General features: G+C 71.8%; 15 protein-coding genes and 1 pseudogene (1 of these 16 running past the window's edge). 10 read left to right on the plus strand and 6 right to left on the minus strand.

Features of this window, described 5'->3' with window-relative positions:
• Positions 1 to 163: 163 nt before the first annotated feature.
• Together ACZ3I3_RS39325 and fdxA are read right to left on the minus strand one after the other, a co-directional pair.
• Positions 164 to 1,162 carry an NAD(P)/FAD-dependent oxidoreductase gene (locus ACZ3I3_RS39325; protein WP_467372588.1) on the minus strand — a complete coding sequence of 333 codons (999 nt, stop codon included), beginning with the start codon at positions 1,160 to 1,162 and terminating at the stop codon, positions 164 to 166.
• Positions 1,159 to 1,506, minus strand: coding sequence for a ferredoxin (gene fdxA, locus ACZ3I3_RS39330; protein ID WP_467372589.1), 348 nt, complete (start codon positions 1,504 to 1,506; stop codon positions 1,159 to 1,161). The genes ACZ3I3_RS39325 and fdxA overlap by 4 nt, the downstream gene beginning before the upstream one ends.
• 172 nt (positions 1,507 to 1,678) lie before the next feature.
• Here fdxA and ACZ3I3_RS39335 point away from each other — a divergent pair, with 172 nt between their 5' ends.
• The 6 genes from ACZ3I3_RS39335 to ACZ3I3_RS39360 all read left to right on the plus strand — a co-directional run bounded on the left by ACZ3I3_RS39335 (position 1,679) and on the right by ACZ3I3_RS39360 (position 7,460).
• Positions 1,679 to 3,031: an aromatic ring-hydroxylating oxygenase subunit alpha gene (locus ACZ3I3_RS39335; RefSeq protein WP_279545746.1), complete on the plus strand. Its 1,353-nt coding sequence runs from the start codon at positions 1,679 to 1,681 to the stop codon at positions 3,029 to 3,031.
• Positions 3,028 to 3,552, plus strand: a complete 525-nt coding sequence (locus tag ACZ3I3_RS39340; protein ID WP_467372590.1) for an aromatic-ring-hydroxylating dioxygenase subunit beta — start codon at positions 3,028 to 3,030, stop codon at positions 3,550 to 3,552. The genes ACZ3I3_RS39335 and ACZ3I3_RS39340 overlap by 4 nt, the downstream gene beginning before the upstream one ends.
• A 21-nt stretch (positions 3,553 to 3,573) precedes the next feature.
• Positions 3,574 to 4,785 carry a VOC family protein gene (locus ACZ3I3_RS39345; protein ID WP_467372591.1) on the plus strand — a complete coding sequence of 404 codons (1,212 nt, stop codon included), beginning with the start codon at positions 3,574 to 3,576 and terminating at the stop codon, positions 4,783 to 4,785.
• Positions 4,782 to 5,942, plus strand: a complete 1,161-nt coding sequence (locus ACZ3I3_RS39350) for a hypothetical protein (RefSeq protein ID WP_467372592.1) — start codon at positions 4,782 to 4,784, stop codon at positions 5,940 to 5,942. Before ACZ3I3_RS39345 ends, ACZ3I3_RS39350 begins: the two co-directional genes overlap by 4 nt.
• A gap of 94 nt (positions 5,943 to 6,036) precedes the next feature.
• Positions 6,037 to 6,813 (plus strand): CoA transferase subunit A, encoded by a 777-nt coding sequence (locus tag ACZ3I3_RS39355; RefSeq protein ID WP_467372593.1) that lies wholly within the window; start codon positions 6,037 to 6,039, stop codon positions 6,811 to 6,813.
• The gene (locus ACZ3I3_RS39360) at positions 6,813 to 7,460 is read left to right on the plus strand and encodes a CoA transferase subunit B (protein ID WP_467372594.1); all 648 of its coding nucleotides are present in this window, start codon (positions 6,813 to 6,815) and stop codon (positions 7,458 to 7,460) included. Before ACZ3I3_RS39355 ends, ACZ3I3_RS39360 begins: the two co-directional genes overlap by 1 nt.
• A 199-nt stretch (positions 7,461 to 7,659) precedes the next feature.
• Here the strand turns inward: ACZ3I3_RS39360 and ACZ3I3_RS39365 are convergent, their stop codons facing one another.
• Positions 7,660 to 8,733 carry a TauD/TfdA family dioxygenase gene (locus ACZ3I3_RS39365; RefSeq protein WP_467372595.1) on the minus strand — a complete coding sequence of 358 codons (1,074 nt, stop codon included), beginning with the start codon at positions 8,731 to 8,733 and terminating at the stop codon, positions 7,660 to 7,662.
• A 114-nt stretch (positions 8,734 to 8,847) separates the two neighbouring features.
• Positions 8,848 to 8,988 carry a hypothetical protein gene (locus ACZ3I3_RS39370; RefSeq protein ID WP_020277398.1) on the minus strand — a complete coding sequence of 47 codons (141 nt, stop codon included), beginning with the start codon at positions 8,986 to 8,988 and terminating at the stop codon, positions 8,848 to 8,850.
• 384 nt (positions 8,989 to 9,372) lie between these two features.
• On the opposite strand from ACZ3I3_RS39370, the pseudogene ACZ3I3_RS39375 reads away from it, so the two are divergent.
• A pseudogene (locus ACZ3I3_RS39375) lies at positions 9,373 to 9,523 on the plus strand (pirin family protein); the annotation flags it as partial.
• Positions 9,524 to 9,555: 32 nt separating this feature from the next.
• Here the strand turns inward: ACZ3I3_RS39375 and ACZ3I3_RS39380 are convergent.
• Positions 9,556 to 10,299, minus strand: coding sequence for a 4'-phosphopantetheinyl transferase family protein (locus ACZ3I3_RS39380; protein ID WP_467372596.1), 744 nt, complete (start codon positions 10,297 to 10,299; stop codon positions 9,556 to 9,558).
• On the minus strand, positions 10,296 to 11,519 hold the full coding sequence (locus ACZ3I3_RS39385; RefSeq protein WP_467372597.1) for a cytochrome P450: 1,224 nt from the start codon (positions 11,517 to 11,519) through the stop codon (positions 10,296 to 10,298). The genes ACZ3I3_RS39380 and ACZ3I3_RS39385 overlap by 4 nt, the downstream gene beginning before the upstream one ends.
• A 216-nt stretch (positions 11,520 to 11,735) precedes the next feature.
• Between ACZ3I3_RS39385 and ACZ3I3_RS39390 the strand changes: the two genes are divergently transcribed.
• The 3 genes in view from ACZ3I3_RS39390 to ACZ3I3_RS39400 are tightly spaced (at most 13 nt apart) and all read left to right on the plus strand, a layout consistent with a single transcriptional unit that may run on beyond the window.
• On the plus strand, positions 11,736 to 21,536 hold the full coding sequence (locus ACZ3I3_RS39390) for a GNAT family N-acetyltransferase (RefSeq protein ID WP_467372598.1): 9,801 nt from the start codon (positions 11,736 to 11,738) through the stop codon (positions 21,534 to 21,536).
• A gap of 13 nt (positions 21,537 to 21,549) precedes the next feature.
• Complete coding sequence (locus ACZ3I3_RS39395) at positions 21,550 to 43,980, plus strand: amino acid adenylation domain-containing protein (RefSeq protein ID WP_467372600.1); 22,431 nt, start codon at positions 21,550 to 21,552, stop codon at positions 43,978 to 43,980.
• Positions 43,977 to 57,671: the 5' portion of an SDR family NAD(P)-dependent oxidoreductase gene (locus ACZ3I3_RS39400; protein ID WP_467372602.1), read on the plus strand. It continues 195 nt past the right edge of the window; the window shows 13,695 of its 13,890 coding nt (coding positions 1-13,695); its start codon is at positions 43,977 to 43,979; its stop codon lies beyond the right edge, outside the window. The genes ACZ3I3_RS39395 and ACZ3I3_RS39400 overlap by 4 nt, the downstream gene beginning before the upstream one ends.

The raw sequence follows: 57,671 nt of genomic DNA on the forward strand, positions 1-57,671 counted from the left end.
GTCACCGAGATCAAGGGTGAACCCGTCGTGGGCTTCGGATCGCCGCCCTCCGAGACGCCCGGCGGCGACCGGCTCACCATGGACCTGGGCATCCCCCCCCCCCCCCCCCCCCACCCCCCCCCCCCCCCCCCCCCCCCCCCCCCCCACGGCTCAGCGCGGAACCTCACGCGTCCGAGGAGTGCCCCGGTGTGATCGAGCGTGCTGGATCCAGCAGGGCGGCGATGTGGTTGACGGCCAGGGCCGCCTCGCCGAAGCCGATGGAGATGAGGCTGACCTTGCCGTCGTGGTCGGCGATGTCGCCGGCCGCGAAGACGCGCTCCCGGTTCGTGCGCATCGTGCGGTCGACGAGGATGCGCCGACGGCGCAGCTCGAGTCCCCACCGTTCGATCGGGCCGAGATCGGCGATGAAACCGAGCGCGGCCACGACGGACTGGGCGGGCAGGGTGATCCGGTCGCCGTCGGAGCACGCGACCACTACCTTCGACACGGCCGCCTCGCCGGAGACCTTCTCGACCTCGTACGGCGTCAGCACCCGCACCGAGGACGCGTGCACCTGCTCGACACTGCGCTCGTGGGCCCGAAAGCGCGTGCGCCGGTGCACCAGCGTCACCGACGAGGCGACCGGCTCCAGCGACAGCGCCCAGTCCAGCGCGGAGTCCCCGCCGCCCACCACCACGACGTCTTGCCCGGCGAGCTCGTGCAACCGCGGGACGAAATACCGCAGCCCCCGGCCGAGGTACTCGGAGCCCACCGGGAGCTCGCGGGGGATGAAGTTGCCGATGCCGCCGCAGACGAGCACCGCGCCCGCGGTGATCCGCGCGCCGGCGTCGGTGGTGGCGACGACGCCCTCGCCCGTGTCGTCCAGCCGGGTGACCCCGTGACCGAGCAGATAGGTGGGGTTCCACCGCCAGGCCTGTTCGGCCAGCCGGTCCACCAGGTCCTGACCGCGGACGGCGGGAAAGCCGGCCACGTCGTAGATGAACTTCTCGGGGTACAGCGCGGCGATCTGGCCGCCCACCTCGGGCAGAGCGTCGGCGACCGCCACGCTCAAGCCGCGGAAGCCGGCGTAGTACGCGCCGTACAACCCGGTCGGGCCGGCGCCGATGATGAGCAGGTCGACGGAGACCTCGGGGCCGGCTCCCGTGGGCGCGTGGCCGGTCACGCGCCCACCTCCGGGTGGTCGTGGCCGACCCGGCCGACCTTGCGGGCTCCGCCGGGCGAGCCGAGCGGTTCGGTTCCGAGGGTGAAGAACTCGGCGTTGATGCGCTCGAACTGCTTGCTCTCCTCGGGCAGGTCCTCGTGGTGGAAGATCGAGATCTGCGGGCAGACGGGTTCGCAGCGCCCGCACTCGACGCATTCGTCGGGCTGGATGTAGAGCATCCGGTCGCCCTCGTAGATGCAGTCGGCCGGGCACTCCTCCATGCACGACTTGTCCATGACGTCGATGCAGGCCTGCGTGATGACGTACGGCACGAGCTTGTTGCCCTTCACACGGTCGCACAGCATGCGAGACGGTGTATTTCAATGTGGAACAGGATGATGGCCGTACCGGGGCAGGGTGTCAACCGGAAAAAGAATGCTTGACACCTTGAGAATGCTGGGGGACTCTGATGCGACATACGAGATGGCGTCTCATAGCGCGCCACTCGGGTCGGGACTTGTGAGAGGCAAACTCCCCATGGGAAGCAACCCCCGGACCGTCCCAGCGCCGATGATCGTCGAGGACTGGGACCAGCTCACCTTCCGGGTCAACCGCGAGGCCTACCGAAGCGCGGAAATCTTCGCCCGGGAACGCGGCTGGGTGTGGATGCACACCTGGCTCTACCTCGGGCACGAGACCGAGATCCCCAACCCCAACGACTTCAAGGTCCGCACCCTCGGCGGCCGACCGCTGATCTTCTGCCGGGACAGCGCCGGCGAAGTGCACGCGTTCCTGAACTCCTGTCCGCACCGCGGCACCGTGCTGTGCCGCGAAAGTGAGGGTTCGACCAGGCTCTTCCAGTGCTTCTACCACGCCTGGACGTTCCGCAACAACGGCGAGGTCGCCGCGATCCCGGACGCCGGGGCGTACGAGTCGAGCGACGAGTTCCGGGCGTCGATGGGGCTGCGCGGCGTGCCGCGCCTGGAGACCCACGAAGGGTTCGTCTTCGTCTCCTTCGACCCCGACGTCCCGCCGCTGCTCGACTACCTCGGCGACGCGGCCGACTACATGACGATGATCCAGCAGCAGCACGCCGGCGGCATGACCACACTGCCCGGCACACAGCTCTACAGCGTGCGCGGCAACTGGAAACTCGCTGTCGAGAACGCCATGGACGGCTACCACTTCGCGCCGACGCACAACACGTTCGTGGGCTACCTGCGCGAGAGCGGCTACGCCGTCACCGACGACGACCAGTACGCGTACAACCTCGGCAACGGCCACGGACTGCTGGTCCTGACCGGGCACGGCGGACGCATCAGCATGCTCTGGGAACCGCGTTTCGGCGAGGACGAGCGGGTCCGCACCGAGGCCCACCGAGCGGAGATGACACAGCGGCTGGGGGAGGAGCGGGCGCACTACGTGGCCGACGAGAGCCACATCCTGTTCGTCTTCCCGAACCTGCTGCTGTTCGACATCGAGGGTCTGTCGATCCGGCAGCTGGAGCCGGTGGCGCCCGACCAGACCGACGTGCGCGCCTGGCAACTGGTCCCCCGCGACGAGGACCCGGACACGCGCGCCCTGCGCATGAAGACGGTCGTCAGCTTCGTCGGCCCGGGCGGACTCGCGACGCCGGACGACATCGAGGCGTACGAGGCGGTCCAGCGCGGCATCCAGGCCACGGCGGGCACCACCGCGCCCGAGCTGGACTACAGCGACATGTCACGCGGCATGGCCGACGAGGTCAAGGGCGTCCAGGGCAGATCGATCGACGAGGGCGCGATGCGAGGCTTCTGGCGGCAATGGGTCGAAGCCACCGGGCTCGACGACGGCCTCGAGATCCACGGCGAGCGACCGGCGTCCTTCCTGGCAGGGAGGGACGTGCGATGACGACGACCAGCAACCGCGGCCTGGTCCGGTGCGCGGGACGCACCGTCACCAGGCCGGAGGTGGAGGACTTCCTCTACGCCGAGGCGGACATCCTCGACCACTGGGACTACGACAGCTGGCTGGCCCTCTTCGAGCCCGGTGCCCGCTACGAGATCCCGACCACCGACTACCGCCCCGGCTGGTCGCCGCACGAGACCGGATCGTTCGTCGACGACGACTGGGACCTGCTGAACGCGCGGGTCAAGCGACTGAAGTCCCGCAAGGCACACGCCGAGAACCCGCACTCGCGCACGCACCGGCTGGTGTCCAACGTGCGGCTGTCCGAGGAGTCGGAGGACTCCTTCCGGGTGGCGGCGTCCTTCGTGGTGCACCGTGCCCGCGACGGGCGCTTCGACGCCTACGTCGGGTGGTACGACCATCTGCTGGTGCCGACCGAGGACGGACTGCGGTTCCGGTCGCGGCGCTCGATCCTCGGCCACGAGTCGCTGGCGGCAGGCGCCCGGCTCAGCTTCATCCTCTAGCCGGCGACGGAAGGCGATCCGATGATCCGACACACCCTGTCCTTCCGTTTCGCCGACGGAGTCGACGAGGCCACGCGGGAGTCCGTGCTGGCAGAGCTGCGTACCTTTCCGGACCGGTACCCGGCCATGCGCGGCTTCGTCCTCGGCGAGAACATCAGCACCCGCGACCAGACCTTCACCCACACCATGGCCGTCGACTTCGACGGCCAGGACGACCTGCTCGCCTATCTCGGCAGCGAGTCCCACGAGAGCTTCGTGCGCACGCGCTGGCGGCCGGTCATCGCCCAACAGGCCATCACCTCGTTCGAGTTCGCCGAGCGTTCCCCGCTCCCCGCAGGAAGGACATCGCCGGTGAGCACACGCCCGCACGGCCCGTACGGCATGGAGTACGCCCGCATCGAAGTCCCGGACATGCAGGCCACGATCGACTTCCTTGAGTACCACGTCGGTCTGCAGCTGGAGCAGCGCACGGACGAGTACGCCTACCTGCGTGCCGACATCGAGCACCACTCGATCGAGCTGATCCACACCCCCGAGCGCACCGACGGGTGGACGACCGCGATCGGCTACAGCGTCGAGAGCGAGGAGGTCCTCGAACAGCTCCACAAGAGCGTCCTCGACGCCGGACTCGAGGTACTGGAGCTGCAGGAGCGGCAGAAGGCTCTGTGCGACAACGGCTTCGCGGTGAAGGACCCCGACGGCCTCATCGTCGAGCTGTTCACCGAGTTCCAGGAGTACGCCGAGCCGCCGCACATCGAGATCCGGCCGCTCGACCTGGTGCACCCCTTCATCGCCACCGCGAAGTTCGAGGAAACGGTGGACTTCTACCAGAACGTCCTGCGGTTCCGGCCCTCTGACCACGTCGTCGGCTCGACCACGTTCTTCCGCGGCGAGGACCGCTACCACCACAGCCTCGCGATCCAGAACAACAAGGAGCACTTCACCGCGCACCTGTGCTTCGCGATGAAGAGCCTCGACCACGTCATGCGGATGCGCGCCCGCGCGCTGTACAAGGGCGCGCCGATCGCCTCGGACATCGTCAACCACTCGGCGTCGACGTCGATCGCGTTCTACCTGCACGACACCCGCTTCGGTCCGCGCTACGAACTGTGCGACCGGCACCGGGTGTTCACGCCGGAGGAGCACGAGACGCACCGGCCCCGCAGGATGCCGGCCGACCCGCGCAACATCGACGTGTGGCGTCCGGCTTCCGATGACTGGGGACGTTTTTGAGACAGCGGTTGCTCGACGTCCTGCACCTGCTCGACGCGCTCCCCGCCCCACGCGGCGGGGAGCGCACGGCTGCCCACCGGTTGCGCGCCTGGTGCGCCGAGCGGTGGCCGCACATCGAGTGGCAGGTGCTGGAGCACGGCTTGGCGGGCGGCAGCCTGGTCGCCGCCCACGGAGCCGGGCCGCTGCTCTACTCCCACCTCGACACCTCGCTGGACGAGCAAGGTGCGGCCACCCGGCTCGTCACCGGCGACGACACGCCCGTCGGTCCGCTGACTGTCGACGGCGACAGGGTGACCGGCTTCGGCCTCGGGGTCGCCCGAGGGCCCGCGGCCGCCGCGCTGGTGGCCTTCGCCGAGGCGGGTGCCGGGCGGCTCCTGCTCGCGGGCTCCGGGACGCACCGCCGCACGAGCGGCATCACCGGTCTGGAGGCGTACACCGACGCCTACCCGCTGCCGCCTTCGGCGATCGTGGCCAAGTGCGGCCCGCCGACGCTGCTGTGGCACGAGCCGGGCGCGTTCTACCTGACCGTCCGGGTGACCGGACGCTCCGGGGCCGCGATGGTGGCGGAATCCGCCACGCCGCCCGGGGGAGTCGTCGCTCAGGCCGGCGTCGTCCTGGACGAACTGGCACGCTGGCGCACGGACTACCTGGCCGCAGATCCCAGGGGCGGGCAGACCGGACGGGCGTGCGGTATCGGAGCGATCAGCGGGGGATGGCCGGACAAGCCGGACCTGCTGCCGGCCCAACTGCGGGTCGATCTCTATGTCGTCGCCGGTGACCAGGTGGAGCCGAAGGCGCTGGCGGCCGAGCTGACGGACCGTCTGCGGGCGCGGTGCGCGGCGTCGGTACTGCGCGATTGCGCCATCGACGTGGAGGCCGAGCCGGTCGCGTCCGCCGCGGCCACGCCGGCCGACGCCCCGGTGGTTGCGGCCGCCCGAGCGGCCTGGCTCGACGAGTTCGGTACGCAGCCGCCGCCGATCACCGGATGGACGGGCTCGACCGACGGTGTCGTCCTGCGCGCTCGCGGTGTCGACACCGTACGCCTCGGCCCGAGGGCGAGGCCGGACACCGACGAACCGCGTCGCGACGCCCTGTCGTTGACGGAGCTGAGCGCCTTCGCGCGCATGTACCGAAAGCTCTTGACCGAACCGGGCTAGCCCCGGGCGGTTGCCGACCGGGGGCCCCAGCGAGGCGAGTGATGTCGAGGCCATACGTAGGGCACGGATGCCCTGAAAGGAAGTGAACGGGCCGATGGACAAAGTCATCGCCTCAGCCTCCGAAGCCGTGGCGGACATCCCTGACGGGGCGTCCCTGGCAGTCGGCGGCTTCGGTTTGAGCGGGATACCGGACATCTTGATCCAGGCCCTGCACGAAGCGGGTGTGACAGGACTGAACGTGTTCTCGAACAACTGCGGCGCTCTGGATTCCGGCCTCGCCGTGCTCCTCGCCGCTGGCCGGATCGCGCGGGTGACCGGCAGCTACATCGGCGGCAATCAGGAGTTCGCCCGCCAGTACCTGGGCGGCGAGATCGAGCTGGAGCTGATCCCCCAGGGCACGCTCGCCGAGCGACTACGCGCCGGTGGCTGCGGCATACCGGCCTTCTACACCCCGGCCGGCGTCGGCACGCTGGTCGCCGACGGCGGCCTGCCGTGGCGGTACGACGGTGACGGCGGCGTCGCCGTCGCCTCACCGCCCAAGGAGGTCCGCGAGTTCGCAGGCGGGGACTACGTCCTGGAGCACGGGATCACCACCGACTTCGCCCTGGTGCGGGCGGCGAAGGGGGACCGCCACGGCAACCTGGTGTTCAGCAAGTCCGCCCGCAACTTCAACCCGCTGGCGGCCATGGCCGGCCGCATCACGATCGCCGAGGTCGAGGAGCTGGTCGAGCCGGGCGGCATCGACCCGGACCAGGTCCATCTGCCGGGCATCTTCGTGCAGCGGGTGGTGGCCCTCAGCCCCGAGCAGGCCGTCGACAAGACGATCGAGAAACTGACAGTCACCCCGAGGAACCGGGAGGTGCGGGCCTGATGGCTTGGACACGCGACGACATGGCGGCCCGCGCGGCCCGTGAGCTGCGCGACGGCGAGTACGTCAACCTGGGCATCGGTCTGCCGACCCTGATCCCGAACCACTTGCCCGAGGGTGTCCATCTGGTGCTGGAGTCGGAGAACGGCGTTCTCGGCACCGGCCCCTTCCCCTACGAGGACGAGGCCGATCCCGACCTGATCAACGCGGGCAAGGAGACCGTCACGGTGCTGCCCGGCGCGGCGTTCTTCGACTCGGCGCTCTCCTTCGGCATGATCCGCGGCGGCCACATCGACACCGCCGTACTCGGCGCGATGCAGGTCTCCGAGCTGGGCGACCTCGCCAACTGGGCGATCCCGGGCCGGATGGTGACCGGCATCGGCGGAGCCATGGACCTGGTGCACGGTGCCCGTCGGGTGATCGTCACCATGACGCACACCGCGAAGGACGGCAGCCCGAAGATCGTCCAGGAGTGCGACCTGCCGCTCACCGGGAAGGGCTGCGTGGACCGGATCATCACCGACCTGGCCGTCCTCGACGTGACCGACGGCGGTCTGGTCCTCGTCGAGACCGCCCCCGGCGTCACGCATGAGGAGGTCGCCGCGAAGACGGCGGCGAAGGTGATCATCCCCTACGAGACCGCCTGCTGACCCTGCTGAACGTGTACGTCGACGATGCTGTCGGCACCCTGGTCCCTGGTACGGAGGCGCGCCGCCCGTAGGCGCGCCTCCGTACGTTTGGGCAGAAAACCGCCGCAGCCATGCGTCGGCATGGCTGCGGCGGTGGGGGAACTGTTGTGTGAACCACCCGCACCGGCCGTCAGCGTGAGGGCCGGTGCGGGTGGCGGTGTCACACGCCCCAGTCGTCGTTGACGGTGACCGCGTCGGCGATACGGAACCGGCCGCCAGGCACCAGCGGCGTCGTGGGCTCACCCAACTCGACGACGTGCTTGCCGAACTTGGGAGCCAGCGGGCGGCCGACGTCCCGCTTGAGCCACAGACGCAGCAGGTGCCGACGGCGCTCCGGCTCCGGGTGGTCGACGTAGCTGGTGCGTGAGTGCAGCGCGGCGTAGTTGAGCAGCCACTGCACGTCCCCCGGCTGGAAATCCATGTCGATCGGCAGGCCCGGCTCCTGTGAGATCTCGTCGAAGAGGTTGATGGCCGCGACCTGGTCGGGCGTCAGTTGCGGGACCCCGGGGTACTCCTGGGCGCTGAAGATCATCGAGTTGCCCGCATAGGTGCTGAAGACTCCGTCGACGTAGCCGATGATCGGTGAGGTGTACGTCATCTCCGGGGAGTCGGGGTCCTGACGCCGCCAGTCCCAGTGGTACGTGTCGAAGAGCCGGGGAGCGAGGTCCGGCCGGCGGCGCAGCATCTCGTTGTAGATCGTGGTGCCGCTGACCAGGCTGGAGGCTCCGCCCTCCTTGGCGCCGCGCAGGCACATGAGGGCGACGACGTCGGAGCTGTCCGAGTGGAACGGCAGCCGGTCCCGCACGCGGGAGGGCAGAGCCCCCTCGTCGGACAACGTCTTGTTGGAGGTGGCGATCACGTGGTCGAGCAGGTCCCCGCGCTGGTTCTGCCCGATCGGCTGGCCCAGGTGCAGTCCCATGACGAAGAAGATGGCGGCTGCCATGGCGTCGCCGTACTCCTCGGTGCGCAGGCCGCGCACCAGGACGAAGCCGCGTCCGGCGTCCATCTGGGCCGCGCACTCCTCGTTGAGTGCGCGGCACGCGTCGAACGGGTAGTCGGCGGCGGTGACGGTGCGCAGGTCGGGGTTCTCGGCGACGAAGCGCCGTCCCAGTGCCTCCAGCTCAGCCCGCTCGGCGTCGCTGAGCAGGTAGATCCATTCGGTGGACCTCGACAGCTCGTCGCCGCGCCAGGCGGACGGTCCGGAGATCGGCTGAAGGCCGACAGTGGTGGTCATGATGATGCGCTCCTCGAAAATGCGGTGAAGGCCCGTGGGTGAAGACCCGACGGACTACGAAGGTCTCGGTGCGGCGGGTGTTCGTCGCTCGACGACGAACGGCACTCGGAACACTCAGAACGGGGTCTGAGGCTCGCCGGCGGCCGTACCGGGGCGCAGTCCTTCCCGGGGCGGGAAGTAGCTGAGCGGCTCGTCATAGGTCCGGCGGCCAGCGCACGACACGAGCAGAACGCCGATCAGGGCGACTGTCTCCATGCTGGTCCGTCCTTTCGAGAAGTGCCTCAACCATAGGTGAGGGCAGAATGCGAGTCAATGGACGTGACGCCGTCTCGTAATGCAGTACGCAGGCGTCGCCGCCCCAGGCACCTCACGGGCTGTGTTCCGCCCGACCGGCGGCGGTCGCATCTTGCCGGCGATGTCCTGAAGCGGCTCGGTTGCCGACCTGGCCGGACGCGAACGGCCTCGCGCGCGGGTCGCGCCGGCTGGGCAGGCTCGGCGTGCCAGGTAGCGGGGTGGGCGCGTGCCGGCCTTTCAAGACCGCCTCGACGTACGTTACGGGCGGCGAGTTCCACCGTGGCCGCGCGGGTCGCCTCGGTCGCGCGCCGCTGACCTGCGCTTATTCGAGCAGGATGCGCTACGTTCTGGAACTGGATGACGGTCGCAGGAGGAGATCGAGCAGGCGCGGCAGGACTGGATGGCAGGGACACGGTTCGGCGAAGTGAAGGGGTACGACGGGGATCCACTGCCGGCTCCCGAGCTGCCGCCGACGCCTTTGCAGCCGCGAGGAAGGGCAACCGAGTACCCAGGGTGGGCCGAGACAGGTCAGAAGCGGCTGACCACTACGCTGGTTCCCACATGGCCGTCGCCCTTCCCGCCCAGAGCCCGCCACCGCCCTGTGAAGCGGTTGACGGGTGCCCCGGCCAGGACCGGTCCGGGAACCTTCAACACTGCCGTGAACGTGCCGAGGTCCGGATCCGGAGTGATGACGCACTCGTCGAAGCCCAGCCATCGTCCGGTCAGTGGGAACCACGCCTTGAAGACGCTCTCCTTCGCGCTGAACAGCAAGCGGTCCCACGCGACGCCCGGGTGAGAAAGGGCGAGCAGCGCGAGTACGCGCCTCTCCTCGGGCAGTGTCACGACGTCCTGGACCCCCTGGGGCAGGGGAACGTTCGGCTCTGCGTCCACACCGATCGAGGCGACCGCCGAAGCGGGGGCCACCGCCGCCGCGCGATAGTCCTCGCAGTGCGTCATGCTTCCGACGATGCCCTCGGGCCAGCGCGGGGCACGAGCGGCCCATGCCGGGCCTTCCCCGACGGGCAGGATCGGCCCCGGTGCCACACCGAGCCGCGCCAACGCGGTGCGCGCGCACAGCCGTACGGTGGCGAACTCGCGGCGCCGTTTGTCGACGGCTGCGGCCACGATCTCCGCTTCCTGCGGAAACAGGTCGAGTGACGGGGGGTCACCGAATCGCTCCACGACCACGACGGGCTCAGACAGGAGCGCCTCGAGAAGCCGGTCGCCGTCCCTGACGGTGCGGGTCGCGCCTGTCTCGCCGGGATGGGTCATCCGCGCACCGTGACGGGGAGAGAGGCCGGCCCGCGCACGTTGACACGACCGTTCCACAACACGTCACCGTCGAGGGCGAGGTCGGGAAAGCGGTGCAGTATGCGCTCGAAGGTGATGCTTGCCTCCAGCCGGGCCAGCGACGCCCCGAGGCAGTGGTGCGACCCCGAGCCGAAGGAGACGTGGCCGCGCGCGCCCTCACGGTTCAGCCGCAGTACGTTCGCGTCCGGACCCCAGTGGCGCTCGTCCCGGTTCGCCGAAGCCAGGCTGGCGATCACGATCGCGCCTGCCGGGATCTCGACGTCGCCGAACACCGTCGGCTGCGTGGTGACGCGTCGGCTCGACTGCAACGGGCTGTGATAGCGGAGCAGTTCGTCGACGGCGTTGGACATCAGAGAGGTGTCCGAGCGCAGGGCCGCGGACTGGTCGGTGTGTTGCAGAAGGGCCAGTATGCCGCCGGATATGAGGTTCATGGTGGTCTCGTGACCGGCGATGTAGAGCAGCAGGATCTGGGCGACCAGTTCCTCGTCGCTCAGCGTGTCGCCGTCCTCCTCCGCCTTGATGAGCGCCGTCATCAGATCGGTCGACGGATTGCGGCGCTTCCAGGCGATCATTTCCAGGGCGATCGCGGCGAGTTCCTGGTCCGCTTCCTCGATCTCCTTGAGCGTCTCCGGGTCGAAGACCGGTTCCAGAGCCCGGACCATGGTCCCGCTCAACTCGCGGATGCGGGCGTGGTCCGTGGGTGGGGTGCCGAGCATTTCGGCGATCACGGTAAACGGCAGCGGAAACGCCAGCGTCGACACCAGGTCGACGCGGCCCGCGACGGACACTTCGTCCAGCATGTCGTCCACGAGTGCGCCGATGCGCTGCGCCAGCGCGTTCACCGCCCGTGTGGTGAACGCCCGCTGCACCAGGCGACGCAACCGCGTGTGATCAGGAGGATCCCGGTCGATCATCGAGAATCCCCCCGTCAGGGGGGCCATGTTCTCCCGCTCCCGGCGCGGCGGGGGCGCCGCCGCGGAGTTGCGCAGGTCTACCGAGGCGCCCGAGCGCAGGAGCGCGGAGACGTGGTCGTAGCGGGAGAGCAACCAGAAACCCGTGGGGTGCTGGTAGACGGGTGCGTCGTCCCGCAAACGGGCGTACTGGGGATACGGATCGTCCGTGAAGCCATCGGCGAATGGGTCGTACAACGGGGCTTCCGTCGCGGATGGTCTCCCCGTCATGCCGCTCCTTCTGTCGCGTGTCACCGAGTCTCACTTTAAGGGATTGTCGTGAAGGAATGCTGATGGGGCTGTGAATCGGACAGCTGAACGAGTGGGTGTTACAGTCATTTGCGCCGCTCGTTTTCGGACGAAGGTGAGCGGCTGATCACGGGGGAGTGTCCGCAGTACATGGATAGCAGTCTTGTTCGTCATGCCCAACTATCGGATTGTTCCCGGTTGTTGGAGCTGGAGAGACTTTGCTGGCGGGCAGAGCTCCGGGTCGCGGACGAGGTCATCGAGCAGCGGCTGGTGGCTCATCGGGACGGTCAGTTCGTCGTCGAGGCGGACGGCGTGGTCTGGGCCGTCATCTACTCCCAGCGCATCGCGGACATCGACGACGTGCGCACCGTGCGGTTCGACACCGCCGACCGGCTGCACCGCGCCGACGGTCCGGTCGCTCATGTGCTCTCACTGAACGTGGATCCCCGGAAGCAGAGCCTCGGCTACGGCGACGCGCTGCTCGAACACCTGCTGGAGCGCTGCGAAGCAGACGACGAGGTGCGGACCGTCGTCGGGGTGACCCGCTGCAAGGACTACGAGCGGCACGCGGATGTCGAGCTGCGGGACTACGTCAAGGCGACGAACCCTCAGGGACGCTGTGTGGACACCGTCCTGCGGATGCATCAGCTGCACGGCGCCGAGGTACGCGGACTCGTGCCGGGGTACCGGCCGGGCGACCTGGTCAACCGGGGCAACGGCGTACTGGTGCGCTACGAGTTGGCGGGGCGCCGCGAGCGGATGCGGCAGCTTGCCGAAAGGACCGCGGCGGAGCCGGCCGGGGTCCCGGCGGCCGAAGAGCTGGCGAAGGACATACGAGGGCTGCTCGCGGAGCTCGTCGGCACGAGCCGCGGCGAGGTGGCCGAACGCATCATGGACACCCCTCTGTTCGAGCTCGGCCTGGACTCGGCCGACCTGCTCGACCTCCAGGAGCGGATCGAGGACCGGTACGGCGTCCGGCTCGCACCTCTCTTCTTCTTCGAGCACAACACCGGCGCCCGGATCACCGCTCACCTCGACGGCTTACGGGACGGGGAACCGCAGCTGGAAGTCCCGGAACGCATGGACGCCCCCGATTCGCCGGCCGAGTCGGCCCCCGCGGGCACCGGCGCCGCGTCCGAACCGCTGCAGAGCGCGTCCGAAGGGTCCCACGGGGACGCCGCTGACGCGGGCGACATCGCGATCGTCGGCATGGCCTGCCGTCTGCCCGGCGGCATCGAGCACTACGCGGACCTCTGGCGGCTGCTGGAAGAGGGCCGCACTGCCGTCGGCACCCTGCCCGAGGGCCGCTGGGAGTGGCCTGAGGGGACGGACCCGGCGGACTGCCCCGGCATCGACCGCGGGGGCTTCGTCACAGACGTGGACCGCTTCGACGCGGCCTTCTTCCGCATCTCGCCGCACGAGGCGCGGCGTATGGACCCGCAACAGCGCTGGATGCTCGAACTGGCCTGGGCCTGCCTGGAGGACGCCGGCTACCCGGCGAGCTCGTTCGCGGGAACCCCGACGGGCGTGTTCATCGGCGCCAGCGGTTCCGACTACCAGCGGCTCATGGACTCCGAGCGGCTCCCGGTACAGGCGCACAGCGGACTGGCCACCTCGATGGCGATCGTCGCCAACCGGGTGTCGTACTTCCTGGACCTGCACGGCCCCAGCATCCAGGTGGACACCGCGTGTTCCAGCTCGCTCGTAGCCGTCCACTCGGCGATCAGGGCGCTGCGGGCCGGCGACTGTGACGCCGCCCTGGTCGGCGGCGTGAACCTGCTGTGCCATCCGGCCAACACCGTCGCCTACCACCAGGCGGGCATGCTGTCGCCCGACGGGCGCTGCAAGACCTTCGACGCGTCGGCCGACGGCTACGTACGCTCCGAGGGCGGCGTGGTCATGCTGCTCAAGCCCCTCTCCCGGGCGCTCGCCGACCGCGACCGGGTGCACGCGGTCATCAAGGGCAGCGCGACCAACCACGGCGGCCTGGCGGGCGGCCTGACGGTGCCCCATGCGGCCCGGCAGGCGGAGCTCGTCTCGGCGGCACTCGCCGACGCGCGGGTCGAACCGTCCGCGATCGGCTACGTCGAGGCCCACGGCACAGGCACCGCACTCGGCGACCCGATCGAGGTCGAGGGGCTCACCCGCGTGTTCCCCGGCGACTGCGCGCCGTGCGGGCTGGGTTCGGTGAAGACGAACCTCGGCCACCTCGAAGCGGCGGCGGGCATCGCGGGATTGCTGAAGGTCGTGCTCTGCCTGCGGCACGGCAGGCTTCCGGCATCGCTCCACCACCGCACTCTGAACCCCAAGATCGCACTGGAGGGTTCGCCGTTCCACGTCGTGGACCGCCTGGAACCCTGGGACCGGGGAGGGCGGCGCACCCGCGTGGCCGGCGTGAGCAGTTTCGGCTCGGGCGGCAGCAACGCGCACGTCATCGTCGAAGAACCGCCCGCGGCCGTCGCCTCGTGCGCGGACGTGTCCGCTTCTCCGGCGCTGGTGGTGCTGTCGGCGCGGAACGAGGACCGGCTCATGCGGTCGGCCGAAGCCCTCCTGGACCACATCCGGCGCGAACAACCGGACGACGCGGACCTCCGCGACCTCGCCTACACCCTGCAGGTCGGCCGGGAGGCCATGGACGAACGCCTGGGCGTCGTCGCCGACTCGGTGGCAGCGCTCACCGACAAGCTCCAGCGGTACGTGGCGGGGGACGACGCTGTGCCCGGACTCGCCCGGGGCAGCGCGAGGCGGGACAAGGACGTGCTCGCGCTGCTGCCCGCCGAGGAACTGGCGGAGACGATCGGACGGCTGGCCGAGCGCGGCAAACTCCTGAACGTCGTGGAGTTGTGGGCACGAGGAGCGGTCGTCGACTGGAACGCGCTCCACGGCGTGCACCGGCCCCGACGGGTCGATGCTCCGACCTACCCGTTCGCCCGCGACCGCCACTGGGTGTCCCTGCCGGAAAGCGCACACACCCGTTCCCGGCACGAGGCTGAGCCCGCACGAGGTGGCGGGCGGAAGACCCGGTTCCTCGTCAAGGAGTGGCGGACCGCCCCGCCGGCCGGGACACGGACCGTGACCGGCGCGACGGTGATCCTGCACGACCGTGCCACACGTGAGCTCGCCGAGGTTCTGGCCGGGCTCCTCGACGACGCGACGCTCGCGGAGGCCGGCGCCCCCGGCGTCGAACGGATGCCGGGGCACCGCGTCGCCGGCTGCTCGGCCTGGATCGACCTGACGGGCATGACGGAACAGGACGCGCCCGACGAGCGACTGACGCCCCTTCAGGCGGTGCTGCCCGGCATCGCCTCGCGAGGAGGGCGCCTGATCTATGTGACGCAGGGACTGGAGTCCTTCGCCGGTAGGCGCACGACCCTGGCCGGCGCCCACCGGGCCGGGCTCCACCGCATGCTGCAGAACGAGTACGGCGGCCTCACCGCCCGTCACCTCGACCTCGATCCCGAGGAGCGGGCGGCCGACCGGCTGGCGGCCGTCATCTGCCGTGAGCTCGGTGCGGACGACGAGGAGACGGAGGTCTGCTACCGGCAGGGTTCCCGGTACATCCCCGAACTCGCGGACCTCGCCCGGCGAACGCCGGCCGCCCGGCCGATGTTCGGTCCCGAGCAGGTACTGCTGGTGACCGGCGGCACCCGCGGCCTCGGCCTGCTGTGTGCACGGCACCTGGTGGAGCACTACGGCGTCAGGCGGCTCGTCCTCACCGGCCGGGAACCGTTGCCGCCGCGGGACCAGTGGTCCGACGCACAGACGCACTCGGCGGCGACGCGCGAGAAGATCCGTGCCGTCCTGGACCTGGAGGCGCAGGGGGTCGAGGTCCGGGTCCCGGCGCTGCCGCTGGCTGACGCCGACGCGGTGCGGAAGGGCATCCGGTCCGTCGAGTCCACGCTCGGTGAGATCGCGGGCGTGATCCACGCCGCCGGGCTGATGGACACCGAGAACCCGGCGTTCGTACGCAAGTCCGCCGAGGACATCAGCAGGGTCCTGTCCCCGAAGACAGAAGGCACGCGGAACCTGCTGCAGAGCCTCGACCCCGGTCCGCTCCGGTTCGTGCTGCTGTTCTCGTCCGTCTCCGCGGCCGTGCCCACCCTGGGCGCCGGCGTGGCCGACTACGCGATGGGCAACGCCTTCCTGGACTACACGGCGCGGGCATACACCCAGGCACTGCCGGTGACGAGCATCCAGTGGCCGAGCTGGCGGGAGACCGGCCTCGGCGAGATCAGGAGCCGGGCCTACACCGACACGGGGCTGCTCAGCATCACCGACCGGGAGGGCCTGGCCATTCTGGACGAGATCCTCACGACGGACATGGGCCCGGTGGTCATGCCGGTCGTCGTCGATCCCGCTCGTTTCGACGGAAGTGCCCTGTTGCGCCCGCGGCCGCGGGTCCGGCTGGACCCCGAAGGTCCCTTGACCCGCTCCGGAGGGGCCGTGAGCCCGGAAGGTCCCATGAACCCCGGCGGTCCCGTGCTCCCGGGGGCCGACGCCGCCGCGCGGCTGACCGCCTTCCTCAGCCAGACGTTCGAAAACGAACTCGGCCTCGACCCCGGGCAGCTCGACGCGTACACGTCCTACGCGGACTACGGAGCCGACTCCATCCTGCTGGCGCAGATCCTGCAGAGGATCAGGAAGCACCTGGACGTACCGCTCGACCCGTCGACGCTGCTCGAACACGCGAGGCTGCACGAACTGACCGCATGGCTGCTCGAGACGCACGGCGCGGAGATCGCCGCGCGGTTCGCAGCCGAGCCTGCCGCCGGCTTCGCAGCCGAGCCCGTCGTCGGCTTCGCAGCCGAGCCCACCGCCGGCTTCGCTGCCGGACGCACCCCCGAACGCGCCCCGGAGCCCATTGCCCCCGCCCCCGTGAGTGGGCCGCGTATCGAACGCGAGCAGGCGCGTCCCGTGGCCGGGAGCGCCACGCCCACGGCACATGAGACGGGCCCGGGCCGTGACCCGGTCGCCGTCGTGGGCCTGGCATGCCGCTTCCCGGGCGCTCCCGACCTGGCCGCCTACTGGCAGCTGCTGTCCGAGGGCCGCTCGGCCATCCGCAGGGTTCCCGCGAGCCGCTGGGGAGTTCCGACCGACTTCCACGCGGGCCTGGTCGATGACGTCCACCGCTTTGATCCCGGCTCCTTCATGCTGCACCCCGAGGACGTGCGGGCCATGGATCCGCAGGCGCTGGTGTTGCTGGAGGAAAGCCTCAAGGCGGTCCACCACGCGGGGTACCGGCCCGCGGACCTCGACGGCGCCGACGTCGGCGTGTACGTCGGCGCCCGCAGCAGGGCGCACGCCGACGCCGGGCTGATCGACGGGTCCCGGAACCCGATCATGGCTGTCGGTCAGAACTACCTCGCGGCCAACATCGCGCAGTTCTTCAACTGGCACGGCCCCGCCGTGGTGGTGGACACCGCGTGCTCGTCGTCCCTGGTGGCGATGCGGACCGCGATGGACGCGATGGCCTCGGGCTCGGTCGACCTGGCCCTGGTCGCGGGCGTCAGCCTGCTGACCGGGCCCGAGGACCACGAGCTGTTCCGGCGCCGGGGGTTGCTGCGCGAGGACGGGGAGTTCCACGTCTTCGACGGCCGGGCCGCCGGAGTCGTCCTGGGCGAGGGCGCAGGTGTCGTCGTACTCAAGCCGCTGTCGAGGGCGGAGCGCGACGGCGACACCGTCTACGCCGTGATCGAGGGCATCGCCGTCAACAACGACGGCCGGACGGCCGGTCCGGCCACCCCCAACCCGCGGGCACAGCAGCGCGTCATGCGCGACGCTCTCCGCCAGGCGAACTGCTCGCCGGACCAGGTCCGCTACCTGGACGCCAACGGCTCGGGTTCCGAGACGACCGACCTGCTGGAGCTCAAGGCGATCGAGGCCGTCTACCGGCAGGACAGGACCTCCCCGCTCCACCTCGGGTCGATGAAGCCCAACATCGGTCACCCCCTGTGCGCCGAGGGCATCGCCGCCTTCATCAAGGTGGCGCTCATGGTGCACCACCAGCGGCTGGTGCCGTTCCTGTCCGGGCACGAGCCCATGGAGCACTACGCACCGGACGCCGCCGACATCGTCTTCCCCAGGCACTCGACCGACACAGCCCTGCCGTACGCCGCACTGAGCAGCTTCGCCGACGGCGGCACGAACGGGCACGTGATCCTCGGCCACCGGACACCGGCGTACGACACGCCCAGGCGGGGACCGATCGCCCCGCCGACACTGACGCGCGTCGACGTACGGACCGGCCGGGCGACCGGGCCGGCCGCCGACGCGGCCCACAGCACAGCGCCGGACGAGGGCGACACCGTCCTCACGCACGGCTTCACCCGCTCGACGGTGTGGAGCACCCGCATGGACGCCGCGCACCCGGTCCTGGACAACCACCGGGTCTACGGCCGGCGGCTGTTGCCCGGAATGGCCTGGATCGACCTCCTGTACCAGTGGTTCGCGGAGGCCGGGCACGCCGCCGAGGAGCTCACCCTGCGGAACTTGTCGATCTTCCGCCCGCTGAGCGTGACCCCCGACGCCGATGTGGAGATCCGCATCGAGGCGCGCCCCGACACGGCAGACGTCTGGCGGATCGAGGTGGGTGACGCCGTGGCAGCGGGGGACGACCCGGCGGCCTCGCGGTACATCACCGCCGAGATGCACCGCACGGGACAGGTCTCCTTCGGCGAGCGCGTCGAACCGCACGCGGCGCCGGCCGACACGCGCGGGAAGGACTTCGACGACATCTACCGGGCCTGCCGGACGCAGGAGTTGGTGCACTCGGGGCTCATGAAGGCCGTGGGCGCCGCGTACGGCGGAGCGGACGACATCTGGCTCGATGTGTCCGTCGACGAGCGCCACGCGGACGGCCACGACACGCACCTGTTCCACCCGACTCTGATCGACGCCAGCGTGATCGCGGGCGGTGACGCGGTCATCGACCTGCTGGGCGGCGAGACACGGCTGTTCCTGCCGTTGTTCTACGAGTCGTTCCACGCGACCGTGCCCCTGCGCGGCGCGTGCCGCACGCGTATCCGGCGGTCCTCGGTGTCCGCCCGGGGAGAACTGCTCACCTTCACGATGGAGTTCTTCGAACGCGACGGCAACAAGGTCGGTGAACTGGCGAACTTCACGAGCAAGCTCGTGCGGCACCCCGGCCTCATCGACCCCGACCGCGGAGCCGGCGACCCGACCGCCCGCTCCGACACGGCGGCCACCCCGGCACGAGAGGTCCCGGACGCCCGGACGGCCGCCCCGCAGGGCCACGAGGGCTCCGTCGGCGCCCTGGTGACGTCGGTCATCGCCGCACAGCTCGGCGTGCCGCAGAGCGCGGTCGACCCGAACGCGGGCTACTACGAACTGGGCCTGGACTCCCCGCGCCTGCTGGAGGTCGTCAAACGCCTGGACCAGGCGCTGGGAGCGCGGCTGTCCCCGACACTGCTGTTCGAGCACACCACGGTGGCCGACCTCGTCAAGCACCTTGAGGAGACGGGAGCGACGGCCGCAAGCCCGCCGGACGCGCAGGCCACCGCCGCTGCCGCTGTCCACGCCGTCGAGCGTCCCCCCGCTCGGACCGCGGCGAGCACGGCGTCGCAGCCCTCCGTGCTCCGGCAGCCGGTTCCCTCCGGCGCGGCGGGGGAGGACATGGCGATCATCGGGATCTCCGGCCGCTATCCGAAGGCCGGAAGCGTCGCCGAGTTCTGGGACAACCTGAAGTCCGGCCGGGACTGCATCACCGAGGTCCCCGAGGACCGGTGGCCCCACGAGTCCCTCGCGGGGATCCGCTCGCCGTCGGGGCGTCAGATGTCCCGCTGGGGCGGGTTCATCGACGACGTGGACTGCTTCGACGCGCGGTTCTTCGGGATCCCGGAGGACGACGCGGCCCTCATCGACCCCCAGGAGCGGCTGTTCCTGGAGGTCTGCTGGGAGGCCATGGAGGACGCCGGGTACACCCCGGAGCATCTCGGCGGGAGCCGACGCGGAGCCGTCGGCGTCTACGTCGGTGTCATGCACAAGGACTACGCGCTGATCCAGGACGAGGCCGTCAGGGCCGGCCGGCCGATGCCGCTGTCGCTGAACCCCGCACTCATCGCCAACCGGGTGTCCCACGTCTGCGACTTCCACGGCCCCTCCATGGCCGTGGACACGGTGTGCGCCTCGTCGCTGACCGCCGTACACCTGGCGGTGGAGGGCCTGCGGCGCGGAGAGTGCGAGGCCGCCCTCGTCGGCGGTGTGAACCTGTCACTGCACCCCAGCAAGTACCAGACGTACGGAATGCTGGAGCTGCACTCCAGCGACGCCGTCAGCCGGTCTTTCGGGGCGGGCGGGGACGGCTACATCTCGGCGGAGGGAGTCGGAGCCGTCCTGCTCAAGCCTCTGGCCAAGGCCATCGAGGACCGTGACGACGTCTATGCCGTCATCAAGGGGAGTGCGGTCAACCACGCCGGCCGTACCGCCGGGATCCGTGTGCCGTCGCTGGCCGCACAGGAGGACCTGGTCGCGCAGTGCCTGGCGAGGGCGGGCGTCGCCCCCGAGACGATCACGTACCTGGAGGCACACGGGACGGGCACCGAGCTCGGCGATCTGATCGAGATCCAGGCGCTGATCCGGGCGTTCCGGAAGGGCACCGACAAGAAGCAGTTCTGTGCCCTGGGATCGGTGAAGGCCGGCATCGGCCACGCCGAGTCGGCCGCCGGCATGAGCGGGCTCACCAAGACCGCGCTCCAGCTCCGGCACCGGACCCTGACCCCGCAGCTGTCGGCGGAGAAGCGCAACCCCTACCTCGAACTCGACGACTCACCGTTCTACCTGCAGACGAGGCTCGAGGAGTGGACCGTCGACACAGCCGCCGCGGGCCGGCCACGCCGCGCCGGAGTGAGCGCCTTCGGGGCCTACGGGGCGAACGCGCACGTCATCCTCGAAGAGGGGCCGGAGACGGATCCGTCCGCCCGGACCACCGCTCCCGACGGCGTGCTGATCACGCTGTCGGCAAAGGATCCCGAGCGGCTGCGCGCCTACGCCGGGAAACTCCTGAACTTCCTGGAGACCCATGACCGGGTGGACCTGCCCTCGCTGGCGTTCACCCTGCAGACCGGCCGGGTCGAACTGGAGGAGCGCATGGTCCTCCTGGCGCACAGCCTCGACGAGGTCAAGGCCGGCCTGAGCGGGCTGCTGGACGGCTCCGGATCCGCGGCCCTGTGGACGGGCCGCGTCGAACGGTCCCTGGAACCGCGGCTGCTGGACGAGGACGACGTGCGCCGGGAGCTGGTGAGCCGCTGGGCCGCGCGGCGCCGCTGGCGCAAGATCGCCGAGCTGTGGCTGCAGGGCTACGAGGTGGACTGGCCCCAGCTCTACGCGGACGCCCCCCGGCGGCTGCACCTGCCCACCTATCCGTTCGCCAAGGACCGGCACTGGATCCCGGGCGCACCGCAGGGCGGCCGGACCGCGCCGCAGCGCCCGGTACCGGAACAGCGGCCGGCACCCGAACCACGGCCGGCACCCGAACCACGGCCGGCACCCGGACCACGGCCGGAGCCGGCCCGGTGCACGGGCGACGCCGACGCGAACGGCCTCGCCTGGCAGTGCGTGCCGGATGGCCGACCGCTGCCGCCCGGGGCCCTGCACAGCGAGCTCGACGCGGAGGACAAGGCCCGGCGCTTCCTGCGCGGGCTGGTCGCCGCCCAACTGGGACGGCCCGCCGAGAAGATCGATCCGCACACCGGTTTCCTCGACATGGGCCTCACCTCGCTGATGGTCGTGGCGCTGACCGAGGAACTGGTCCGGACGATCGATCCCGCCTTCCTGCCGAGCGCTCTGCTGGAGCACGGCACGATCGCCGAACTGGCCGCTCATCTCGCCGCGCGGCGCCGGGACGAACTCGGCCGGCTGGTGGCCACCAGGACCGAGAAGCCCCCGGCGCCCGGCCCGCAGGCCGTCCCGGTGCCGGAGGTGCTGGAGCGCCTGGAATCGGGTGCTCTGGACCTGGACGACGCCATCGCGCTCCTCGACTGAGAAAGACATGGACATGAAGCACGATCTCAGCGAGCTCATCGCCGACTACCGGGCGGGCAGGATCAGCGACAGCGAGGTGAAGAACCAGCTGCGGCGTCTGCGGTCCGGGGAGCACGAGCATGAGCTCTCCGAGGGGCAACGCGGCTTGTGGGTCCTGCAGCGGTCGTATCCCGCGATGACCGCCTACAACGTTCCGGTGTGCCTGCGGATCGCCGATCTCGACGTGGCCCTCTTCCAGGAGGCCTGCCGGGCGGTGGCGGCACGGCATCCGGTGCTGAGCACGGTGATCCGCCAGAAGGACGGGACGCCGTACCAGTCCGTCGACTCCGGTCGGCAGCCCGACTTCGCCCGCGTGGACCTCACGGGCCGCGACGAGGACGAGGCGCTGGCCGTCGTGGAACGGGAGAGCAAGCGGCCCTTCGCCCTGGACGGCGACAGCCTGTGGCGGATCCGTGTCTACACCCGGTCGGCGACCGAGTCCATCGTCCTGATCACCGTTCACCACATCGTCTTCGACGGCACCTCCCTGCGCCTGCTGCTCGACTCCCTCTTCGAGGCCTACGAGGACCTGGTCGCCGGCCGTACCCCACAGCCGGGCGAACAGGCGACCGCGTACCGCGACTTCGTCGAGGGCGAGCGGCGGCGGCTGGCCGAGCACGGCCCGGCCGCGCTCGCCCGCTGGCGGGAGAGGCTCTCCGGGCCGCTGCCGGTCCTGCGCCTGCCGATCGAGCGGCCGCACGCGGAGCTGACGGATCCCTTCGCAGGCGACACTTACTCGTGCGACCTGCCTCCGGAGCTGGCCGAAAGGATCAGGGAGCGGGCCGCCGGCCGGCGCGCCCTCGTCTCGACGACACTGCTGGCCGCCTACGCGCTGACCTTGGCCTCCTACTCCGACGAGCGCGAACTGATGGTCGGGATGCCGGTGAACGAGCGCCGAAGCGCCGACCTCGCCGACACCATGGGCCTCATGATCAACATGCTGCCCGTCCGGATCTCCTTCGCCGGGAACGAGACCTTCCCCGACCTGGTGTCCCGGGTGCAGCGGGAGGTCGTCGACGGGATGCTGCACAGCTACCCGTTCGCCGCCCTGGCGCGGGAACTGGCCGCGGACACGCCGGCGGATCGCGCGCCCGTCTTCCAGACGGCGTTCGTCTACCAGGACGTGCTCGACGGCGTCGACGCCCCCGACCGCCCGTACCGGCTCGTGGACGAGCTGCACCAGGAGGGCGAGTACGAGCTCTCCCTCGAGGTATGGGGCAAGGGCGAGGGCTACCGGCTGCACTGGAAGTACCACACCGAACTCTTCCGGCGGGCTTTCGCCGAGGAGCTGGCGGACCGGTTCCTGCGCCTGCTCGACCTCGTCACCTCGGACCTCGCACCGACGGTCGGCGACCTGCGGCGGCTGCTCGGCGGTGCCGAGCCCACCGGTGCGGACCCCTCGCACCTCGGCACGCCGGGCGAGGGACCTTGTGTGCACGACATGATCGAGGCCACGGCACTGCGGCGGCCCGACGCGATCGCGGTGTCCGACCGAAACCAGGACCTGACGTACCGTGAACTCGACCGCCGCAGCGGCGCGCTCGCGGCCTACCTGCGGGCCCGCGGCATCGGGCCCGACGACCTGGTCGCCGTCTTCCTCGACCGCTCCGTCGACACGGTCGTCGCGCTGCTGGGCATCCTCCGCGCGGGAGCGGCCTACCTCCCCCTCGACCCGGATCTCCCGGCCGGTCGGCTGACCGACATCCTGGCCGACAGCGGCGCCGCCGTGACCGTCACCCGGACGCGGCTCAAGGAACGCGCCCGGGACCTCCTCACCGGCCTCCCCGAAACGGGGGCGGCGCGGTCCTCCGCCGACCTGGTGGTGATCGACGAGCAGGCGGCGGACTTCGCCGCGGCCGCCGCCGAGGACACCGCTCCGACGACCAGGGCGACCGAGTCCGACCTGGCGTATGTCATCTACACCTCGGGAAGCACCGGCAAGCCCAAGGGCGTCATGATCCCGCACCGGGGCGTGACCAACCTGCTCCGCTCGATGGCCGTCGAGCCGGGCATGGACCCGGCCGACACGCTGTTCGCCGTCACCACGATCTGCTTCGACATGGCCCAGGTGGAGCTGCTCCTGCCGCTCGTGTGCGGAGCCCGGGTCCACGTGTGCGACAGCGGCACCATCAAGGACGTCGAGCGGCTCAAGGAACGCATCGCCCTCGTCCGGCCGACGGTCATGCAGGCCACGCCCGCGCTGTGGACCATGTTGTTCCGCTCGGGCTGGACGAACCCCGAGGCACTGCGGGCCTTCTGCGGCGGCGAGGCGCTGTCCCGGACGCTCAAGGAGTACTTCCTCGGAACCGGCACCCAGGTGTGGAACCTGTACGGGCCCACGGAGACGACGGTCTACTCCACCGGCACCCTGGTGCGCCGCGACGCGCCGATCACGATCGGCCGGCCGATTGCGCAGACCCGGATCCACATCCTGGACGAGCGGCTGCGGCCGGTGCCCTCGGGCGAGACCGGGGAGCTGTGCATCGCCGGGGACGGGCTGGCCAGGGGCTATCTGAACCGGCCGGAGCTGACGGCGGAGAAGTTCGTCGACCATCCGCTGGAACCCGGCGGCAAGCTGTACCGCACCGGGGACCTGGCACGCCGGACCGCCGACGGGGAGATCGACTACCTGGGGCGGGCCGACTTCCAGGTGAAGATCCGCGGCTACCGCGTCGAGCCCGGCGAGATCGAGTACCACCTGGGCCTGCACCCCGACATCGCCGAGTGCGTGGTCGTCGCGCGAGGCGAGGACGCCGCCCGGCGGCTCGTCGCCTACTACGTGCCCCGGCGGCCCGAGACGGCGGACGCGGACCGGGGCGGGCGGTTCAGGGACCACCTGTCGGACCGGCTGCCCGCGTACATGGTCCCCGACTCCTTCGTCGCCCTGGACACGGTGCCGCTGACCAGCAGCGGCAAAGTGGACCGCACGGCGCTGACACGCCGTGAGATCTCCGCTCGGCCCGCCGCGTCGCGGGCCGGGGTGGAGGCGGAGGTCCTCGCCTGCTGGCGCGACGTCCTCGACGTGGCCGGCCTCGGCCCCACCGACTCCTTCTTCGACGTGGGCGGCAACTCCCTGGCGGCGGTGACGCTGGCCGAACGGATCAGCCGCCGCCTGGACGTCTCGTTCACGGCCGCCGACCTGTTCAAGCACCGTGACGCCCGCAGCATCGCCGCACACCTGGCCGCCCAGGGCGTGCGGACGCCGTCGACACCGGCACCGTCACCCGAACCGGCCCCGGAGCAGGCGTCGGACACGCCGTCCCCGGCTCCGGCGGCACCGTCCGCACCGGTGCCCTCGCCGCACGTGCCCGAGGACGCGGTGGCGATCGTGGGGATCGCCTGCAACTTCCCGGGCGCCCAGGACCAGTGGCGGTTCTGGGAGAACCTCAAGCAGGGCAGGCAGGCCGCGCGGTTCTGGAGCGAACAGGAGCTGCGGGCCGCGGGGGTGCCCGAGCGGATCGTGCGCAACCGGCGGCACGTTCCGGTCGCGTACGGCATCGAGGGCAAGGAGTACTTCGACGGCGAGTTCTTCCGGCTGTCGCCGCAGCACGTGAGCCTGATGGACCCGCAGTTCCGGCAGCTGCTGCTGCAGGCCTGGAAGGCGGTCGAGGACGCCGGGTACGACCATCGCGACATCCCGGGCACCGGCGTCTACGTCGCCAGTGGCAACCACTTCCACGGCGCACCGGACGGCCCGGACGCCCCCGCGGGAGTCGTCGAGGACCCGCAGCAGTACCTGTCGTGGGTGATGTGCCAGAGCGGCACGATCGCCTCGATGATCTCCTACCAGCTCGGTTTCGGCGGGCCGAGCCTGTCGGTGCACTCCAACTGCTCGTCCTCGCTGAGCGCTCTCGCACTCGCCGTCCGCTCACTGCAGGCCGGCGAGACCGGCTTCGCCCTGGTGGCCGCCGCCTCGGCGGCGAGCACCGACAGCCACGGCCACATCCACCAGCCCGGCCTCAACTTCTCCAGCGACGGCCACGTCCGGGCCTTCGACGCCGACGCCGACGGCATGGTCGCCGGCGAGGGCGCGGCGGCCGTCCTGCTCCGTCCCGCCCGCGCCGCCGTGGCGGACGGCGACCACATCTACGGCCTTCTGCGCGGCGTCGCCGTCAACAGCGACGGCGCCGAGGCCACCGGCTTCTACAGCCCCAGCGTCAATGGGCAGGCCCGGGTGATCCGGCAGGTTCTGCAGCGGACCGGCGTCGACCCGCGGACGATCGGCTACGTCGAGGCGCACGGCACCGGCACGAAGCTGGGAGACCCCGTCGAACTGGCCGCCCTGACCGAGGCGTACCGGGATGCCACGGCCGACACCGGCTACTGCGGCATCGGCTCGGTGAAGTCGAACATCGGTCACCTCGACGCCGCCGCGGGCCTGGCGGGCTGCATCAAGGTCCTGCTCAGCCTGTACCACCGGCAGCTGCCGCCGACCATCAACTACACCCGGCCCAACCCCCAGTTGAGGCTCGACCAGTCGCCCTTCCACGTGGTCGACCGCCTGCGGGACTGGCCCCAGGGCACGTCCCCGCGCCGCGCCGCGCAGAGCTCGATCGGGCTGGGCGGCAGCAACGCCCACGCTGTCTTCGAGGAGTTCACGCACGACGCCCTCCCGGGTGGGCCCGACGACGGCTCCTCGCAGCTCGTGCCGCTCTCCGCCCGCGCCGACACCAACCTCCGCGAGTACGCCCGCGCACTCCTCGAGCGCCTCTCCCACACCCGGGACGGCGAGCGGACGCGGACGGAGATCCGGCTGCGCGACCTGGCGTACACGCTGCAGACCGGCAGGGTGCCGATGGCACACCGGGTGGCCTTCGTGGTCCGCGACCTCGACGAACTCATCTCCGAGCTGACGCACTTCCTCGACGGCCGGCCCTCGCCGCTGCGCTTCTCCGGAGAAGTGCCGAGGACCAGGTCCGGCGGCGGGACGGCCGGGGACGAACAGCACGAGACGTCCGACCGCCGGTTCAGGAAGGGCAAGCTGAAGAAGCTCGCCCGAGCCTGGGTACGCGGCGCCGACGTCGACTGGCGGCGCCTGACGAGGCCCGAGCGGTGCCGACGGCTGAGCCTGCCGACCTACCCGTTCAGCCCCGTACGACACCCCTGGCCGGAGCGCACGCCCGCCCTGCCGCCGGCCGTCGCGGACACGGCCCGCCGACCGCACCCGCTGCTGCACGAGAACGTCTCCCGGCTCGACGGACCGCGCTACCGCACGGTTCTCACCGGCGACGAGGACCTGCTGCGCGACCACGTCGTGGGCGGCAGGCGGCTGCTGCCCGCCGTGGCGAGCCTGGAGATGGCGCGGGCCGCCCTGCGCCTCGCGCAGCCCACCGCGGCGGACGCCGTACCGCCCGTGACGCTGCGAAACGTGACCTGGATCCGGCCGGTCGCCGTCGGCGACGACGGCCGGGAGCTGGAGGTCGCACTGCACCCGGAGCGGACCGGCACGCCGGGCGGGCCGGGTGACCGGCTGCGCTTCGAGCTCGTCGACCCGGCAGACGGCGCCGAGCGCGCCCACGTACAGGGCCACGTGTCGGCCGAAGCCCCGGTGAGCCCGCCCGCGGTCGAGCTGGAGCGGCTGCGGCGGGTACTGCGACTGCGGCCCATGACGGGCGAGGAGTGCTACGACCACATCGCCCGCGCCGGGGTCCACTACGGCCCCGCCTTCCGCCTGGTCCGCTCGCTGCACCGCGGCGCGCCGGAGGGGCGCCGCGAGGTGCTGGCCGAACTGCACGTACCGCGGCCACTGCGGGACGCGCTGCGCGCGTACGTACTCCACCCGGGCCTGCTGGACGCTGCGATCCACGCCTCGCTGGGCCTGGACCCGCGCTTCGACGAGCCCGCCGACGCCGGGCACGTGACCGGCCCTCCCTCGAAGATGTCCGTCCCGTTCGCACTCGACGAACTCCGCGTGTTCGGCGGCTGCGAGCAGACCATGTACGCCTGGGTGCGGCAGGCGCCCGGGCCCCGTGCAGGCGGCGCTGGCACGGCACTGGACATCGACCTGGCCGACAAGCGCGGCCGCGTCCGCGTCGCCCTGCGCGGGCTGTCCTACCGGACGCTCGCCGAGGATGCCGGCGCCGTCGAGAAAGGCCGTGCCTCGACGCTCCACACGCTGCTTCCGGTCTGGGAGCCGCGCCACCCGGAAACCGACGCCGTCGGCGCGGACCCCGCAGGGGACGTGATCGTCTTCGACGCCTCGGACCGCCTGCGCGCAGAGCTGGCGACGCTGTACCCGGGGCACCGCCCGATCCGGCTGCGGCAGGGCGTCTCGGTCGAGGAGATCGCCGCCCGGATCCGGCCGGACGGGCCGGACGCGCCGCCGCTCGCGCACGTCGTCTGGGTCGCCCCGGACGACGGGCCCGCACCCGACGCCACCGCGACCATGGTCCCCGGCCAGGAGCGTGGGGTGATCGAGGTCTTCCGTATCGCCAAGGCGCTGCTCGCCCTCGGCCACGGCAGCAGGCCGCTGACGTGGACGGTGCTCACCTTCGGCACCCAGCGGGTGCGCGAGGGAGAGCGCGTCGCGCCCACTCACGCGAGCGTGCACGGGCTGATGGGCAGCCTCGCCAAGGAGCACGGCCGCTGGGCCGTCCGCCTCGTCGACCTGCCCGGGGAACTCCCCGCCGACCTGACCGCGCACCTCTCCCGGCTGCCCGGCCTGTGCCCACCCGCCGGGGACGTGCGGCCGGGTACCACGCTGGCCCTGCGCCGAGGGCGCTGGTTCTCGCAGGAACTGCTGCCGGCACCGCCGCTGCCCCAGGCCGATCCGCCGTACCGGCGCCACGGCGTCTACGTGGTCATCGGCGGGGCGGGCGGTATCGGCGAGCTGTGGACCCGCTCCATGATCGAGCGGTACCAGGCCACCGTCGTCTGGCTCGGGCGGCGTCCCCTCGACGCCGATATCGAGCGGCGGCTCGGTGACCTCGCCGAGGCGGCGCGGGAGGCCGGTGGCGACGCGCCGGTCTATCTGCGGGCCGACGCGCGCGACCTGGAGAGCCTGCGCAGCGCGCACCGGCAGATCACCGACCGGTACGGGCGGATCGACGGAGTGGTGCACTCCGCGATCGTCCTGGCGGACAAGACGCTCGCCAACATGGACGAGGAGCGCTTCCGCGCGTCCCTGACCGCCAAGGTCGACGTCGGCGTCAACCTCGCCCGCGTGTTCCGCGGCGAGGCCCTGGACTTCGTCCTCTTCTTCTCCTCGGTGGAGAGCTACATCAGGGACGCGGGGCAGGCCAACTACGCCGCGGGGTGCACGTTCAAGGACGCGCTGGCGCTGGCACTGCCCGACCTCTGGTCCGGCGGATCCGACGGCCCGGACCGTGCGCGGCCCGTCGTCAAGGCCGTCAACTGGGGCTACTGGGGCGTCGCCGGCGTGGTCAGCGACGCGTTCTACCGCGAGCGCATGGCAGCCGTCGGCGTCGATTCCCTCCAGCCCGAGGAGGCGCTCGGCCACCTGGCGCACTTCCTGGCAGGCGAACACAGCCAGGTCGTCCTGATGCGGACCTTCGGAGACGAGGCCTTGCGCGGCCTCGCGCTGGACGAGCGGCTCCAGATCGAGCCGGCCCGCCACGCCTCGGTGCTCGCCTCGATGCGGACGGGCCACCGGGCCACGACCGGTGCGGTCGAGCGGCTGAGCCGGCACCTGCCGCATCCGCGGATGGGCGAGCTCGCGCTGCACCTGCTCTTCGCGACGGTGCGCGACCTCGGTCTCGACACCCTGGACCAGCGGGTGCTCGGCAAGTACCGGCGGTGGCTCGACGAGAGCGACCGGCTGCTCGCGAACGCCGGACTGGTGGACCCGAGCGGGCCACGCCGCATGGCCCTCGTACCGGGCGTACCCGGCGAGGAACTGTGGGCGCGGTGGCAGGACGAGCGGGCCGACTGGGCGACGAACGCGAACCAGACGGCGCTGGTCGACCTGGTTCAGTCGTGCCTCGAAGCGCTGCCCGACATCCTCACGGGAGCTCGCCCGGCGACCGAGATCCTGTTCCCCGGCTCATCGGTCGAGCGGGTCGAGGCCGTCTACCGTGACGACCCGATCGCCGAGCACTTCAACACCGAGCTGAGCCGCCTGCTGGCCGAGGCCGTCCGCCGCTGGAGCCAGGACGACCCGACGCGGCGCCTGCGCATCCTGGAGGTCGGTGCCGGAACCGGCGCGACCAGCACCAAGGTGCTCGCGGCACTCGAGCCACTGGCGTCCCGCATCGAGGAGTACTGCTACACCGACCTGTCCAAGGCGTTCCTGTTCCGCGCCGAGGAACGTCTGCGCCCCAGCTACCCGTACCTCACGACGCGGCTCTTCGACGTGGAGCGGTCGCCCGGGGAACAGGGCCTGGATCTCGGCCGGTTCGACCTGGTCGTGGCCACCAACGTGCTCCACGCAACCGGCGACGTCGCCCGCACCCTGCGCCACGTCAAGGCGACCATGCGTCCGGGCGGCCTGCTGTTCGTGAACGAGATGAGCCGCAACTCCGTCGCGGCGCACCTGACGTTCGGGCTGCTGGACGGCTGGTGGCTGTACCGGGACGCCGATCTGCGCATCCCGGGCAGCCCCGTCCTGGAAGCGGAACGCTGGATGGAAGTCCTCACCGACGAGGGCTTCCACCGGGTCTGGCAGCCGGACCCGGCGGCCGGCGCCCTCGGCCAGCAGCTGATCGTCGCGGAGAGCGACGGGGCCTTCCGGCGTGCCCCTGAAGCCCGTCGGGCGGAGCCGGTCGCCTCCGCCTCGCTCCCCGCGGAACCGGTGCGCGGTGGTGCCGAGTTCGACGCGGCTCTGCGCGCCCGGACCGCCGAGTACTTCGAGCGGCTGGTACGGCAGACGCTCCGGCTGACCGACGGGGAGCTCGATCCGGCCAGGGACCTGTACGACTACGGGCTGGACTCCATCCTTGTCTCCGGCATGAACAACGCCGTGTCGGCGGACTTCGAGGACGTCGGCAGCACGCTCTTCTTCGAGCTGCGGACCGTCGACGAACTGGTCGGCCACTTCACGGCGACCCGCCGACCGGAGCTGATCAGGCTGTTCGGGCTCGGAGAACCGGAACCGACGCGGGCCGCACCCGCCCCGGGTGCCCCTCCGGCGGCTCCGCTCGTCGAGCGGGCGGCCGCCTACTTCACCGAACTCGTCGCCGCCGCGCTGAAGTTGCCGCCCGAGCGGCTCGGACCGGACGACAACCTGCTCGACCACGGCCTGGACTCCATCCTCATCGTCCAGATCAACAACGCGCTGAGCCAGGACTTCGCTGAGCTCGGCAGCACCCTGTTCTTCGACCACCCCACGATCCGGGACGTCGCCGGACACGTCGTGGCCGCGTACCCCGAGCGCCTGAGTGAGGTGCTTGGTCAGCGCGAGCCCGCGGTACGGGAAGCGGCGCCGCGCGAGGGCCGGTCGGTGATCCCGCGCGCGGACCAGGCGGTGGCCCTGCGCGAGCACGCGGCCGGACCGCCGCCGGCAGCCACGGCCGCCCGTCGTGGCGACATCGCCATCGTGGGACTCGGCGGCCGGTACCCGCAGGCCGACGACCCGGACGCGCTGTGGGAGAACCTGCGCCGTGGCGTGAGCGCCATCACCGCCTACCCGGAAGACCGCTGGTGGTGCCGGTGGGAGGGCCGGGAGCGTCCCCGTGGCGGTTTCCTCGAGGACGTCGGCTGCTTCGACGCCGGCTTCTTCGGGATCGACGAGCGGGAAGCGGCGGCGATGGACCCGCAGGAGAGGCTGTTCGTCGAGACGGCCTACAGCGCCGTCCAGGACGCCGGGCACACGACGGCCTCGCTCAACGAGCACGGACGCGTCGGCGTGTTCGTCGGCGTCATGAACGCGACGTACAACAGCCGCACCGCCCACTCGTCGATCGCCAACCGCACCTCGTACCTGTTCGACTTCCAGGGACCGAGCCTCGCGGTGGACACGGCGTGCTCGTCCTCCCTGACCGCCGTCCACATGGCCGTCCGCAGCCTGCGTGCCGGGGACAGCGACGTGGCGATCGCCGGCGGCGTCAACCTGCTGCTGGACGACGACCACTTCGACGTACTGGCGGAACACGGGCTCCTGTCCTCCGGAGACCGATGCCGGCCGTTCTCCGCGCAGGCGGACGGATTCCTCGCCGCGGAGGGCGTGGGGGCAGTCGTACTGAGGCCGCTGGAGGACGCGGTGGCCGCGGGCGACCACGTGTACGCGGTGATCAAGGGCAGCGCGGTGAACGCCGGCGGCCGCACCGGCCGGTACGGCATGCCGAGCCCGCACGCGCAGCAGGACGTCATCGCCCGGGCGTTGGAGGAGGCCGGGGTCGATCCCGCCACGGTCAGCTACGTCGAGACGCACGGTACGGCGACCCTGCTCGGCGACTCCATGGAGGTGTCCGCGCTGAGCCGGGCGTTCGGCACGGCACGCCCCGGGCAGTACTGCGCGGTCGGCTCGCTGAAGTCCAACCTGGGGCACTGCGAGAGCGCCTCGGGCATCGCCGGGCTGACCAAGGTCCTGATGCAGCTGCGGTACGGGCAGCTTGCCGCTTCGATCAACGCCGAGGAACTGAACACCGGGATCGTGTTCGGACGGTCGCCGTTCTTCGTCCAGCGGGAGCTCGCCCCCTGGGCCCCGGTGGACGCCGAGGGCCGGCCGATACCGCGCCGCGCCGGGATCTCCTGCTTCGGAGCGGGAGGCTCGAACGCACACCTGATCATCGAAGAACACCGGGGAGACGACGTGACCAGGCCGCTCGAGTCGGCGGGGGAGGAACCCTGCCTGGTCCCGCTTTCGGCGCGAACCCCGGACCAGCTCAGGACCGCGACACGGCGGCTGGCGGACTTCCTCGGCCGCGCCGCACGCGAGGACCGCCCCGTGTCGCTGCGGGATCTCGCCCACACCCTGCAGGTGGGGCGCGACGAACTGCCGGTGCGGATGGCCTGCGTGGTGCGCTCCGCCGACGAACTCGCCGCTCGGCTCACGGCGTTCTCGGACGCGGACGGCACGGGCACCGGGCGATGCACCGAGCTGGGCGGCACGGACCGGGCTCCCCGTGGCACCGCCGGGCCGGACCCTCGGGTCGCCGCGGCCGTCGCGGCCCGCGACCTCGACGAGCTGGCGCGGCTGTGGCTGGACGGCGCGGTCGTCCCCTGGCGGTCGCTGTACGAGGGCGAGCGCGCGCCACGGCGGATCAGCCTGCCGACGTATCCCTTCGAGAGGAGGGAGTACTGGTACCGGGAGCGGACCCCGGCCGCCGAGGCGGCGCCGGCACCGCAGGCGGTCCTCGCGCCGCGGGCCGTCCCCGCCCCGGCACCGGAGGCGATACCGGCGGAAGGCCGGGAGACGAGCCTGCGCCGATGGCTCCGTGAGTCCGTGGCGCGCCCGCTCGGCATCGAGCCGTCCCAGGTCGGCACCGCACAGGACTTCCTCGAACTCGGGCTGTCCTCCATGGCCATGGTGCGGTTGGCCCAGGAGATCCAGCGCGACCTCGACCCCGAGTTCGAACTCGCGTCGCTGATCGACCACCGTTCCGTCGACGCGCTCGCCGCCCGCCTCACCGACCGGGACGTACCCCTGCCCGTCACGTCCGCCGAGGCCGATCGGAAGGCTCCCGCGGGTGAACCGGCCGCGAGCCACCCGCTTTCGGAAGGGCAGCAGGGGCTGTGGACCCTGCAGAAGGCCGCTCCGGCCGCGAGCGGCTACAACGTGCCGCTGTGCTTCCGGACGACCGGGCTGAATGCCGAGGCGCTGCACCGCGCCTTCGAGCTGGCCCGGGACCGGCACCGGCTGCTCGGCGGTGTGGTCCGGGTGCAGGACGGCCGCCTGATGCTGGCGCCGCCCCAGGCCGCGAGGCCCGCCTTCGTGGAGCACCGCCTGCCCGCGATGCGCCACGACGAGACGGTCGCGCTCATCCGCGAGCACGCCAAGGCGCCCATCGACCTCGACGACGGCCCCCTGTGCACGCTGCACGTCTTCCACACGCCGGGCGACGAGTCCTGGGTGCTGCTCAACGCCCACCACCTCGTCCTCGACGGCACCTCCGCCGTCCTGCTCGTCAAGGAACTACTGGCCGACTACCGGGACCTGGCCGCGGGCCGGGCACCCATCCGGCCCCCGGCCGGCGCCGGATACGAGCAGTTCGTGGCCGACGAGGCCGCCGCGGTGCACGGCGAGGACGGCGGACGGCGCCTCGCGTACTGGCGGGAGCGGCTGGCCGGCCCGCTGCCGGTCCTGACGCTGCCCACCGCCCGGCCGCGCGCGGCCGGGGAAGGCGGCCTGCACGGTGCCACCGAGCCGCAGCGGCTCCCGGCGGAGCTGAGCGAACGCATCGCGCGCTTCGCCCGGGACCGCGGGGTCTACACGTCCGCGGCGTTCCTGGCGGCGTTCAAGGTCCTGCTGAGCCGGCACACGCGGCACGACGACGTGATCGTGGGCATGCCGGTGAACAGGCGCGACGAGCGCTTCGCCGGGACCCTCGGATACTTCGTCGACATGGTGCCCGTACGCAGTCGGGTGACGGGCGAGCAGCCCTTCTCCGAGCTGTGCGGACAGGTCCAGAAGAACCTGCTCGGCGACCTCGCCAACGTCTACCCGTTCGCCGCGCTGGTGCGCGAGCTCGGTCTGTCCACGACCGACGGGCGCCCGCCCGTCTTCGGCCACGCCTTCATGTACCAGGACTGGCACGAGGACCTCACCGCCGACGCCGCCTCCTTCACCTACGTGGAGGGGATCCACCAGGAGGGCGAGTACGAACTCGTCCTGGAGGTGATCGAGCCCCACGAGCCGGGAGGCGGCTTCCACCTCAACTGGAAGTACGTGCCGGACCTGCTGGACCCGGAGACGGTCCGCATCCTGGCGGGCCAGTACCTCCAGCTCCTGGAGAGCGTCCTGGCCGAGCCGCACCAGCGCATCGAGGACTGCTCGCTGATCTCCCCCGAGGAGCGGCACACCCTGACCGTGACGTGGAACGACACCCGCGCGAGCCACCCCGACCGGTGCGTGCACGAACTGTTCGCGGAGCAGGCGGCGCGCACCCCCCAAGCACTCGCGCTGGTGTCCGGCGAGGGCTCCCTCACCTACGGCGAACTCGACGCGCGCGCCACGCTGCTGGCGGACCGGCTGGCAGACCTGGGCGTGGGACCGGGCAGCCTGGTCGCGGTGCTCATGGAACGCTCCCTCGACCTGGTCGTCGCACTGCTGGGGACCATGAAGGCGGGCGGCGCCTACATTCCGCTGGACCCGGACTATCCCCGCGACCGGCTCACCCACATCCTCCGGGACGCCGGGGCGCACACCCTCCTCAGCCGGTCGTCACTGCGGGAGCGGGCCTCGGACCTCGCCGCCCAAGCCGCACGGACCGCACCGGCCGGGGCCACGCCGCGCATCGTGCTCGTCGACGAGGTGCTCACCGGGGGACGGGCAGCGGCGGGGACGCACCGTCACGCGCCGGGCCCGCACGGGCGCCGAGCCGGCGGTGCCGACCTGGCGTACGTGATCTACACCTCCGGAAGCACGGGCGACCCCAAGGGGGTGATGATCCCCCATCACGCGCTCACCAACTTCCTCTGCTCGATGGCAGAGCGGCCCGGGATCGGCCCGGACGACCGGATGCTGGCGGTCACCACGCACAGCTTCGACATCGCCGCCCTGGAGCTCTTCCTGCCGCTCGTCACCGGAGGACAGGTCCACCTGTGCGACCCCGGCACCGCGCGGGACGGACAGCGCCTCGCCGAGCTGATCGGCGAGGTCCGGCCCACCGTGATGCAGGCGACCCCGTCGACCTGGACCATGCTGTTCCACGCCGGCTGGACCAATGACGAGGGGGTACGCGTCCTCTGTGGCGGCGAGGCGCTGCCGGCGGTGTTGCAGGAGCGGTTCGTCGCGCTCGGGTGCGAGGCGTGGAATCTGTTCGGCCCTACGGAGACGACCGTCTGGTCGACCGTCGAACGGATCCGGGCGGGCCGCCGCGTCACCATCGGCCGGCCGATCGGCAACACCCAGATCCACATCCTGGACGCGCGGGGACGCCTTGCGCCCACCGGCGTGCCGGGCGAGCTCTGCATCGCGGGCGACGGGCTGTCCACCGGATACCTCAACAAGCCGGAGCTGACCGCGGAGCGGTTCGCCGACAACCCGTTCGCACCCGGCACCAAGCTCTACCGGACGGGAGACCTGGCACGCCGGCTCGGCGACGGCTCGGTCGAGTACCTGGGGCGCCTCGACTCCCAGGTGAAGGTCCGTGGCTTCCGCGTCGAACTCGGCGAGATCGAGCATGTCCTGGCCCGTCACCCGGACGTGGGGGAGTGCGCGGTGGTCGCCCGGACCCGGGTGGGCGGCGCCCAGCTCGTGGCGTACCACACGCCCGCGCGGAAAGGCGGGTACGCCGACGCCGACGACCTCGCCCGGCACCTCGCCGCGAGCCTGCCGGACTACATGATCCCGGCGTTCATCCTGCCGGTCGACCGGCTTCCCCGGACCCCGAACAACAAGGTGGACAGGAAGGCGCTGGCCCAACGCGGCGTCGTGCTGCCGGGCCCGCGCGACGCGGCACACGTGGCGACCATGCCCGGCGTCACGGCTGCCGGGGCGGGCGGGCCCACGCCTGACGAAGACGACGTCGTCGCCCTGTGGCGGGACGTCCTCGGGGTCGACAACCTCCGGGCGACCGACGCCTTCATGGACGCGGGCGGCAACTCCGTCCTGGCGGCGGTGCTCGCCGACCGAGCCGGCAAGCGCTACGGCATGCCGTTCAGCACGGCCGAGGTCTTCAAGTGCGGCAATGCCCGCGAGATGAGCGCACACCTGCGCGCTCAGCGCGACCGGACCGGGATCGCCCCGTCGGCCGGGATCGCCTCGTCGGCCGGGATCGCCTCGTCGGCCGGGAACGCCCCGGTGACCGTGAACGACCCGGCGGCGCCCGCGGGTATCCCCGATGGGGGCGGAGCGGTCGCCGGGGAGGCGCCGCCCGAGTACCTCGCCGACAGCGTGGCCATCATCGGCGTCTCCTGCCGCCTGCCGGGTGCGGAGGACCACCGACGGTTCTGGCGGGGTCTCCTCGACGGCGTCGAGGGCGTGAAACTGTGCTCCACGGACGAGCTGCGCCGCCTGGGCGTGGACGCCGAGCTGATCGAGGATCCGCACTTCGTGCCGGTGCGCGCCGCCATGACGGGCAAGGGGTCCTTCGACGCGGACTTCTTCCAGGTCTCGGCGAGGGACGCCGAGCTGATGGACCCGCAGCTGCGGCTGCTGCTCCAGCATTCCTGGAAGGCGGTGGAGGACGCCGGCCACCTGCCGCAGGACCTCGCCGACGCCGCAGTGTTCATGTCGACGAGCAACACGCTGTACCAGGCGCCGCTCGCGGCCCGCACCGCCCGGCGGGACGCCGAGGCCCTGGTGAACTTCCTGCACGCCCAGCCCGGCACGATCCCGACGACCATCTCGCACCGGCTCGGCCTGCACGGCCCCAGCCTGTACGTGCACAGCAACTGCTCGTCCTCGCTGGCCGGGCTGGCGCTGGCCTTCCAGAGCATCCGGTCCGGGAACACCACGCACGCGCTCGTCGGCGGCGCCGCGCTGTACGGCGAGAACACCGTGGGCCACTTGTACGAGGAGGGCCTGACCCTCTCCTCCGACGGGCACTGCCGGCCCTTCGACGCCGACGCCGACGGCATGGTCGGCGGCGAGGGCGTCGTGGTGGTCGTACTCAAGGACGCCCGCGCCGCCCTGAGGGACGGCGATCAGATCTACGCCCTGCTCCGCGGGGTCGCCATGAACAACGACGGCGCCCGCAAGGCCGGTTACTACGCACCCAGTGTCGCCGGCCAGGCCGAGGTGGTCGCGGCGGCGCTCGACAGCACCGGGATCGACGCCGACACGGTCGCCTACCTGGAGGCGCACGGCACCGGCACCAGGCTCGGAGACCCCATCGAGGTGATGGCGCTGACGGAGGCCTACCGCGGGCACACCGACAGGGCCGGCTTCTGTGGCATCGGCTCGGTGAAGTCCAACCTCGGACACCTCGACGCCGCCGCCGGGCTCGCGGGCTGCCTCAAGGCCGCGCTCGTCGTCCGTGACCGGCTGATGCCGCCCACCGTCAACTTCCGCACACCGAACCCGGAGATCGACTTCGCGGACTCGCCGTTCTACGTGGTCGACCGGCTCACCGAGCTGCCGCCGTCACGGAAACCGCTGCGCGCCGCGGTGAGCTCCTTCGGCATCGGAGGCACCAACGTCCACGCCATCCTGGAGCAGCCGCCCGCCAGGCAGCCGGGCGCGGTTTTCGCCGGACCGTACGTGGTGCCCCTGTCGGCCCGTACGACGGACGCCCTTCAGCGGTACGCCCGCGACCTGACCCTCCGGCTGACGGAGGACGAAGGCGCCGCCGGGCCGGAACTGGCCGATGTGGCCTTCACCCTTCAGGCAGGGCGGACCGAGATGCCCGAACGCGTGGCCTTCGTGGTGCGTGACGTCGGGGAACTGGTCGGTGCCCTGGAGGACTTCGCCGCAGGCGAGGAAGGCCGGTACGTCCGTGGCCGACCCGGCGAACCTGCCGGGGGCACGGCTCTCCTGGACGAGGACGACCACCAGCGGCTCGTGCGGCAGTGGGTGGCCGAAGGCCGGCTGGAGAAGGTCGCACGCCTCTGGGCCGACGGCCACCCGGTCCCGTGGCACCTGCTCTACCCGGAGGGCACGCACCCACGGCGGGTCAGTCTGCCCACCTACCCCTTCGCCGAGGATCACTACTGGCTGCCCGTGGACGGAGCCGTCCCGGCGGCCGCCCCCGCGCCGCGGGTCACCGATGCCGCCGTGCCGCTCCAGTTCTTCGAGGAGCGCTGGACGCCGGAGCCGGCCGAGGACGTCGCCGTCGCAGAGGCTCCGACGCCACAGGTGGTCGTCTGCTTCCTGTCCGGAGCCGAGCAGCGGGAGTCCTACAGTCGGGCGGTGCGCGAGCAGGCGCCGGAGGTCCGGCTGGTCTTCGTCGAGGAGGTCAGGACGGTCGGGGCGGCCGTGGCGACGGAACCCGGCGAACCGAAGACGGCCGGATGCGGTTCGCCGGACGTGTACCGAGTCGATCGCGGCGACGAGGAGAGCTGGCGGCGTGCCCTCACCGCCGTCGCCGCGGAGCACGGCCCTGTCCGTGCCGTCCATTACCTCTGGCTCACCGAGCACGAGGACGACGGCACCAACGGCGTCCGTCGCCTCACCGACGTGGCGATCCTGCTACGTGCTCTCGCCGCGGCCGAGCTGGAGGCCGAGGACCTCCTCGTGGCAGGCCGTTTCCGCGACGCCGTCGAACAGGCCGTGCTGGACGCCCTGATCGGCTACGAGAGGTCGCTCGCGGGCGTGCTGCCCCGCACCACCTTGCGCGTGGTGGCGCACGACGACGCGCTCACCGCCGAACGCTGGGCCGCCCTGCTCCTCACCGAGCAGCGACAGCCGCGCACGGTCAGTGCCCTCTACCGGGCGGGTCGACGGCACGTCTGCCGGGTGGAGAGCATCGACGTGCCGTCGCAGCCCACGACGGTCCTGCGGCCGGGCGGAACCTACCTCGTCAGCGGTGCGTTCGGAGGGCTCGGCCGCCGAGTCGCCGAGCACCTGGCGCGGGAGTACCGAGCGAACCTCGTCCTCGTCGGGCGGTCGCCGCTGCGGCCCGCCGACGACAGGTGGGTGGCGACGCTGCGCCGGCACGGCGGCGAGGTGGTCTGCTGGCGGCTGGACGTGACCGACGCTCCGGCGCTCGCCGAGCGCATCGCCGGGCTGCCCGAGACCATGGCCCGGATCGACGGTGTCGTGCACGCGGCCGGTACGGCGGACGCCGTGCCGCTGACGGACAAGTCCGTCCAGTCGGTCGAGGCGGTCTTCGAGGCGAAGGTGCGGGGCACGCTGGCCCTGGACCAGGCGATCGCAGAGGCGTTCACCGCCCGTCCGCCGGACTTCCTCTGCCACTTCTCCTCCAGCGCCGCCACCCTCGGCGATTTCGGCAGCTGCGACTACGCGGTGGCCAACCGCTTCCAGGCGGCGTACGCGCGCGCTCTGCGGGAGCGAGGGTCCGCCGGTCCTCGGCACATCGCCATCGAATGGCCGCTCTGGGAGGAGGGCGGCATGGGCGCCGCCGTGCAGCGGCGTGCGGACGGCGACTTCGTCGAGGCGTATCTCGCCTCCAGCGGTCAGCGCCCCCTGGCCACGCCGACGGCACTCGCGGTTCTTGAGGACCTCCTGGCGACCGGCCATGCCGCGCCGCTCGTCCTCCAGGCCTCCCCCCGGGAGGCCCGGGTGCTCATCGAGCGCGCTGTCGCGCCGGGCGCCGGGCGGGAACGGCAGGCGGTTCGGGAGGCGCAGCACGGTTCGTACCCCCAAACCGGTGACGCGGCGCGGAGCGGGCGCGAGCTGGGCAAGGAGACGTTGGCGAGTGCTCTGCGCGACATCGCTCAGGACGTCCTCAAGACGCCTGCGAGCAAGCTGGACGACCAGGCCAACTTCTCCGACCTCGGCCTCGACTCCATCCGCCTCACCCAGTTCGCGCGCCGGGTCTCCGAGCGGTTCGGGCTGAAGCTGCTGCCCACAGTGCTGTACGACCACCCGTCCATCGGCGAACTGACGGACCATCTGGCGGAACTGCCCCTCGACGACTCGGCCGTACGCCCCTCCAAGGCGTCCGACGCGCCTACGGCAGACAACGAGCCGCAAGCCGATGAGCGGCACGCCGATGAGCGGCACGCCGATGAGCGGCACGCCGATGAGCGGCACGTCGACGAGCGGCACGCCGCCCGGCCGCGCACCGACGAACCGATCGCCATCATCGGCATGAGTGGCATCTTCCCCGCCTGCCGTTCGGTGTCCGACCTCTGGGAGGCATTGGTCGAGGGCCGCGACATGGTCGCCGAGCTGCCGCCGTCCGGCGACGGCTACCGGTGGCTGGGCCGTATCGACTGGGCGGACGAGTTCGACCCCGCCTTCTTCGAGATCTCGCCCAAGGAGGCGCGGACCATGGATCCGCGTCAGCGCCACCTCCTGCAGGAGTGCTGGAAGGCGCTGGAGGACGCAGCCCTTGGCGCGCAGGAACTGGCCGGCCGCCGGGTGGGCGTGTTCGTCGGCGTGGAGCAGGGTGACTACCAGCTGCTGGTCGGGAACGGCGGCAACCTGACGTCCAACCACGACGGCGTCCTGGCCGCCCGGCTGTCCTACTTCCTCGACCTCAAGGGCCCGGTGCTGGCCGTCAACACCTCCTGTTCGTCGGGCCTGACAGCGCTGCACCAGGCGTGCGCGAGCCTGCGCGCCAAGGAGTGCGACATCGCCGTCGTCGCGGCGGCGAACTTCGTGCTGACGCAGGAGTCGCTGGCGGCGATGGAACAAGCGGGAATGCTCTCGCCGACCGGCCGCTGCCGCACGTTCGACCAGGGCGCCGACGGCATGGTGCCCGGCGAGGCGGCGGTCGCGCTGGTGCTCAGGCCGCTGGACGCGGCGGAGGCCAACGGCGACCCGATCCACAGCCTGATCGTGGCGAGCGGGCTCAACTACGACGGCCGGACCAACGGCATCACAGCGCCCGCCGGCGAGGCACAGCGCGAACTGCTCGCATCCGTCTACGAGCGCGGCGGTGTCGACCCCGAGGACATCGGCCACATCGTCACCCACGGCACGGGGACGAAGCTGGGCGACCCCGTCGAGGTCAACGCCCTGCGGGAGGTCTTCCCGCCCTCGGACAGGCGCGGATTCTGCGCCCTGACCTCCACGAAGACCAACGTCGGTCACACCTTCGCCGCATCCGGTCTGGTCAGCCTGATCTCCCTGTCGGAGTCGGTGCGCCGGGGCGTCATCCCGGCCAGCCTCCACTGCGAACGGGACAACGAGTACATCGACTGGACCGACAGCGCGTTCCACGTCAACACCACGACCCGGGCCTGGACGACCCCGTCGGGCAGGCCGAGGATCGGAGGAGTCAGCGCCTTCGGGATGAGCGGCACCAACGCCCACGTGGTCGTACGGCAGTACACGGGCCGCCGGTCGACCCACGCCGAGCCGGCGCCGTACGTCCTGTTGCCCCTGTCGGCCAAGACCGAGGAGTCGCTGGAACGGCTGGTCGACGAGTTGCTCGCCTGGATCGACCGCGGGGAGCTCACGGACGCCGACCTGCCGCGCCTCGCCGAGACGCTGTTCACGGGACGGCACCACTTCCGGCACCGGTGCGCCGTCGTGGCGGGCAGCCTCGACGAGGCGGCCGCCCGCTGGAAGCAGTGGCGTGCGGCAGGTGGTGCCCCGGCGGACGCCCCGTGCTTCACCGGCACGGTGCCGCGAAACTTCAGGGCCGACGCCGCCGACGAGAAGCGCGTCGACGCCTGGCTCCGGCAGGCGCGGGACACCGGGCTGGCTGCCGGGGAACGCCGCCGGGCGCTGGTCGCGCTGGCCGAGCGCTACGTCGAAGGCCACACGATCGGGTGGCCGTCCACGACACACGACGGGCGTCGTCCGGAACGGCTACGGCTGCCCGCCTACCCGTTCGCCCGCAACCGCTACTGGGTCGGCACCGGAACACGGCCGGCACCGCACACCGCGCCGGCCGAGCCGGGCGGCGCGGCCCCGTCCGTGCCGGGCACCACAGTCCTGGCCGAGGGGCGCACCACAGTCCTGGCCGAGGGCAGCGCCGCTGCCCGGCTCGAGACCGGCGCCGCCGCCCCGCCCGTGCCCGGGCCGGGCCGTGTCGTGCTGGCCGGCCTCGCGACCTACCCGCGCGCGCTCGACATACGCCCGGCCGACAGGCCACCCGTGCGGCTGACACCGCTGCCCCGCGGATCCGAGCACGCGGGCGCTCCCCGCCAGCGCACCGACGCGACCCGGGAGCACGACATCCTCGAGGACCTGAAGTCGGCCGCCGACATCGGCTTCGGCGGCATGGTGGCCACGCTCAACCGCACCGGCGTCATGGTTGAGCAGCTCATCCCGTACTCCGCGGACTTCGCCGAGTACGCCGGGGCCTGCGGTGGCGAAGTGCTGGACATGGGCTGCGCGTACGGCGTCGCCAGCATCGCCGCGCTGGAGCGGGGAGCCAGGGTCGTCGCGCTGGACATGGAGCAGAAACACCTGGACATCCTGGAACAGCGCGTCACCGCGGAGGCCGGGCGACGGCTGTCGCTCGTGCGCGGCACGCTGCCGGACGTCGACTTCGCCGATGAGCGCTTCACCGCGATCCACGCCGGGCGAGTCCTGCACTTCCTCGGCCCGCAGGACCTGCGGGTGATGCTGGGCAAGATGTTCCGGTGGCTGGTGCCGGGCGGGAAGGTGTTCCTCAGCACGGATTCCCCCTACTTCGGTTACTGGGCCGCCAAGGCCGCCGACTACGAGGAGCGCAAGCGCGCCGGCGACCCCTGGCCCGGCTACATCGAGAACGTCGAGGACCACTTCGACGCCGTGGACGTCGCCGGGGGACCGAGCCTGATCAACGCCCTCGACCCGGACGTCTTCCGCAGGGAGTGCGAAGCGGCGGGCTTCGCCGTGGAGCGGGCCGGGTTCTTCGGCGCCGTGGGCGTGGACCGCAAGGCCACCGGAGCTCCCGGCCCCGACATGGAGCATGCCGGTGTGATCGCGCGCAAGCCCGCGAGTGGTGACCGCCGGGACGTGCACGGGCCGGGCGCCTTCGCCCGGTCCGCGGACGGCACCCCGATCCACCACCACGTCCAGGGAAACGGCCGGACCGGGCTGGTGTTCATCCACGGCCTCGGCTGCGACGCCACGTACTGGCATGGGCAGGTCCCGCACTTCCAGGACCGGTACACGGTGATCACGCTCGATCTCGCCGGACACGGCCACTCCGGTCGCGACCGGCAGCGGTGGACCGTCGAGGCGTTCGCCCGTGACGTGGCCGCGGTGGTCGAGCGCGCGGACGTCGAGGAGGTGATCCTGGTCGGCCACTCGCTGGGCGGCCCGGTGATGCTGGCGGCCGCGCCGCTGCTGACCACGACGGTCCGCGGCCTGATCGGCGTGGACACGTTGCACAACCTGGACCCCAAGCCGCTGAGTGCCCGTCAGATCGACAGGTTCGTGCGCTCCCACGCCGACCACCCGGTGCGGGCGGAGGAGATGTTCGTCGGGACGCCCCCTCCCGAGCTGGTCGAGCTGGTGGAACGCTCGCGCGCCCAGGTGGGCGGCGAGATCATCGCGGCCGTGTTCAGGGAGATGCTGGCGTACCTGCAGACCCTGCCCGAACGCATCGACGCACCGCTGGTGCTCGTCAACTCGAGCGACTGGATGCCGACCAACCTGGACGCCGCCCGCAGGCACGGCGCCGAAGTGGATGTGATCCCGGGCGTCGGGCACTTCGCGATGCTCGAGGCACCCGACGCCCTGAACACGACGTTGCAGCGGCACATCGAACAGATCGCGTCGCCGTCCCTCGCCATGACGAGGGCGGACCACGGGATCGCAGGAGTAGTTGAGAAATGACCCCGAACCCGGACGCGAAGACCACGATGAATCCCGATGTCTCTCAGGCAGGCCGTCACCGCATCGTCTCCCACCTGCGGCAGAGCCTGGCCGCGGAGCTGGAGCTGCCCGTCACGCAGATCGAGGACGACGTTCCGTTCGTGGAACTCGGACTCGACTCGATCACGGGCGTGACCTGGACCCGGGGACTGAACACCCACTTCGGGCTCTCCCTCTCCGCCACCCAGGTGTACCGCCATCCCACGATCGACGAGCTGGCCGACCACCTGGCGGCGAGCCTGGACGACACGAACCCCGCACCGGCCGACGCAAGCCCGGCCGACGCAGCCCCGGCCGAGGCAGGCCCGGTCGAGGCGGCCGTCGCCGAGGATCCGGCGGCGCCCGCACGCCCGGATGCCGGACTCCTGGGCTTCCTGCGCACCGCACTGGCTGCCGAACTCGAGCTGGCCGAGGCCGCTCTCGACGACGACACACCATTCGTCGAACTGGGTCTGGACTCGATCACGGGCGTCACCTGGACGAGGGCGATCAACACACGGCTGGGACTGTCGCTGTCCGCGACCGCGGTCTACCGGCACCCGACGCTCCGTGAACTCGCGGTCCATCTCGCCCAGGAGCTGGACGCGGTGCCGACCACGGAGGACGAGCCGCAGTCCAGCCCGGCCGTACCGCAGGAGAAGCGTCCCGCCGTCGACCTCGTGGACATCGCCGTCGTGGGGATGTCCGGAGCGTTCCCCATGGCCGAGGATCTCGACGCGTTCTGGCGGAACATCCGCGAGGGACGCGACTGCGTGTCGGAGGTGCCGCCCTCCCGCTGGCCGGTGGACGCGTTCTACGACGAACGCCCCGGCACGCCGGGCAAGTCGTACAGCAAGTGGATGGGGGTCCTGGAGGGCGCCGACCGGTTCGACCCGCTGTTCTTCACCATCTCGCCCAGCGAGGCGGAGCAGATGGATCCGCAGCAGCGCGTCCTGCTGCAGGAGAGCTGGCGGTGCGTCGAGGAGGCCGGCTACAACCCCGAGGCGCTCTCCGGCACGCGGTGCGGAGTCTTCGTCGGGTGTTCGGCCAACGGCTACGGCGGCCAGTACGACGAGACGCAGCTCAGCGCCCACCAGAACCTGGGCACCAACACCGCGATCCTGGCCAGCAGGATCTCCTACGCCCTCAACCTGAAGGGCCCCTGCCTGTCGATCGACACCTCCTGCTCGTCATCGCTCGTCGCCATCGCGGCCGCTTGCGACAGCCTGTGCATGGGAGACAGCGACGCGGCCCTGGCGGGCGGCGTGTGGGTGATCCCCGGGCCCGGCGTGCATGTGGCGATGAGCCAGCTGCGGGCGCTGTCACCGGACGGGCGCTGCTTCGCGTTCGACGAGCGCGCCAACGGCTTCGTGCCCGGCGAAGGGGTCGGTGTGCTGCTCCTCAAGCGGCTGTCCGACGCGCAGGCCGCCGGGGACCGGATCCACGCCGTGATCAAGGGCTGGGGCGTCAACCAGGACGGCAGGTCCAACGGCATCACGGCACCCAACGCCGAGGCCCAGGCCGAGCTGCAGACGCGGGTGTACGAACGGTTCGGCATCGATCCGGCGGACATCGGGCTGCTGGAGGCGCACGGCACGGGAACGGCCCTCGGGGACCCCGTGGAGATCGAGGGCCTGGTGCAGAGCTTCGGAGCGGTCAGCGAGCGGCGCGGTCACTGCGCGCTGGGTTCGGTGAAGAGCAACATCGGCCACACGGCGTGCGCCGCCGGAGTCGCCGGAACCATCAAGGCCGTCATGGCCCTGGAGCACCGGACGCTGCCGCCGGCCGTTCACCACCAGCGTCTCAACCCGCACATCGACCTGCGCGACACGCCGTTCTACGTCAACACCGAGGCGCGGGACTGGCCGGCGCAGGACGGTCCGCGTCTGGCGGCGGTCAGCTCGTTCGGCTACAGCGGGACCAACGCCCACCTCGTACTCGCCGAGGCGCCCCCGGCCACCGTCGCACCGCAGGAAGCGGGCCCACGCCTGATCGTCCTGTCCGCGCGCACCGCCGGACAACTCGCCGATCAGGCCCGACGGCTGGCCGGCCACCTGCAGACCCGCCCAGGTCTGAGCCTGCGCAGTGTGAGCTACACGCTGCTGACGGGCCGTAAGCACTTCCGCCACCGCCTGGCCCTGGTGGCGCGGACGACGGACGAGGTGATCGGCGCGCTGCGCGCCTGGCTGGAGACCGGCAGTGCCCCCTCCGTCAGGACCGGAGACCCGAAGCCGGAGCGCGCGGACACCGGGTCCGTCCCCCGGCCGGGCAACGGCGACCACGCCGATCGCCGCTACCTGGAAACGCTCGCCGAGCACTACACGAGAGGCCGGACGCTGCCGTACGAGCAGCTCTTCGAGGACGGGCCGGCGACGCGGATCACCCTGCCGGCCTACCCGTTCGCCAGGGACTCCTACTGGCTCCCCGCCGTGCGGGGAACGCGCCGCGAGGACGGCACGGAAGCCGAGGTCCTGTGGATGGAGCCGCTGTGGGAGCCGGCGCCGGCCGGCCCCGACACGTCCGCGTGGCAGGGGGCGCACACGGTGGTGCTCGCGGGCCGCGTCGAGAAGGACGCCGAGCGTGCCCTGCGGGCCCTGCTGCCCAGCTCGGTCGAGCTACGGATCCTCGCGCCGGGCACCGACGCGCTGGACGCCGAGTACCTGAGACTGACGCGGGCGCTCCTGGCGGAGATCCGCGACCGGGTCGCCGACCGCCCCGCGGGCGAGAGCCTTCTGCAGGTCGTGCTGTTGGGTGACGGTTCACCGGAGCCCGGCGTCTTCGCCGGTGTGTCCGGGCTGCTCAAGACGGCGAGCCTCGAACACCCCTGGCTGCGCACCCAGTGCGTCGAACACCCGGACCCGCTGTCTCCGGAGGCGCTGGCCGAGCTGATCCGGTCGAACGGCCGGGATCACGGCGAGACCGACGTGCGCTACACCGACGGACAGCGGTACGTGCGCCGCCTGGCCGAACTCGCGGCCGACGCCCGCGTCATGCGCGCCGAGCCGTGGCGCGAGGGCGGCGTGTACCTCATCACCGGCGGTACGGGCGGCCTCGGGCTGCTCCTCGCCCGGTCGATCGCCCGGCGCCTGCGCGCGGGCACGATCGTCCTCGTGGGCCGGAGCGAGCCGGACACCGTCCAGGCACGGCTCACCGTCCTCGGCACAACGGGCGTGACGGTCGAGTACCACCGGGCCGACGTGGCCGACCGGCCCGCCGTCGACGCGCTGGTCGCCGACGTCGTGGAGCGGCACGGCGCGATCCACGGCATCGTCCACTGCGCCGGCGTGCTCGCCGACGGCTACCTCGCCGGGAAGTCGGACGACGAGGCCGGCCGGGTGCTCGCCCCCAAGGTGTCCGGGCTGGTGAACCTCGACGAGGCGACCAAGGACCAGCCGCTGGACCACTTGATCGTCTTTTCTTCCACCGCCGCCCCACTCGGCAGCACCGGCCAGGCCGACTACGCCGCGGCCAACGGCTTCCTGGACGCCTACGTCGCCCGGCGCAACCGGCTGGCCGCCCTGGGCGGGCGCCTCGGCCGCGCCCTGAGCGTCAACTGGCCGCTGTGGGCGGACGGCGGCATGCGCCTCGACGATGCGGGCCTCGCCGAGCTTCGTCGGCTCGGTGTGGTCCCGCTGGCCGCAGAGGACGGCCTGGCCGCGTTCCACGCCCTGCTCGGTGGCGACCGGGAGCAGGTACTGGTGCTCTCCGGCGACCGCCGGCGGCTGCTGGCCCGGCTGTCGGCGTACGTGCACGGCGAACGGGACACGCACCGGCCCGCTCTTCCCGGCGCGGCACCGCGGACATGGCAGCGCACGCTGATCGAGCAGCTGTCCGCCCAGCTGAAGGTGCCCGCCGACGAACTCGGCCTCGATGACGAGTTCGGCGAGTACGGCCTCGACTCGGTCGGCTTCATCCAGCTCGCCGAGCGACTCAACCGCGGTCACGGACTCGACCTCGCGCCCACGGTGTTCTTCGAGCACCCCACGCCCCGGTCTCTCGCCGCCCACCTCGCGGCACGAACGCCCGCCGTGACTCCCGAGCCGCCCGCCGTGGCGTCCGAGCCGCGTGCCGTGACTCCCGAGCCGTCCGCCGTGGCGCCCGAGCCGCATGCCGTGGCGTCCGAGCCGCCCGGCGCGACGCCCGCTGTGATGCCCCAGCCGTCCCCCGTGACGCCCGGGCCGCCCCTCACGTACGCAACCGGCGTCGTACCCGCCGACCTCCGCCGCAGCGTTCAGGACGCGCTCGCCGCCGAGGTCTGCGCGCAGCTCAAGGTGCCGGTCGAGGAGGTCGACCCGGACGGTGAACTCGGCGACTACGGCTTCGACTCGATCAGCCTCACCGAGCTGGCCGGGCGGGTGAACGGCAAGTTCGGACTGGACCTGGTGCCCACGGTCTTCTTCGAGCACCGGACCCTGGCCGGCGTCGCCGCGTACCTGACCGGCGCCTACGGCGAACAGCTCGCACGTGCCCACAGCGCACCCGCCACGGAAGCACCCGACCCGGAGCCGCGTGCCACCACCTCCCCGGCCATCGCCGAACGGCCGCCGACCAAGGGCCCCGAAACCGCCGCACCGATCGCCGTCATCGGAATGAGCGGCAGCTTTCCCCAGGCCCCGGACCTGGCGGCCTTCTGGGACAACCTGCGCGACGCCCGCGACTGCATCACGGAAATCCCCCCGAACCGCTGGGACTGGCGCGCGATGCACGCGGATCCGGCGACCCCGCCCAACCGCCGGCACGTGCGATGGGGCGGATTCATGGACGGCGTGGACCGGTTCGACCCGCTGTTCTTCGGGATCTCACCGCGCGAGGCGGTGTCCATGGACCCGCAGCAGCGCTTGCTGCTGACGCACGTGTGGCAGGCGCTGGAGGACGCCGGACACGCACCGTCCAGCCTGGCCGGAACCGACACCGCGGTCGTCATCGGCACCGCGCCCAGCGGCTACGGCAACCTGGTCCTCAAGGAGGCGCAGGGCGAGGACGGCTACGCGGCCACGGGTGTCTCCGGCTCGGTCGGGCCCAACCGGGTCAGCTACCTGCTCGACCTGCACGGCCCCAGCGAGCCCGTCGAGACCGCCTGCTCCAGCTCGCTCGTGGCGGTGCACCGCGGCGTCGAACTGCTGCGTGAGGGGCGCAGCGGACTGGCGCTGGTCGGCGGGGTGAACACCATCGTCAGCCCGGATCTGCACATCAGCTACAGCCGCGCGGGCATGCTCAGCGAGGACGGCCGCTGCAAGACGTTCGCGACGGGGGCCGACGGCTACGTCCGCGGCGAGGGCGTGGGCATCCTCGTACTGAAGCCGCTGGAGCAGGCCGAGCGGGACGGCGACCGGATCCACGGCGTGATCCTCGGCACCGCGGAGAACCACGGCGGGCGCGCCCACTCACTGACCGCTCCCAACCCCACCGCGCAGGCCGAGCTCCTCAAGGCCGCCTACCGCCAGGCCGGCGTCGACCCGCGGACCGTGACGTACATCGAGGCGCACGGCACCGGTACGGAGCTGGGCGACCCCGTCGAACTCAACGGCCTGAAGAGCGCTTTCGCCGAGCTCTACGAGGAGGTTCCGGCGACCGTCGCGGCCCCGCCCGGCTGCGGCCTGGGCTCGGTGAAGAGCAACATCGGCCATCTGGAACTCGCCGCGGGCGTGGCCGGAGTCGTCAAGACGCTCCTGCAGATGAGGCACGGGACGCTCGTGGAGAGCCTGCACTGCCGGGACCTCAATCCGTATCTCCGGTTCGAGGACAGCCCGTTCCACGTCGTGCGCGACCGGCGCCCGTGGGAACGGCCGCGTGACGCCGAGGGCCGTACCGTGCCCCGGCGGGCCGGCGTCAGCTCGTTCGGATTCGGCGGCGTCAACGCCCACGTCGTGCTGGAGGAGTACCGGCCCGAGCCGCGTCAGGACCGGCCCTCCACCGGCCCCGCCCTGATCGTGCTGTCGGCGCGGACCCGGCCCCAGCTCGCCGAGCGGGCGCGGCGCCTGCTGGACCGGCTGCGGGACGGCGACCTGACGGACGCGGACCTGAGGGATGTCGCCTTCACCCTCCAGGTCGGCCGGGACGCGATGGAGGAACGCTCGGCGATCCGCGTCACCTGCCTGGAGGACCTGAGGAGCAAGCTCGCCGCCTTCGTCGAAGACGAGGGCGACACCGACGGCTGGCACCGTGGCTCGGTGCCGAGGCGTACGTCCGGCACGGCCGGGCCTGACCCCGAGCAGCTCGCGGCGTCGCGCCGCTGGATCGACGCGGCCGACCACGACCGGACGCTGGCCCGGTGGGTGCAGGGGCATCCCATCGACTGGGAGCACCTCTACGCCACAGGCCCGCGCCCGGTGCGGATCGGCCTGCCGGCCTACCCGTTCGCCGAGGAGAGCCACTGGGCCGGAAACGCCATCCCACGGAGCACGGCACCGATGCCCGCCCCGGGAGACCCGGCAGACCCGGCAGACCCGGCGCGGCCGCATCCCATGCTGCACCGGGAGATGTCGAGCGGCGGCGAGATCCGGTACGAGACCCGGTTCGACGGCCGTGAGCCCTTCCTCCGGGACCACCGCGTGCGCGGGGACATGGTCCTGCCCGGAGCCGCCCACCTCGAAGCGGCCCGTGCCGCAGTCGCCCGGACGGTGGGTCACTCGCGCGCCGACGGCCTGCGCCTGAGCGACATCGTGTGGCTGCGCCCGGCGGTGTGTGGTCCGTCCGGACTGGAGCTGAGCGTCACCCTGAGCCCCCAGCCCGCCGACGCGTACACGTACGCGATCCACACCGTCGACGGCCACGGGCGGCGGGTACTGAGCAGCCAGGGCAGGGCGAGCCTGTCCGGTGGCACCGCACGGCGGACGCTGCCGCTCGACGAACTCCGTGCCGCGTGCACGGCCGCCACCTACTCCGGGGCGCACGTCTACGACCTCTACGCTGGCGTCGGCATGGACTACGGCCCGGCGCAGCGGACGCTCGTCGAGCTGGGCGTGGGCGACGACGCCGAAGGGCGGCCACAGGTGCTGGCCGAACTGCGGCTCCCGGACGCGGCCGGCGGCCAGGGCGACTACCGGCTGCACCCGGGCATCCTCGACGGCGCGCTCCAGGCCACCGTCGGCCTGGGGCTGGCGCAGGAGCGCCGGGACCGCGAGTCCGGTGGCCCGGCACTGCCGTTCGCCTTGCAGGGCCTGGACATCGCCGCGGACACCCCGGCCCGCGCCCACGTCTGGATCAGGTACCGGCAGGGCAGCCGGCCCGGGGACCCGTCGGCCCGGCTCGACCTGACCGTGTGCGACGAACAGGGGCGGGTCTGCGTGGAGCTGACCGGCCTGAGCGCGCGGGTGCTGAAGGACGGGGCGAAGCCGGTCCCGGCACCCGCCCCGCAGGCCGCCGACGCCGACGCCCCCGAGCAGGACGCCGAGTCCGTCGCCGAGCGTGCGCTGCGCTACGTCCGGCAGCAGCTCGCCACCGCGCTGCAGATCGACGTCGAGCGACTGGACGTCGACACCGCGCTGGAGCACTACGGCATGGATTCGATGATGGCGATGGAGCTCACCCGTCACCTGGAGGAGAGCTTCGGGACCCTGCCGAAGACGCTCTTCTTCGAGGTCCAGACCGTTCGGGCACTGAGCGAGCACTTCGCCGAGGAGTACCCCGACGAACTGCGCGCCGCCCTGGGTGCCTCGACCGCATCCCAGAGCACCCCGACCGCACGGCGGCCATCGACCCGCCCGCCGGCCGGGGCCGAGAAGCCGCAGCCGGACGGTGCCGGGCATCCGGGTCGCGCGCAGGAGGGCAGGGACGTGGCGATCGTCGGCCTGAGCGGCACGTACCCGGAGGCCGAGGACCTCACCGCGTTCTGGGCGAACCTCCGGGCGGGCCGGGACTGCGTCCGGGAGATCCCGGAGAGCCGCTGGGACCACCGCCGCTACGTCGCCGACGCACACTCCTCCACTGGCGCCGGCCTCGCCAAGTGGGGCGGTTTCATCGACGGTGTCGACCGGTTCGACCCGCTCTTCTTCCACATATCGCCGCGCGAGGCCGAGTACCTCGATCCCCAGGAACGCCTGTTCTTGGAGTGCGTCCACCACACCCTGGAGGACGCCGGGTACACCGGCGAGCTCCTCGCCAGGCAGTCGACGGAGCGCGAGGACACGCGGGCGGGCATCATCGCCTCGGGCAAGGTGGGTGTCTTCGTGGGCGTGATGTACGAGGAGTACCAGCTCCACGGCGCGCAGGAGCAGGCCCGCGGGCGGCACATCGCGCTGTCCGGCAGCCCCTCGTCGATCGCCAACCGGGTCTCCTACTTCTACGACTTCCACGGGCCGAGCATGGCCGTCGACACCATGTGTTCGTCCTCGCTGACCGCCATCCACCTCGCCTGCGAGGCGATCGGAAGCGGCCAGTGCGAGGCGGCGATAGCGGGCGGGGTCAACGTCAGTGTCCACCCCAACAAGTACCTGATGCTCAGTCAGGGCAGGTTCGCGGCCACCGACGGCCGGTGCCGGAGCTTCGGCGAGGGCGGTGACGGTTACGTCCCGGGCGAGGGCGTGGGCGCCGTACTGCTGAAGCCGCTGGCGCGCGCCGTAGCCGACGGAGACCACATCTACGGAGTGATCAAGGGGACCGCGCTCAACCACGGTGGCCGTACCCACGGCTTCTCGGTGCCCAGCCCGGTGGCGCAGGGCGACGTCGTCGCCCGGGCACTGGCCGAGGCGGGCGTCGACCCACGGGCCCTGAGCTACCTGGAGGCACACGGCACCGGCACCTCGCTGGGCGACCCGATCGAGATCGCCGGCCTGATGAAGGCGTTCCGGCGGGCCGGGGACGGCACACTGCCGGAGCACTGCGCCATCGGGTCCGTGAAGTCCAACATCGGCCACTGCGAGAGCGCGGCCGGGATCGCCGGGGTCACCAAGGTTCTCCTCCAGATGCGCGCTGGGGAGCTCGTGCCGAGCCTGCACTCGGAGAGGCTCAACCCGCACATCGACTTCAACTCCACCCCGTTCCGCGTGCAACAGCACCTGGAACCCTGGCGACGGCCTCGCGTGGAGCTCGACGGCGGGGTGCGCGCCTTGCCGCGTGTCGCCGGTGTGTCCAGCTTCGGCGCGGGTGGTGCCAACGCGCATGTGATCATCGCCGAGTACGAGCCGGAGCCCGCTCCGCGCGCCGAGGACCCGGCCGGCCGGGCAGAGGTGATCCCGCTGTCGGCCAGGACCGAGGACCAGCTGGTGCGGCAGGCCGAACGGCTGCTGGCGCGGCTCGAGGACCTGTCCGACGCGGAGCTTCCGAGCATCGCCTGGACGCTCCAGACCGGGCGCGTGGCACTGGAGGAGCGACTGGCGTTCACCGCCGACTCCCTGGAGACGGTCCGGCGGACGCTGGAGGCGTTCGTCGCCGGCCCCGGTGTACCGGGCGCATGGGAGCGCGGCAGTGTCCGTACCGACGACGGCACCCGGGCCGGGTCCACGGGCGACCAGGCCCCGTGGCCGGCGCAGGCCGGCCACGAACAGCTGCCGGCCCTCTGGGCCCAAGGGCAGACCGTGGACTGGGAGCGGCTGCGGGCCGGTGAGACACCGCCGCGCCGGATCAGCCTGCCGGGATATCCCTTCGCCCGCGAGCGCTACTGGTTCGACGCCCCCGATGAAGTGACCCAAGCCGGATCGGCCCTAGCCGAACCGGCCCTGCCCGAACCGGCCCTAGCCGAACCGGCCCAGCCTGATTCGCCCCGACCCGAACCGGCCCCGCGCACCACGGCGGAGGGCGGGGACCTGCTGCTCCTCAGGCCCGTCTGGCGTGCCCTCGCCCTCGCCGCCGCCGCCGACGACGACCGGCCCGAGGCCCACGGCGAGGACGGACCGGACGTCGCCGAGCACCGCGTGGTGGTGCTCGGCGGACTCGGCGACCGCGGCCGCGAGGCCCTCACCGCCGCCCTGCCCGCGTCGGTGATCTGCGAGTTCGTGGACCTCGGCAGCGGCACTCCCGACGACCGGTACGGCCGTGCGGCGCGCCGCGTGTTCACGCTGGCGCAGGACATGCTCCGGCGCGGCCCGCACCGGCCCGTCCTGCTGCAGGTCGTGCTGGCGGGCGACGCCGACGCGGAGCACCTCGGCGTCCACGACTGCTTCGCGGGCATCACCGGCCTGCTGAAGACCGCTCACCTGGAGAGCCCGCGGCTGCGGGCGCAGTACCTCGACTGCCGCGACGGCGCCTCGCCCTCCGTCATCGGCGCCCGGCTGTGGGCCGAGGCCCGGTGCGGCGACGAGCCGGAGGTGCGGTACCGCGAGGGCCGTCGGCTGGTCCGGCGCCTGGAGGAGGCCGTGTCCGCCGACTCGGCCGCGACGCCCTGGCGGGACGGCGGGGTGTACCTGATCACCGGCGGAGCCGGTGGCCTGGGGCTGGTCGTGGCCCACGCGATCGCCGCCGAGACGCGCGGCGCGACCGTGGTCCTCACCGGCCGGTCGGAGCTCACCGAGGAGAAGCGGCGTGTTCTGGACGCCCTGCGGGCGGCCGGCCTCCGTGTGGACTACCGGCGGGCCGATGTCTCCGACCGGGGCGCCGTCGCCGAACTGCTGGACCGGTCCGTCGCCGCGCACGGTCCGCTGACCGGCATCCTGCACGGCGCCGGGCTCCTGCACGACGACTTCCTGATCAGGAAGACCACGCGGGAGCTGGAGCGCGTATTCGCCCCGAAGGTCGCGGGCCTCGTCCACCTCGACGAGCTGACCCGCGAACAGCCCCTGGACTTCTTCGTGTGCTTCTCCTCGATGAGCGGCGCGATGGGCAACCCGGGGCAGGGCGACTACGCCGCCGCCAACGGCTTCATGGACGGCTATGCGGCCGACCGCAACCGGCTCGTCGACGCCGGCCTGCGACACGGCCGGACCCTCTCGGTGAACTGGCCCCTCTGGGAAGACGGCGGCATGCGGGTCGACGATGCGATCAAGGAACAGCTGAAGCGGATGGATCTCGTGCCGATGGACACCGAAGCGGGACTGCACGCCTTGCGGTACGGACTGACCGCGGACGAGGGCACACCGTCCGACGGGCGGCTCCTCGTGCTCACCGGACACCGGGAGGCACTGATCTCCCGGCTGACCGAACAAGACGACGAGCCGCAGACCGATGCACCGGCCCCGCCCGCGGCCGCGGACCGGGCGCGCCGGACGCCGCGGCTCGAAGCCAGGGCCCTGCGTCACTTCCGGCGGGAAGTGGCGACGGCGCTCAAGCTCGCCCCGGAACGCCTGGACCTCGACACACCACTGGAGCGCTACGGCATGGACTCCGTGGCGGCGATGGAGGTGATCGCACGGTGGGAGCAGTCGTTCGGACCGCTGTCCAAGACGTTGTTCTTCGAAGTGGGAACCGTCCGCGCGCTGGTGGAGTACCTCACGGATCACCATGGGGACGCCCTGCTCGCCCTGTTCGGTGAGGAGCGCCAGGAGCAGGAGCAGCACGAGCAGAAGCAGGAGCAGAGCGAGCCGGAGCCGAGCGCGCCCGAGCCGCCGAAGGCCGACCACCTGGCCGAGCCCGCGCCCGTCGCGGTGACCCGGCCCCTCGGACAGGAGGAGCCGGTGCGTTCCGGCACCGACGGCACCGACGGCATCGCGATCATCGGGATCTGCGGCCGGTACCCGCATGCCGCAGACCTCGACGAGCTGTGGGCCCGTCTGCGTTCCGGCGGGGACTGTGTCACCGAGGTCCCGGCGGACCGCTGGGATCACGACGCGGTCTTCGACCCGGACCGCGACGCGCCCGGCCGGAGTTACTGCCGGTGGGGCGGATTCCTCGACGGCGTCGCGGAGTTCGATCCGCTGTTCTTCGAGATCTCGCCCCGCGAGGCCGAGGCGATGGACCCGCAGCAACGGCTGTTCCTCGAGACGGCATGGGAGCTTCTGGAGCAGAGCGGCATCACCCAGGCGCAGCTCGAACAGCGCTACCGGCGCCGCGTCGGGGTGTACGTCGGCGCGATGTACCAGATGTACCGGGCGGACGAACAGGACGCCGCGAGAAGCGCCCTGACCTCCGCTGCCTCGTACAACCTCATCGCCAACCGGGTCTCGCACTTCTTCGGACTCGAAGGCCCCAGCCTGGCGGTGGACAGCATGTGCGCCTCCTCGTCGACGGCCGTCCACCTCGCCTGCGCGGATCTGCTGCGCGGCGAGGCGGAGCTGGCCATCGCCGGAGGCGTCAACCTGACGATCCATCCGGACAAGTACGTGGCGCTCGCCCAGGGACAGCTGCTGGGAAGCCACCCCGAAAGCCGCAGTTTCCGCGAGGGCGATGGCTACCTTCCCGCGGAGGGAGTCGGTGCCGTGCTGCTCAAGCCGCTGGCCGCGGCGCTCCGGGACGGCGACACCGTCCACGCCGTCATCCAGGGCAGCGCCTCGCTGCACGGCGGCAGGGCGGGCCGGTTCATGACGCCCAGTTTCCGCACCCAGGTGAACGTCATGCGGCAGGCCCTGGAACGCGCGGGCGCCGGAGCCGACTCCATCGGCTACGTCGAGGCGGCGGCCAACGGGTCGGCACTCGGTGACGCCGTCGAGGTCAACGCGTTGCGCGAGGTGTTCGGCGACGTGCCGGAGCCCGTCCTGGTGGGCTCGGTCAAGTCCAACCTGGGACACCCCGAGGCGGCCTCCGGCATCGCCCAGCTGACCAAGGTCGTCCTGCAACTGCGGCACCGTCAGCTGGCGCCGCTCGTCGCGGTGGGCCGGGCCAACCCGAACCTGGACGTGAAGGACGGGCCCGTCCGGCTGTGCGAGGACCTGACGGAATGGCAGCCACGCGGCACCGGTACGGACGGTGCCGCCCCGCTGCGCGCCCTCGTCAACTCCGTCGGCGCCGGCGGAAGCCACGTCAGCCTGGTGGTCGAGGCCCCGCCTGTCCGCGAGGCCACGCGGGAACCAGCCGGCTCGGCCGGGCCGCAGTTGGTCCCGTTGTCCGCCGGAAGTCCCGAACGGCTGCGAGCCGCGGTGCGACGACTCCTGCATCTCATCGACCAGGACGACTCGGTGACCCTGCCGGACCTGGCCTACACCCTGCAGGTGGGGCGCGAGACGCTGCCCGAACGCCTGGCGGTGGTGGCCGACTCCCTGGAGGAGCTCCGCCGAGCCCTGGAGAGCCACCTGCGCGGCGAGCCCGCCGACGGAGCACCTGTGTACTGCGGCAATGCCGACGAGCACACCGGTGCGCTGGGTGCGTTGTTCTCCGGCGTGCACGGCGAGGCATTCGTCACAGCCCTGACGGAGGAGGGCGACCTGGACCGGCTCGGCGAGCTGTGGGTCCGCGGGGCCGGAATCCCGTGGCACGGCCTGCACACCTCGCCACGACGGCTCCTGCCGCTGCCGACCACGGTGTTCCGGCGCGAGCGCTACTGGATCGGCAGCACCGCGAAGCCGCAGCCGCAGGAACCGACGGACACGGCACGCAGGCCTGATGCGGATACCATGCGTGACGCCGATGACTTCGGCCGCTACATCGAGGCTTTCTTCGCACAGGCGCTCGGCCTGGACGCCGACCGCCTTCCGCACGACAAGGACCTGCACGGCCTCGGGGTGGATTCGATTCTGTGGTCGAGGCTGCAGCGCGCCGTGGAGGCGGACTTCGGTCTGCCCCTGTCCGCGCGCGAGGTCGTGGAGTGCGGCACCGTCGACCGCATCGCGACGAAGCTGGCCGCCAAGCAGGCGGCGAACGACGGCGTC

The organism is Streptomyces sp. NPDC016851 (assembly GCF_055562795.1).

Bases quoted from the DNA above. Each gene is read 5' to 3' on its own strand.
- fdxA (WP_467372589.1), bottom strand. From the start codon at position 1,506: ATGCTGTGCGACCGTGTGAAGGGCAACAAGCTCGTGCCGTACGTCATC.
- ACZ3I3_RS39335 (WP_279545746.1), top strand. From the start codon at position 1,679: ATGGGAAGCAACCCCCGGACCGTCCCAGCGCCGATGATCGTCGAGGAC.
- ACZ3I3_RS39340 (WP_467372590.1), top strand. From the start codon at position 3,028: ATGACGACGACCAGCAACCGCGGCCTGGTCCGGTGCGCGGGACGCACC.
- ACZ3I3_RS39345 (WP_467372591.1), top strand. From the start codon at position 3,574: ATGATCCGACACACCCTGTCCTTCCGTTTCGCCGACGGAGTCGACGAG.
- ACZ3I3_RS39355 (WP_467372593.1), top strand. From the start codon at position 6,037: ATGGACAAAGTCATCGCCTCAGCCTCCGAAGCCGTGGCGGACATCCCT.
- ACZ3I3_RS39360 (WP_467372594.1), top strand. From the start codon at position 6,813: ATGGCTTGGACACGCGACGACATGGCGGCCCGCGCGGCCCGTGAGCTG.
- ACZ3I3_RS39365 (WP_467372595.1), bottom strand. From the start codon at position 8,733: ATGACCACCACTGTCGGCCTTCAGCCGATCTCCGGACCGTCCGCCTGG.
- ACZ3I3_RS39370 (WP_020277398.1), bottom strand. From the start codon at position 8,988: ATGGAGACAGTCGCCCTGATCGGCGTTCTGCTCGTGTCGTGCGCTGGC.
- ACZ3I3_RS39380 (WP_467372596.1), bottom strand. From the start codon at position 10,299: ATGACCCATCCCGGCGAGACAGGCGCGACCCGCACCGTCAGGGACGGC.
- ACZ3I3_RS39385 (WP_467372597.1), bottom strand. From the start codon at position 11,519: ATGACGGGGAGACCATCCGCGACGGAAGCCCCGTTGTACGACCCATTC.
- ACZ3I3_RS39395 (WP_467372600.1), top strand. From the start codon at position 21,550: ATGAAGCACGATCTCAGCGAGCTCATCGCCGACTACCGGGCGGGCAGG.